Origin of the sequence: Brevibacillus parabrevis (assembly GCF_022701015.1) — a bacterium.
GTDB lineage: Bacteria > Bacillota > Bacilli > Brevibacillales > Brevibacillaceae > Brevibacillus > Brevibacillus parabrevis.
In genome coordinates this window covers 2,261,775-2,302,500 of the sequence record NZ_CP064090.1, presented here as the reverse complement: position 1 = coordinate 2,302,500, position 40,726 = coordinate 2,261,775, and the positions used below count along the sequence as shown (strand labels likewise).

Annotated in this window: 42 protein-coding genes, 1 pseudogene and 1 riboswitch (1 of these 44 running past the window's edge); of the genes and pseudogenes, 12 read left to right on the top strand and 31 right to left on the bottom strand. The window is 52.6% G+C overall.

The features are described from left to right. The first annotated feature begins 164 nt into the window (after positions 1-164). Positions 165-461 (top strand): Fur family transcriptional regulator, encoded by a 297-nt coding sequence (locus IRJ17_RS11025; RefSeq protein WP_173597621.1) that lies wholly within the window; start codon positions 165-167, stop codon positions 459-461. Between the two features lie 93 nt (positions 462-554). On the opposite strand, the gene IRJ17_RS11020 is transcribed toward IRJ17_RS11025, so the two are convergent. Further along, positions 555-1,355 (bottom strand): serine hydrolase, encoded by an 801-nt coding sequence (locus tag IRJ17_RS11020; protein ID WP_173597620.1) that lies wholly within the window; start codon positions 1,353-1,355, stop codon positions 555-557. A gap of 177 nt (positions 1,356-1,532) precedes the next feature. On the opposite strand from IRJ17_RS11020, the gene IRJ17_RS11015 reads away from it, so the two are divergent. After that, positions 1,533-2,645 carry a GerAB/ArcD/ProY family transporter gene (locus tag IRJ17_RS11015; RefSeq protein WP_173597619.1) on the top strand — a complete coding sequence of 371 codons (1,113 nt, stop codon included), beginning with the start codon at positions 1,533-1,535 and terminating at the stop codon, positions 2,643-2,645. A 28-nt stretch (positions 2,646-2,673) separates the two neighbouring features. Here the strand turns inward: IRJ17_RS11015 and IRJ17_RS11010 are convergent, their stop codons facing one another. Together IRJ17_RS11010 and IRJ17_RS11005 are read right to left on the bottom strand one after the other, a co-directional pair. After that, positions 2,674-3,366 (bottom strand): copper homeostasis protein CutC, encoded by a 693-nt coding sequence (locus tag IRJ17_RS11010; RefSeq protein ID WP_242774662.1) that lies wholly within the window; start codon positions 3,364-3,366, stop codon positions 2,674-2,676. Between the two features lie 72 nt (positions 3,367-3,438). Continuing rightward, entirely contained in the window at positions 3,439-4,446 is a 1,008-nt protein-coding gene (locus tag IRJ17_RS11005; protein WP_242774660.1) for an asparaginase, read from the bottom strand. Between the two features lie 279 nt (positions 4,447-4,725). Next, positions 4,726-4,769: riboswitch (PreQ1 riboswitch) on the top strand. A 96-nt stretch (positions 4,770-4,865) separates the two neighbouring features. Between IRJ17_RS11005 and queC the strand changes: the two genes are divergently transcribed. From queC to queF, 4 genes are read left to right on the top strand one after another with little or no spacing between them, the layout of a single operon-like run. Then, entirely contained in the window at positions 4,866-5,534 is a 669-nt protein-coding gene (gene queC / locus IRJ17_RS11000; RefSeq protein ID WP_122964726.1) for a 7-cyano-7-deazaguanine synthase QueC, read from the top strand. Next, positions 5,534-6,022, top strand: coding sequence for a 6-carboxytetrahydropterin synthase QueD (queD, locus tag IRJ17_RS10995; RefSeq protein ID WP_122964725.1), 489 nt, complete (start codon positions 5,534-5,536; stop codon positions 6,020-6,022). Before queC ends, queD begins: the two co-directional genes overlap by 1 nt. A 47-nt stretch (positions 6,023-6,069) precedes the next feature. Continuing rightward, complete coding sequence (gene queE / locus IRJ17_RS10990; RefSeq protein WP_229049965.1) at positions 6,070-6,741, top strand: 7-carboxy-7-deazaguanine synthase QueE; 672 nt, start codon at positions 6,070-6,072, stop codon at positions 6,739-6,741. A 60-nt stretch (positions 6,742-6,801) separates the two neighbouring features. Next, positions 6,802-7,296 (top strand): preQ(1) synthase, encoded by a 495-nt coding sequence (queF, locus tag IRJ17_RS10985; protein WP_063230924.1) that lies wholly within the window; start codon positions 6,802-6,804, stop codon positions 7,294-7,296. A 233-nt stretch (positions 7,297-7,529) separates the two neighbouring features. Here queF and IRJ17_RS10980 read toward each other — a convergent pair whose 3' ends face one another. Then, positions 7,530-8,585: a hypothetical protein gene (locus IRJ17_RS10980; protein WP_242774658.1), complete on the bottom strand. Its 1,056-nt coding sequence runs from the start codon at positions 8,583-8,585 to the stop codon at positions 7,530-7,532. 510 nt (positions 8,586-9,095) lie between these two features. Here IRJ17_RS10980 and IRJ17_RS10975 point away from each other — a divergent pair. Continuing rightward, on the top strand, positions 9,096-9,503 hold the full coding sequence (locus IRJ17_RS10975) for a DUF6173 family protein (protein WP_242774656.1): 408 nt from the start codon (positions 9,096-9,098) through the stop codon (positions 9,501-9,503). Between the two features lie 243 nt (positions 9,504-9,746). Further along, positions 9,747-10,517 (top strand): ANT(4')-I family aminoglycoside nucleotidyltransferase, encoded by a 771-nt coding sequence (locus IRJ17_RS10970; RefSeq protein WP_242774654.1) that lies wholly within the window; start codon positions 9,747-9,749, stop codon positions 10,515-10,517. A 104-nt stretch (positions 10,518-10,621) separates the two neighbouring features. On the opposite strand, the gene IRJ17_RS10965 is transcribed toward IRJ17_RS10970, so the two are convergent. The 5 genes and pseudogenes from IRJ17_RS10965 to IRJ17_RS10950 form a co-directional block, all read right to left on the bottom strand. Further along, positions 10,622-11,488, bottom strand: a complete 867-nt coding sequence (locus IRJ17_RS10965; protein WP_242774652.1) for a pentapeptide repeat-containing protein — start codon at positions 11,486-11,488, stop codon at positions 10,622-10,624. Positions 11,489-11,815: 327 nt separating this feature from the next. Beyond that, the gene (gene spoIIP, locus IRJ17_RS10960) at positions 11,816-13,567 is read right to left on the bottom strand and encodes a stage II sporulation protein P (RefSeq protein WP_242774649.1); all 1,752 of its coding nucleotides are present in this window, start codon (positions 13,565-13,567) and stop codon (positions 11,816-11,818) included. Between the two features lie 189 nt (positions 13,568-13,756). Continuing rightward, positions 13,757-14,308: pseudogene (locus IRJ17_RS10955) on the bottom strand (GNAT family N-acetyltransferase); the annotation flags it as partial. Positions 14,309-14,427: 119 nt separating this feature from the next. Then, on the bottom strand, positions 14,428-14,556 hold the full coding sequence (locus tag IRJ17_RS28145; protein WP_255679161.1) for a hypothetical protein: 129 nt from the start codon (positions 14,554-14,556) through the stop codon (positions 14,428-14,430). A 118-nt stretch (positions 14,557-14,674) separates the two neighbouring features. Then, positions 14,675-14,884 carry a hypothetical protein gene (locus IRJ17_RS10950; RefSeq protein ID WP_122964717.1) on the bottom strand — a complete coding sequence of 70 codons (210 nt, stop codon included), beginning with the start codon at positions 14,882-14,884 and terminating at the stop codon, positions 14,675-14,677. 180 nt (positions 14,885-15,064) lie between these two features. Here IRJ17_RS10950 and IRJ17_RS10945 point away from each other — a divergent pair, with 180 nt between their 5' ends. After that, a complete protein-coding gene (locus tag IRJ17_RS10945) occupies positions 15,065-15,583 on the top strand; it encodes an acyl-CoA thioesterase (protein WP_122964716.1) in 519 nt (172 codons plus the stop codon). Between the two features lie 78 nt (positions 15,584-15,661). On the opposite strand, the gene IRJ17_RS10940 is transcribed toward IRJ17_RS10945, so the two are convergent. Next, the gene (locus IRJ17_RS10940; protein WP_242774646.1) at positions 15,662-17,281 is read right to left on the bottom strand and encodes a peptide ABC transporter substrate-binding protein; all 1,620 of its coding nucleotides are present in this window, start codon (positions 17,279-17,281) and stop codon (positions 15,662-15,664) included. An 85-nt stretch (positions 17,282-17,366) separates the two neighbouring features. Beyond that, complete coding sequence (locus tag IRJ17_RS10935; RefSeq protein WP_173597611.1) at positions 17,367-17,852, bottom strand: GNAT family N-acetyltransferase; 486 nt, start codon at positions 17,850-17,852, stop codon at positions 17,367-17,369. A gap of 87 nt (positions 17,853-17,939) precedes the next feature. Here IRJ17_RS10935 and IRJ17_RS10930 point away from each other — a divergent pair, with 87 nt between their 5' ends. Next, a complete protein-coding gene (locus IRJ17_RS10930; RefSeq protein WP_173597610.1) occupies positions 17,940-18,116 on the top strand; it encodes a hypothetical protein in 177 nt (58 codons plus the stop codon). Between the two features lie 78 nt (positions 18,117-18,194). On the opposite strand, the gene IRJ17_RS10925 is transcribed toward IRJ17_RS10930, so the two are convergent. The 3 genes from IRJ17_RS10925 to IRJ17_RS10915 are packed head-to-tail and all read right to left on the bottom strand — an operon-like array spanning position 18,195 to position 23,627. Then, a complete protein-coding gene (locus IRJ17_RS10925) occupies positions 18,195-21,113 on the bottom strand; it encodes a WG repeat-containing protein (RefSeq protein WP_242774643.1) in 2,919 nt (972 codons plus the stop codon). Between the two features lie 52 nt (positions 21,114-21,165). Next, entirely contained in the window at positions 21,166-22,950 is a 1,785-nt protein-coding gene (locus IRJ17_RS10920; protein ID WP_122964712.1) for a sensor histidine kinase, read from the bottom strand. Then, positions 22,947-23,627: a response regulator transcription factor gene (locus IRJ17_RS10915; RefSeq protein ID WP_173597607.1), complete on the bottom strand. Its 681-nt coding sequence runs from the start codon at positions 23,625-23,627 to the stop codon at positions 22,947-22,949. The genes IRJ17_RS10920 and IRJ17_RS10915 overlap by 4 nt, the downstream gene beginning before the upstream one ends. Before the next feature lie 126 nt (positions 23,628-23,753). On the opposite strand from IRJ17_RS10915, the gene IRJ17_RS10910 reads away from it, so the two are divergent. Beyond that, a complete protein-coding gene (locus tag IRJ17_RS10910; RefSeq protein WP_063230024.1) occupies positions 23,754-24,815 on the top strand; it encodes an AI-2E family transporter in 1,062 nt (353 codons plus the stop codon). 66 nt (positions 24,816-24,881) lie between these two features. On the opposite strand, the gene IRJ17_RS10905 is transcribed toward IRJ17_RS10910, so the two are convergent. The 3 genes from IRJ17_RS10905 to IRJ17_RS10895 all read right to left on the bottom strand — a co-directional run bounded on the left by IRJ17_RS10905 (position 24,882) and on the right by IRJ17_RS10895 (position 27,624). Further along, positions 24,882-25,715 carry an NAD(P)-dependent oxidoreductase gene (locus IRJ17_RS10905; RefSeq protein ID WP_423751966.1) on the bottom strand — a complete coding sequence of 278 codons (834 nt, stop codon included), beginning with the start codon at positions 25,713-25,715 and terminating at the stop codon, positions 24,882-24,884. A gap of 145 nt (positions 25,716-25,860) precedes the next feature. After that, a complete protein-coding gene (locus tag IRJ17_RS10900; RefSeq protein WP_242774637.1) occupies positions 25,861-26,973 on the bottom strand; it encodes an aminopeptidase in 1,113 nt (370 codons plus the stop codon). Between the two features lie 129 nt (positions 26,974-27,102). Next, positions 27,103-27,624 (bottom strand): MgtC/SapB family protein, encoded by a 522-nt coding sequence (locus IRJ17_RS10895; protein WP_063230021.1) that lies wholly within the window; start codon positions 27,622-27,624, stop codon positions 27,103-27,105. A 382-nt stretch (positions 27,625-28,006) separates the two neighbouring features. On the opposite strand from IRJ17_RS10895, the gene IRJ17_RS10890 reads away from it, so the two are divergent. Beyond that, positions 28,007-29,203, top strand: a complete 1,197-nt coding sequence (locus tag IRJ17_RS10890) for a saccharopine dehydrogenase family protein (RefSeq protein ID WP_242774634.1) — start codon at positions 28,007-28,009, stop codon at positions 29,201-29,203. 65 nt (positions 29,204-29,268) lie between these two features. On the opposite strand, the gene IRJ17_RS10885 is transcribed toward IRJ17_RS10890, so the two are convergent. The 14 genes from IRJ17_RS10885 to IRJ17_RS10820 form a co-directional block, all read right to left on the bottom strand. After that, on the bottom strand, positions 29,269-30,135 hold the full coding sequence (locus tag IRJ17_RS10885) for a DMT family transporter (protein ID WP_122964707.1): 867 nt from the start codon (positions 30,133-30,135) through the stop codon (positions 29,269-29,271). Between the two features lie 79 nt (positions 30,136-30,214). Further along, positions 30,215-30,481: a EutN/CcmL family microcompartment protein gene (locus IRJ17_RS10880; protein WP_242774631.1), complete on the bottom strand. Its 267-nt coding sequence runs from the start codon at positions 30,479-30,481 to the stop codon at positions 30,215-30,217. Between the two features lie 12 nt (positions 30,482-30,493). Continuing rightward, positions 30,494-31,303, bottom strand: a complete 810-nt coding sequence (locus IRJ17_RS10875; RefSeq protein ID WP_122964705.1) for a hypothetical protein — start codon at positions 31,301-31,303, stop codon at positions 30,494-30,496. Between the two features lie 4 nt (positions 31,304-31,307). Then, positions 31,308-32,093 (bottom strand): phosphate propanoyltransferase, encoded by a 786-nt coding sequence (gene pduL, locus IRJ17_RS10870; protein ID WP_242774628.1) that lies wholly within the window; start codon positions 32,091-32,093, stop codon positions 31,308-31,310. A 10-nt stretch (positions 32,094-32,103) separates the two neighbouring features. Continuing rightward, complete coding sequence (locus IRJ17_RS10865; protein WP_122964703.1) at positions 32,104-32,391, bottom strand: BMC domain-containing protein; 288 nt, start codon at positions 32,389-32,391, stop codon at positions 32,104-32,106. 13 nt (positions 32,392-32,404) lie between these two features. Further along, positions 32,405-33,883, bottom strand: coding sequence for an acetaldehyde dehydrogenase (acetylating) (locus IRJ17_RS10860; RefSeq protein WP_122964702.1), 1,479 nt, complete (start codon positions 33,881-33,883; stop codon positions 32,405-32,407). Between the two features lie 69 nt (positions 33,884-33,952). After that, positions 33,953-34,231 (bottom strand): BMC domain-containing protein, encoded by a 279-nt coding sequence (locus IRJ17_RS10855; protein WP_122964701.1) that lies wholly within the window; start codon positions 34,229-34,231, stop codon positions 33,953-33,955. A gap of 2 nt (positions 34,232-34,233) precedes the next feature. After that, positions 34,234-34,623 (bottom strand): BMC domain-containing protein, encoded by a 390-nt coding sequence (locus tag IRJ17_RS10850; RefSeq protein ID WP_122964700.1) that lies wholly within the window; start codon positions 34,621-34,623, stop codon positions 34,234-34,236. A gap of 176 nt (positions 34,624-34,799) precedes the next feature. Continuing rightward, positions 34,800-35,585: a DeoR/GlpR family DNA-binding transcription regulator gene (locus IRJ17_RS10845; protein ID WP_122964699.1), complete on the bottom strand. Its 786-nt coding sequence runs from the start codon at positions 35,583-35,585 to the stop codon at positions 34,800-34,802. Between the two features lie 9 nt (positions 35,586-35,594). After that, on the bottom strand, positions 35,595-36,707 hold the full coding sequence (gene phnW / locus IRJ17_RS10840; RefSeq protein WP_122964698.1) for a 2-aminoethylphosphonate--pyruvate transaminase: 1,113 nt from the start codon (positions 36,705-36,707) through the stop codon (positions 35,595-35,597). 3 nt (positions 36,708-36,710) lie between these two features. After that, positions 36,711-37,505 carry a phosphonoacetaldehyde hydrolase gene (gene phnX / locus IRJ17_RS10835; protein WP_122964697.1) on the bottom strand — a complete coding sequence of 265 codons (795 nt, stop codon included), beginning with the start codon at positions 37,503-37,505 and terminating at the stop codon, positions 36,711-36,713. Between the two features lie 18 nt (positions 37,506-37,523). Continuing rightward, positions 37,524-39,224 (bottom strand): putative 2-aminoethylphosphonate ABC transporter permease subunit, encoded by a 1,701-nt coding sequence (locus IRJ17_RS10830; RefSeq protein WP_242774625.1) that lies wholly within the window; start codon positions 39,222-39,224, stop codon positions 37,524-37,526. A 1-nt stretch (position 39,225) separates the two neighbouring features. After that, entirely contained in the window at positions 39,226-40,284 is a 1,059-nt protein-coding gene (locus tag IRJ17_RS10825; protein ID WP_122964695.1) for a putative 2-aminoethylphosphonate ABC transporter ATP-binding protein, read from the bottom strand. A 53-nt stretch (positions 40,285-40,337) separates the two neighbouring features. Beyond that, positions 40,338-40,726, bottom strand: partial view of a putative 2-aminoethylphosphonate ABC transporter substrate-binding protein gene (locus IRJ17_RS10820; protein ID WP_122964694.1) — the 3' end only. The gene runs 667 nt beyond the window's last position; only the last 389 of its 1,056 coding nucleotides appear in the window; its start codon lies off the right edge, out of view; it ends in the stop codon at positions 40,338-40,340.

The window sequence follows — 40,726 nt, the reverse complement described above, 5'->3', positions numbered from 1 at the left end:
AACCCCCATTTCCGCTCCTTCCTTCTCAGTAACATTTGCTGAAGCACAGCAAACATGCACGAGAGTTGGGCTTCTTTCTAGAAAAAAGAGATTGACTAGCCGCACAAACAAATCGATAATTATAATCAAGTAATAATTATTATCAAAAAAAGAGGTGACCTGTGATGGATGAACAACTGGCCAGTGTCACAAACCAGATCAAACACTTCGGAAAACGCCTGACGATTCAAAGACGCGCCGTCTTGCGCTATATGCTGATGTCCCAGCAACACCCTACAGCCAAAGACGTTTACCATGCCTTGAAAAACGAAATGCCCAGCATCACACTCTCAACGGTCTACACCAGCTTGCGACTCCTGGCGAAAATGGGGATCGTCAAAGAGCATGTGCACGCTGATACCCCCAACCGTTTTGAAACGCTGGTCAAAATCGATCCTGTTCAGTTAAAAGAAGTCATGTGAGCAAGCATAACGGAAACTAGCAATAAAAAAGGGAACCCGCTAAAAGGGCTCCCTTTTTATTAACCAAACAACTGCTGCAACCTTATCATCGGTTTAAGCCACGGCATAATCGTACACAGCCCTGCCCAGCAAGCCAAGCGTGTGCAAAGCTGCCTCGGGCGTTACATCCTGCGACAAGGCGGCAATCGCAAACTGTCGCCCCTCTACGAAAAGTATCCCGACGTCGTGCTGCCTGCCTGTGTCCCAACCGGATTTGCACGCCAATTCCCAGCCAGGCAAGCCATCCTGATTGCTCGCGGACGGCAGTTGGGACGGCAAACCGTTCAGCACTTGCTGCTTGTTCATAATCGCAATCATTTCTGTACGCGCCGCCCGGGAAAATCCGCTGCCAGAAACGATATGCTCCAGCATCCGCGCCACATCCCCTGCCGTAATCATGTTGTTGGCCGTCACGTCCTGCGGATAAATCATCACCTTGCGCGAATAGTAACTTCGCTCCATTCCCAGCTCACGCATCGTCTGATCAATCAGCTCTTTTCCCACAAAATCGATCAGCATATTCGTCGCTGTGTTGTCGCTCTGAATAATCATCAGCGTAACCAGATCGCGTATGGACAGCTTCAAGCCTGGCGAGAGCGCGTACAAAAAGCCTGATCCGCCTACCAAATCCTCTTTGCGCAAAGGGAGCTGATCCTCGATCCGGGCTTTGCCCTGCTCACAGGCCGCGTAAACCGCTGCCATAATCGGAACCTTGATGACACTTTCGGCAATAAACAGCTCGTCCGGTTGGTGCTCAAAACAGATTCCCTGCGGCACCGCCAGCTCTTTTACTACGACTCCCCATGTCCCTGCCGCTTCCTGCACGATCTTTGACAAACGTTTCTCCAGCTCCACCGCTCTCCATCCCTCCTGTAAAAGTCGAACACAACCGCCTTTCTATTATCATACAATTCCAAAAACATTCCTTACAAGTTACAAGAACGGGTTCAGCTGATCTTCCGGGACGCGGTCGTTTGTCCCGCTACCCGCTTGGAAATAATAGGGAGATCACTCCACTGAAGGTGAAACCTCATGCAGAAGCCCGGAACGATCGGCACGCGCCAATTCACCATTCTGGTTACCCTGATTACGGTCGGAGATTCGATTCTGATCTTGCCGGCAGCCGTAGCGAAAGAGGCCTCCTACGACAGTTGGCTTTCCAGCATCATTGGTGTATTGGTTGGCCTGGCTGTCATCTATCTGTATTGCATAATCAGCCGTTTGCACCAGGAGCACACGCTGATCGGGAAAAACATACTCATTTTCGGGCGTTGGCTCGGTACGGCTTTATCCATCATGTTCCTTTTCACGCTGCTGATCAACGGCTCTGTTTACGTGCGTGCCATCGGCGATTTCATGACCGCGCAAATTTTGAAGGAAACACCGAGCGTTGCCGTCGTCATCCTTCTCGTGGCGTGCTCCCTGTTCGGTGTGCGCCTCGGCTTGGAGACTTTCGCGCGGACGAGTGAGATTTTTTATCTCTGGTTCGTCTTTACTTTTCTCTCGTTTTTTTTCTTGTTGGTACCACAGTTTTCCCTTCGCAACTTGCAGCCCGTTCTGGAAAACGGGCTTGCCCCTGTCATCAGCGGCTCTTTTTCTGTGATCGCCTACCCGTATACAGAGCTGATCGTCTTTTTAATGATTACCCCTTTCGTCGATGTCCCGCAAAAGCTCACTTCTGCTTTTTTGCGGGGAGCGATCTACGGCGGAATCTGCCTGATCACGATCATTTTGATGACGCTTTTGGTGCTCGGTCCGGTGTTGACTGCTACAGACAATTTCCCCAGTTACTCGCTGGCGAAGCGGGTTCATGTCGGTGAGTTTTTTCAGCGGCAGGAAGCCATGATGGCACTGATGTGGTTCGTTTCGATTTATTTCAAGGTCGTCTTGTACATGTACGGCTTTTGCGTAGGCATTCAGCAGCTTTTGAAACTGAAGGAATACCAGCTACTCACCTATCCTACTTGTCTGCTGTTTGTCGTGGGCGCCATCATCCTTTTGCCGAATGAAACATTTTTGCTTCAAGCCTACACATTTTGGCCGCTCTTTGATTTTTCTGTGGCGGTTGCCTACCCGTTGCTACTCGTCGTCTGGTACCACATCAGGCAGCGACTGCAAAACAAGCCGACTCCTCTGCAAAAGTGAGGGGGCGGCTTGTTTTCATGTCTTTCTTCTATTCTTTTGACAGGCATGCTCGCTTGATCGCAGCGACTCGCTCGCTGTCCACATAGCGCAAAGCTTGCCCCTCTTCCCTGGCTGCGGTACCGAAATGAACCTCTCGGACGCCAGTCAGCCCGATCAGCTCGGGCGCATTCGTCGCGGACAGCCCGCTCCCTGCCAAAATGGACAGAGTCGAGTTTTCCGTTTTGCGCACCAGCTCCGCGATGCAATCTGCGCCTTCCATGGCTGTACGTTTTCCCCCGGAAGTCAGGATCGTCTTTACTTGCGGATATTGCAACAAGATGTCCAAAGCTCCAAGCTGGCTCACCGCTTCGTCAAAAGCCCGGTGAAAAGTCACGTTCAGGCCGTTTGCTTCTTCCAGCAACAGCTCCAGTCCGTCACGATCCAATTGCTTGTCTGGCGTCAACATGCCAAAAACAACACCTGCCGCCCCTAGCTCGCGGACGACGCGCACATCTTCTTTCATGACACGCAGCTCGTCTTTGGTATAGCAAAAAGATTGGCTGTGCGGCCGCACCATGACATTGACAGGAATGGAGACAGCCTTGACCGCCGCTTCGATCAAGCCCCAGCTTGGCGTAAGCCCTCCCTCCAAAATGCCGGAAATCAGCTCTAGCCGATCTGCGCCGCCTCGCTCTGCGCGTTTTGCATCCTCCACCGAAGTCGCAATCACTTCCACCAGCATGTGATTTCTCCTCTCGTCCGTAGCTTTTATGGACATTGTACTGAGCGTCGCCACCGTTGCGCAAGTGCGCGCCTAGCATTTTTCCAGAACGAACACGGGCCGCTTTTCCCCGACGACCAACTGGTTATCGTTGACGATTTCTTTCGGGGCCAACGCATGCAACCTGGCAATGGTCTCCTTGTTGTTGTAATCGATCTGCTCCAAAATGTTGGCGATGACGAGCGGCCAAACCAGCTCTGAACCGTCCAGTACCTTCAGCGAAAAGCTGATTCGCTCCTTTTTCAGCGCAAAACCGTATACGCCCATCGCGCCGCCTTTGGCAATAATGTTCGGATCGGTCAGCAGAGCTGTGCAGATGAATTGGTGGCTGGCGATGATTTCCGGGTGGGCCGTCATCCAGCCCGTCACTTTTTCAACCGCCTGGCGATTTTCTTGTTCCGCAATCAGGTCGGGACAGGCCAGCTTCAAATAAGCGATCGCCAAATGCTTGAGTGGCAGGGCATAAACAGGAAAGCCGCAACCGTCGACAGCAAGGCCGATGTGCTCCTGCGGGTACTCGGCGAGACTGGAAAAAGCTGCCAGGGCCTCCTGCTGGGCCGGATGCTCCTGCTTGTAGTAATCGCTGGTCGTATAGCCGCGTTCCTTGGACAACGCCAAAAAGCCCAGATGCTTTCCTGCGCAGTTGTGAAAAAGTCTGCGCTTGGCTACACCTTGGGACAAGCAGGCGAACTTGGGCGCTTCATTTAATGGATACGTCGGGCAGGTTAAAAGTTCGTCTTCGCGAATGCCCGTTTTGGCCAAAAGCGATTCCAGCCCTTCCAGATGATAGGCTTCACCGCGATGAGAAGCCGCGAACAGCGCCGCTTCCCGACTTGTCAGACCGAATCTTTCGTCAATTTTTTGCCTCGCTACCGGAAGCGCCTGAAACGGTTTGGCAGCGGAACGCAGCAAGGCAACATGCATCACATCTCCTGCCGAATAAATGACCTGGCCGTGCTCATCCACGCCGCAAACGATGCCTGAATGAACATTTTCCAATATACCTCCGCGATACTCTTCTACTAATGGGACATCCCGCATTATTCTCACCCGTTCTGTTCTATTTTTCTAATTATTCCATTCGCAGGATAATTGATTGTAATAAAGGTAAAAATTCATTCATTTAAAGTATTAAAACCAGAATTATCCGTCTTTTTATACGCTGATTTTCTCCATTGGTGTTATTAAAAAATACTAGCAGTGACACCATATTCCGTCAATCGTTTTTTCGTTGCCGATTGCCCACGGCAGGCCAATCTATAGTATAATGGCTCAGGATGGCAGCCGCCATCAATCGCATACGAAATCCGCGCGACTGGCGCGGGAGAGGTTCGCGAACTCCCTCTATAAAAAACTAAGGTGGACAACAGTACCGATCCCTTGGTATTGTTTTGTTTTTTTGCAGGAGCAAGTTCAAGAACTCTCTTTCTTCCATTACGATACTGAAGGAGATGGAGAGCATGAAAAAGGAAAAAGCCGTCGTTGTGTTCAGTGGAGGTCAGGACAGCACCACTTGCCTGTTCTGGGCCAAGCAGCAATTCGGCGAAGTAGAAACGATTACGTTTGACTACGGGCAGCGGCACAAGCTGGAAATCGAGTGTGCCAAAGAGATCGCCCGGGAGTTGGGCGTAGCCAACACCGTATTGGACATGAGCCTGTTGAATCAACTCGCTCCCAATGCACTAACCCGCACAGACATCAACATCACCCAGGAGGAAGGCCAGCTTCCATCCACATTTGTCGACGGGCGCAATCTGTTGTTCCTGTCTTTTGCAGGCGTTTTCGCCAAGCAAAAAGGAGCGCGGCATTTGGTTACTGGCGTTTGCGAAACGGATTTTAGCGGCTATCCCGATTGCCGCGATGCGTTTGTCAAATCGCTCAATGTGACGCTTAACCTGTCCATGGATTATCCGTTTGTGATCCATACGCCGCTCATGTGGCTCGACAAGGCGCAAACGTGGAAGCTGGCGGATGAACTGGGTGCCTTCACCTATATCCGCGAAAAAACCCTCACCTGCTACAACGGCATCAAAGGCGACGGCTGCGGCGAATGCCCTGCCTGCCACCTGCGAAAAGCCGGACTGGACAAGTATCTTTCCGAAAAAACTCAATCCGGGGCCAACGTCTGATGAGCGCAAACTTTGACTTTCGCATCGTCGACCGCATGCAGACACTTGGCACCCATATTCAACAATCGCAGCTGCGCTACCACAACAAGCGCGTGCTGGTGAGCAAGGAGTTTACGTTTGACGCCGCCCACCATCTGCACGCCTACGAAGGCAAATGCAAAAACTTGCACGGACACACGTACCACGTCGTGTTTGGCATCAGCGGCTACCCGGATGAAATCGGGCTGGTCATCGACTTCGGCGACATCAAGCAAATCTGGAAGGAACATATCGAGATTTACTTGGATCACCGCTACCTGAATGAAATGCTGCCGCCGATGAACACCACGGCAGAAAACATGGTCGTCTGGCTGTTTGAGCAAATGGAGCAGCAGCTTCAATCTGACGTCTATCGCGACCGCTACCGCGGTGCCCGCGTCGAATTTGTCCGCCTGTTTGAAACGCCGACGAGCTACGCCGAGGCGAGACGGGAGTGGATGATGGAGTGAGCATTCCCGTTCTGGAAATTTTCGGCCCGACGATTCAAGGGGAAGGCATGGTCATCGGGCAAAAGACGATGTTCGTCCGCACCGCTGGCTGCGACTACCGTTGTAGCTGGTGTGACTCCGCCTTTACGTGGGACGGCTCGGCGCGCGATGAAATCAAGCAGTTGTCCGTCGAGGAAGTCTGGGCAGAGCTAACGCGTCTGGGCCAAGACCGTTTTTCCCATGTCACCATCTCTGGCGGCAACCCGGCGCTTCTCGCAGGCATGGGCGAGCTTGTCTCGTTTTTAAAGGAACGCGGCATTCGCACGGCGCTGGAGACACAAGGAAGCCGCTGGCAGGAATGGCTGCCGCTGATCGACGACATCACGATTTCTCCGAAGCCGCCCAGCTCTGGCATGAACACGGATTACGCCGTGCTCGATCGCATCGTGGGCGCTCTGACGGAGCAAAAGCATCCGGGGCTGAGCCTGAAGGTCGTCGTGTTTGACGACGCCGACTTCGCATATGCGCGCGACATCCATCGGCGGTATCCGGCGGTTCCTTTTTTCCTCCAGCCGGGAAATAGCGATCTCGTCAGCGCGGACACGCACGAACTGAGAGAAAAGCTATTGGAAAGCTTTGAATGGCTGATCGACCAGGCGATGGCCGCCCCCGATTTGAACGACGCGAAAGTGCTGCCGCAGCTCCACGCCCTGGTCTGGGGAAACAAGCGCGGCGTGTAGGCGTGTAAATGAAAAGCCAGGATTGGATTATAGATGAAAAGAAGCGAGGATGAGAAACCAATGAACGAACAACAACGCGACCTGTCTTCCCTCACCCTGCTGGGCAACCAGGGAACGACCTACAACTATTCATACGACCCGAGTGTACTGGAGTCTTTTGACAACAAGCACCCGTACCGCGACTACTTCGTCAAGTTCAACTGCCCGGAGTTCACCAGTCTGTGTCCGATCACCGGACAGCCGGATTTTGCTACGATCTACATCAGCTACATCCCGGATATCAAAATGGTCGAGAGCAAATCGCTCAAGCTGTACCTGTTCAGCTTCCGCAACCACGGCGATTTTCACGAGGATTGCGTGAACGTGATCATGAACGACCTGATCAAGCTGATGGACCCGAAATACATCGAGGTGTGGGGCAAATTCACCCCGCGCGGCGGCATCTCGATCGACCCGTATTGCAACTACGGCAAGCCGGGAACAAAGTACGAAGAGATGGCCAGCTATCGCTTGATGAACCATGATATGTACCCGGAGAAAGTGGATAATCGGTAGAGGTTGATGTTGGTTAGAGTGAGAAAACCCTTGATATGCAAGGGTTTTTCTTTGACCGTCGCTGCCGAGGTATATATTTAGATAGAAAATGCCCCAAGCAGTGAGGACTATTTTTAGTTTTGACTAGGTAAGACAACTACAAAAAATCCCTACTAAATAGTAGGGATTCCGTTATAACTAAGTCAAATCGTCATCAAATAAATGTAGCACTAATATCCTTCTAGCAAATTTTCTTATAAATCTGTCAAAATCAATTCAATGGTCCCACTGTTTAGTTTCGCTTGAGAATCAAGATTTCTATAATAATTAATATAATGGTTATGTCTAAAAACTATTCCTGCATCGTTATTGGTCACACGAACACCTGGTTCATAAACATAGTTTTTCTTTGCAGTCTGAGTACCTAAAGCAAAATCAACAACCCACTTAGTATAGTGAGATGAAAGGCTTGATTCATCAATAATATTTGCTGATTTCCTGTTGAAAGTCCAACTCACCGAGGGAACTAACCCTGACAATCCAACAATAACCGAAGTGTCTGTGTCAGTGGTATATGGTCCATATGAGCGGATTGTTTGTTCGTCAATTTCATCACCAAGATGTCTGTATCTCATTGCTAATTCACGAGTTTGATAATCATTCATAGGCTCTGTTTGATTGAAAAACTTAACATCCCAAACAGATACTTTCTTGCCACTTAATGTTGATATACCTCTTCTTGTATAATCTACGTTGCTAGTATAAACACCCGCTAATGTGTTTCGGTTATTATCTCTCACTCTGTATGTGTAAGAATCGGAATAAGTATCATCATCAGAACTTGCTGAGGCTTTTAATGAATTCATATTCCTTGCGCCTTTATTTTCAGCAAGTTCAACTTTTTCTTGAATTTCTTCACGAATTTCTTCTAAAGGGACTTCATCTAGTTGATCAAAGATATAATCAACGTGTCTAGTACCACTTTGTTTATAGACACCTACCCCCATCAATTTTGGTGGAACTCCTTCATCTTCAGACGAACGATTTATTTTGAGTTCAGTCTTAATATAATCCTTTATATCTTTGGGATCTATTTCTTCACCTTCATTATGGATGAAGTAATAAATTTCTTCGCTATCATCATTACTTAATGTTTTTAACGATTTTGAGGAATGCGACTCATCTAATGAGATTTCAACTATATTCATTTTTTTTAGTCGTTCTTTTGCTAATAGATTGTCACTAATTCCAGGAGTGAACACTAATGTCGTAGCCAAGCAGACACACAAAAAAGATGACAACTTCTTCATGAAAATACCACCTTTTACCATTTTGTTTTTCTGTGTTATTATATACATAAAATCCAAAAAAAGGAATATAAACAAAAATGTTCAAATTATTAGAAATACTCATGATTATAGTTTTGGGATTTTTTACTGGGTTATTCTTTGGAGGAGATAGCAACATATTACTTGGAGGTATATTCTGGGCTTTGATATTTATTTTACTTAAGCTATATGATAAATAATTAAATTGCCCTTCCCGGACTCATAGTCCATAGGAGGGCTCCCGCTCCGCTTTTAGAATGCAGATAAAATCAACTCAAAAGCCTTCTAGACACGTTTTGACAAGTACGAAACCCTTAACCCTTATACATCACTGGTTTAAGGCATATAGTTTGTATCCGAAGAGTCGACAATCGCTAGAATCGAAGGAAACTCCTTTCCTGCCAAAGAGTTTCCCTTTTTCATCCAAACAAAATTTAACCTTTTTCAAACTATTTTCATAGATTATAATGTTTGTAAAAAGGGGGTATTGCTATGGCAGCCAACGAGTATAGCTTACCTACATCCCCAAATGCTGTGAAAACGAAAGAGCTTCCTGTATTTGAGGTCCAGCCCGATCAAAATCTTGCGAGCGAATTTCACAAGCGCTTAATTCAAATGATTGCCGAATTTGAGATATCCCTGGATGAACAGCATGAAGTCGGGATGCGGCTGGTATCGTTCGGCCAAAATATCACCTTGCGCGTAGAAGGGATCGGCTATTTCAATCCCAGTCTGATTCGTTTTTTCGGAACAACAGAAGCAGGCGCCCCAGTCGAACTCATCCAGCACATCTCGCAAATCAGCTTTCTGTTGATGGCAGTCAACAAAGCAGACCCGGCAAACCCGCCCAAGCGGATCGGGTTCAACGCTTCCGAAGAAACAAAAGAAGAAGACGTGTAACAGCGTCTTCTTTTTGCATGATAAGGGCATTCGGTCTTTACTGGATACGCCTGGTCAAAATATATTGTAAAAACATGGTAGTCAAGTTAAAGTAGCGTATAAATAGGAACCTACCTTTTCTGTTGTTGGAGGAGATTGCTCATGCATCCAAAAAACATCCCTCGTTAAGCCCGCGGCCCTCCATTCGTGAGCATTTGTCCCATTCCCCCCAATTAAACTTAAACTCAAGGGAGATGTATACAAATGAGCATGAATGGACCAGTAAAAATATCTCGCACCGAAAGACTGCAAACCTGCAAGGAAATTGCCGCCCGATTGCACGAGGTTTACGGCGAAAAAGTCTTGGCGATCGGCGTCTATGGCTCGGTATCACGCGGAACAGACGGCCCGTTCTCTGATATAGAGATGTTGTGCGTCCTGGAAGAGTCAGGCGAAGAAACGGATTTCAGCCACGAATGGTCTGCCGGACCATGGAAAGCCGAAGTGAATGTCATCAGCGCACATGTGCTTTTGGACATGGCTGCTACTGTCGAAGATGACTGGCCGCTGACCCATGGTCCTTTTTTCGCCCCGCTGAGTCTGTATGATCCGAAAGGCTTTTTTCAAACGTTGAAAGAAGCAGCGCACTCTCCTTCTAGAGAAGCGTTCACGCAAGCAATCAACGGCGTGCTTGTAGGTGAAATGTACGAGTTCATCGGGAAGCTGAGGAATATCAACCTGGAAGGTCCCCGCACTTACCTCCCTTACCTGGCCATGCAATTTGCCCAATACGGCGCTATGCTGATCGGGCTGCACCAGCAGACGTTCTATTCGACAGGAGCCAAGGTACTGCCTGAATCGTTGGAACTGCCAGATCGACCGGATGGCTACGACCAGATAGCGACAATGGTGATGGCTGGAGATTTGGCGGATTCGGGCAAAATCGTCGCGGCCTGCGAGCGGTTTTGGAACGGACTCCACGCATGGGCAGCCAAGCATCAGTATGTGATTCACACCATGCGAATCCCATTTTAATGCAAGCAAAAATCGGTTTATTGCCAGTTTGCCTGTTTGGAAAAAGCCTCGCTGTATGCGGGGCTTTTCTCCTTCTCCTGCAATCATGACGTTGTGCCAGAAGCTTACGCCCAATGCTCAGGCCGCGTAAACGAGAGCGGTATTTTCGTGGCAGCATCGCCCTTCGCTGCGTTGAGCTGGGCCTGGGTGAGAAACAGGCTGTCCGTCAGATCGGCGCCGCGCAAATCGGTATCGCGCAGATCAGCGCCAATCAGGTCGGCCCATCTCAAGTTTGCGCCGCGCAAATCAGCCGCGATCAAGTAGGCTCCGCGCAGGTTCGCTCCCAGCAAATCGGCTCCTTTGAGCTTCGCGCCAATCAGATCGGCTCCCCGCCCCACATTTCTCGCTTTGGTGCGTGCGCCTTTCTGCTTGCGACAGGCTTCCGTCCGCACCAGTTCGCTCGCCTCCCGCAACAACTCGCCTACTTTTGCCCGATGTGCAGGTACATCTACCCGCAAAAGCTCTGCCGGAGCAAGCTCCGTGAACCGCTTCGTCTCCCGCAACACATCGTCCAGCTTCGCGTGAAGGGAACAGGCAGCATGAAAAGTCAGCGCTTCCGTCAAATACCAAAGCAGCTCATGCAACTGCCACATGATCGGAAAAACTCCGTACATCTGGCTTGCCAGCTCAGGCGCTTGTCTCCAGTCACGCCCTCCGTATGTCTCTTGGGAAAGCTTTTGCCCTGCGCCGAAGCAATCGTAGACTGTACAGCCGCGAAAGCCGATCTGCCGCAAGCTTTGATGAACCCCGCAGCGAAAATCGGCCTGCAAGTTGCGACAGGGGGTACCTGCGTCTTTGTTGATTGCAAAATCCGAAGAAGCGGCAAAAGGCAGCGCCACACAGCACAGTCCGAAACATTTTTCACAGTCCGCTCGCAAATCATCGCGCAACCCCGCCAGGCTCGGCGCATGATTGCCCTGCTGATCATCCATACTTATCCTCCTGAAAAATAGCCGCTTCGTCGTATCAGCACTCAACTGTCAAAAGAGGCGATAAGGTCAAGCGGGCTAACAAATAATTACCATCGTAGTACGCCGACCGTATCTCGTCAATCTATTGTCGCTTCCTGCCTGATTGTCTCTGTTCTGTCGCACAAAAAAGCACGATCCGCCTTGCGCCGCTGGCAAAAGGATCGTGCTTGCTTTTTGTGAAATGGGAAACAAGTATCGGCGCTTTTGCGAAAACGGATGTGCCTGCTTCCCGCCAACCTGTCTGCCGCAGTAAGCGAAAAACGGCGCGACCATTTGGTTTCTTGCAAGTTACTTGAAGGCGACTTGCGACTCCAGCATGTAGTTGACCAGCACATCGGCAAAAGCCTCTGCCGTATTGTAGCATTCTTCCAGCGTGTTGTTCGTTCCGCCAAACTCCAGAAGCAGACTTCCCGTCGAGACGGACTGGTTGTACACGCCGTTTCCTTCGTTTTTGCTTTTTAAAATGACGCCGCGCGACAGGCCGGGATAGTATGCTTCCAGGCGTGCATGAAGGGCATCGGCCAGCTTTTTGTTCTCCAGATAGCTCGGGTTGGCTGACCCGATGACAAACAGCATGCGCGAATACGTTTTGCCGTTGATCGTGATGGCGACTTTGCTGCGCGGCTCGTCGCTATCCCGGTGAATGTCGAAAATGTACTTGAGATTCGGGCTGGTCGTCGCCGCTGCCGCAACCGCTTTGTACGATTCGGTGTAGGACATCGAGTAGCTCTTTTTCTGCTCCGCCAGTTTTTGCGCGAAGTCGTCCTGGTTGACCATCGACGGGATGCCTTTTCCTTGCAGGATTTCGCCCAGTCGCTTGCCTACCAGCGTAATGTTGATCTCAGGATCGTCCACCGAGCTGCCCTGTGTATTGCGCGCTACATTTCTCCATGACTCGCGGTTGTGCGTGTGGTAAATGTAGACCGTTTCATTGCCGATCATGCCTTGATTGTAGCCTACTCCCGTTGTCGGTCCTGTGGAGCCTGGCGTCGGTGTTCCCGTACCCGCAGCTGGAATCAGATCGACAATCCAGCCGGCGATGTAAGCAACCGAGTTGTCTGGCAGGCGAATGGCGTACCATTGCCCTACGGTTTGCACGATTGGAAAAGTTTGACCAGGCTGGACGTTGCCCACGACATCGTATTCTGTACCGGGGCCGCTGCGCAGGTTGGTGTCGGCGTTTTTCACGCGAACCGTCGCTTCTGCCGGAACCGGAGCAACTGCTGGCGGCTGTGTCGTCTGGCCTGTTCCCCCTTGCGCGACCGGCTTGAAAATATAGGCGTAGGTGCCGTAGTAGTCGATCGTGTACCAACCGTCCGCATAACCGTATTGCGTAATCGTGGTGCCGCCATTGACTTGTCCAATCACCGTTCCCAAAATATCAGGAGCTGCGTACACCTCGTAGCTCTCGTTCAGAACGAGCGGCCCTGCTCCCAATCCGCCTGGTGTTTCTGGTACGGTCGGCACGGGGGTCGGCTGCGGAACGGGAACCGGGACAGGCGTCGGAGTTGGCACTGGCGTCGGTGTCGGCGTTGGAACAGGAGTTGGCGCTGGTTTCGGTGCTGGCGCCGTCGTTTCTACCAAAAAGCGTGCGTTCACCCAACCGCTCGCTTGGTCGGACAGCTTGAGTTGCGCCCACTCCCCCTGCTTTTTCATTTGCAGGAAAACTCCGTTCTTGTCAATGATTTGCACAATTTGCGAGGTGGCGTTTGGCTCTGTACGCACATTCAGCATATCCACATTGCTTTTTACGTATTTAATTTGGGGAATTTCAAGCAATTTCACATACTTGTTGTTGACCCAGCCAGTCTTGCCATTGGCGAGCTTCACTTGCGTCCAGTCTTTTGTTCCCTGCACGATTGGCAGACGTGTTGCTTTGGATATCGTGCCGACGATCTGGGTCGTTGTTCCTGGGGTATCGCGAATATTCAACTGATCAACCGTTACCTCGACATGTGTGGCTGCTTCCGCGAGGGAAGCCGGCAGCAGGAAAATCAGGCAGCAGGCAGCAATAACACTGTTTTTTACGCGTGCAAGCAAGATTCTTGTTCTCCTTTTGTGTAGAGATCGTTAGCGAGATTGGTAAATCTAGCCTGATAGTAAAATTCGTGATTCGCCTGCATTTTCCTTCATCTTCCGACATCTTTTCGGCACGCTTTCCGCGATTGCTGACAAAATGACGCAGCGATTCGTCCGCTCCCCAGACGAATGGACCAGCACTTATGGCTCGATCGACTCTTCCGGCTCCTCCCTGACGATCGCAAGCGTCTGGTGATCCTCCCAGCGCCCGTTGATTTTCACGTTTTTGCGGGCGAGCCCTTCCTTGTGAAAGCCCGATTTGAGCAACACCTTGATCGAACCCAGATTGTGCGGCATCACCCCTGCTTCCAGCCGATGCAAGTCCAATGTCTCAAACGCATAACGGACAACGAGCTTGACCGCCTCCGTCATAAAGCCTTTTCCGTTGTGCTCCTGATCGAGGAAATAGCCGATCCAGCCGCTTTGCAGATTGTAGCGCACCACCTCGGAAAGCATCACTTCCCCGATCACCTGATCCGTCTGCGGCAAACACACGAGGAAAACGTACCCGCGATCCTCCGCGCATAAGGTCATGTACTGGCGAATGCGTTCGAGCTGTCCTTGCAACGTATAAAAGTGTTCGTCCCGCTTTCCGGTAAAAAGTTGAAAAAATTCGCGGTTTCGCACCTCAAGCTCCAAAAGCGCTTGCGCGTCCGACTCTTTGACCAGGCGGACGTAAATGTTGCCTCCATGCATGTGCATCGTGCTCTTCTCTCCCTTGTAGGGCTGGTTTGCCCCAGCTATTTTTTTGCATAAAAAAACACCACAGGTTCATCCCCTGTGGTGTGGCATTTGCTCCGCTGCCAGCTGCAAAAGCGCGATTAACTCACAGGCTCCCCGTTCGTATATCCGTTTTTGGACAGACTTCTCCCGCAGTTAACCGCAGCAAAGAAAACAGCGGTGGAGTAGCCGATGCCTTTGGCCAAAGACTGCAACGATCTTTTTTTCATCTGGACTCTCTCCCTTCCGCTGGTTTCTGGAAAATATACGACACTTGCGCATCCGACTGATCCTGATTTTGCCAGAAGTATACGCTATCGCTGCCACCTTTGGCAAGCTTGTTGTCCGCTACTTGTTCTTTTTTGCCTGCCTCCACAGCATGTAGACATTCGCAAGCGAAGTAACGACCAGACACCCCAAGAGGACATTGGTCACGATTAGCGTGTTCGTCAAGCCGCGAATCGGAGCCTGCATCACGGCAAGCACCCCTGCCAGCTTGTCGGGAAGCTCGTAGATCGCAGCGAGGAAAGCATTGACATCATGTAGGTACTTATCCATAGCAACCGCTCCCTTGTATCGATCACCCACGTTTTTCCTGCCCAGTTGCTATCGTTTGCAGGAAAGGCGCTCGTCATGCTCATTTTGCTATGGATAAAACCATCCTACTTGTGGAACAATAGATATGAGAATATTACAATGATTCATAATTGCAGGGACAAAAAGAAAGGAAGTTTTCTCATGACGATCGAGCGCTTTGTCCGGGAGTCCCGAACTTTTAAAGCCAGCCACGTTCTGCCTCCCGATACGAACAACCACAATACGCTGTTTGGCGGACGGCTGATGGCGCATATTGATGACGTCGCGGCCATTTCCGCGATGAAGCACGCCCGCGGGCCAGTCGTGACCGCTTCTACCGATTCCGTCGATTTTTTGCATCCGATCCGCGTGGACAACGAAGTTTCGCTCGAAGCGTTCGTCACCTGGACACACCAGACGTCCATGGAAGTATTCGTCAAAGTCGTTGCCGAAGACCTTTTGAGCGGAAAACGCACCGTCTGTGCCACCTCGTTTCTCACCTTCGTCGCCATCGGCCCTGACGGACGCCCGACCCCTGTGCCCAAAGTCGTAGCGGAAACCCAGGAGGAGATTTTTCTGCACGACGGAGCCGCCGAAAGAGCCGAAGCACGCCAACAACGCCGCAAGCGCAGCAAGCACCTCGCTGATTTGCTCGGCACAAGACGTCCGTGGGAGCCGTAAAAAATGCATGGCGAACCACAGCAAAAAGTCCCCTTTTCCTGTCGGCGGAAAGGGGACTTGCTGTTTTCCTTCGTGCTTTTATTCCTTCGAGGCCCATTTGAAATCGAGGTAGCCAAGGTCATCCATAACGATGCCCTTCACCTTTTTATCCTGCACCCAGTTGTTTGTGTAAAAATAAATCGGGATGACGGGCATTTCATCCATCAGGAGCTTCTCGGCCTGCGCGAGCAGTTGCTGGCGTTTGGCTGGATCGGCTTGGCTCGCCGCCTGCTGAAGCAGCGACTGATACGCTTTGTTTTCCCATTTCGTATCATTCAGACCGCCGTCTTTCTCCTTGTACAGCTCCAAAAAATTCGCTGGATCGGCATAGTCCGCAAACCAACCGGAACGCCCGATCTGGTAGTCGCCGTTATGCAAGTTTTCCAGAAAAACTTTCCACTCCAACTCTTGCAGCTGGACTTCCACACCTAGCGTCTGTTTCCACTGACGCTGAATCTCGACAGCGACCTTTTGGTGAACGGGAGATTGGTTCAGCGATATCGCAATCGGCGGCAGCTTGGCCAGGCCCAGCTCTTTCATGCCTTCTGCGAGCAACGTTTTCGCCAACTTCTGGTCGTTGTCCTTGAAATACGCTGGCTGTTTGTTTTTGTCGCTGACAGGTACTGCCGTCAAAGCTGGCTCCTGGTTTCCTTTGAGCACCGTATCAACGATCGCCTGACGATTCAATGCGTAGGCGAACGCTTTGCGAATTTTCGCATTGGTAAAAGGCGCTTGCTCTGTATTGAACTTGTACCAGTAAACGGCTGCGAGCGGCTTCGTATGCAGGAGTCCTTTTTCTTGCAAGATCGGCAAAGCATGCAGTGGCAGCTCGCCAAACGGGGCACCCGCCATGTCCACCTCGCCTGCATCAAACTTGGCCAGCGCTTGATCCTCACCTCTGCTGATGGAAAAGTCGAGCTTGTCCAGCTTGACTGCCGCCTGATCCCAATAGCCCGCGTTTTTGCTCAAGGTCAGCTTGTCGTCACGATTCCAGGAAGCGAGCTTGTACGGGCCGTTTCCGACATGTGTCGAAGCTTCCTCTGCCCAGGCCGGGTTGGCAGCCACTACTTTTTGATTGACCGGATAAAAGACGGGAAAAGCAGTCAGCTCCGCGAAGTAAGGAGTTGGCTGCTCCAAAATGACGCGCAATGTTTTCGCATCTACCGCTTTTACCCCTACCGCATCCAGCTTCTCCTTGCCGCTGTTGGCCTTTTCCGCATTCAGGATCGGAAAGAGCTGGTAGGCGTAGCTGCTTTCCGTGTTCGGATCGAGCACGCGCTTCCAGGCGTATTCAAAATCGTGGGCGGTGACAGGATCGCCGTTGCTCCATTTTGCCTCGCGCAAATGAAAGGTGTACGTCTTCAAATCAGCAGACACTTCCATTTTATCAGCCAGCGAAAGCTGCAACTTCCCATCGGGACCAATCCGAACCAGTCCGTCAAACAAGGCTCGCGCCAAAGTGAGCGAATGCTGATCATCTGCCACTGCCGGATCAATCGACATCGGCTCATCCGACAGATTCAGCCGCAAAACTTTCGCGGAATCGGCTGGACTGACGGCCTGTGTCTTCGCCTCACTCGCTCCAGCATGCGCTGCGCTTGCGGCAACCACTCCCGTAGCTACTAACACCGTCAAAGCCCTTTTGCTTCGTAGCTTCATTGTCCTTCTCCTTTTATTCCTGATTATTCAAACATTACATATAATACCAAAACATCCAATCAGAAACAAACCGCTGAGTTTAAACCTACAGCGTCCAATGATAGTGCAAAAAGCCTTGTGCATCAGCCTGCTGAAAGACAAAGCCGTTTTTTAGCAGCACTTTTTGCGAAGCGATATTGTCCGCAGTTGTCTTGGCGTGCACTTCCCGGATGCCAAGCTGCTGCACGTACTCGCCCAGCAAAAGTCCGAGTGCCGAAGAAGCAACGCCTTTGCCTGCGGCCTCTTCGCCGACGCGATAGCCCAGCTCCGCGCTCGCTCGCTTTTGATCGATGTCTACCAAATTCATTCTGCCTAAAATAATGCCTTGCTCACTTTTGATCAGCGAAAAGAACGCTGTCCCTTCCGCTTGTTCTGCGAGCAAAGCCTGCAAGCTTTCTAGAAAATGCTCGTCCTGATAGTACGCTTCGCCACGGCTGGGCACTGTCCGTTCAAAAAACTCCCTGTTCTTGCTCTCGAACGCCAAAAGCGCGCGGGCATCCTCCTGCTTTAACGCTTCGATCAAGACCTTCATCTCTAACACTCCTTTGAAAAAACGTCCCTTCTCCTCATCTGGCAGCGAAATCGGCTACAATAGAGGAAGATAGGGGGAATCACACTTATGGCTTATTTGGAAGAGGGAACTTTTGTTGCCTATCTCGCCTTTTCGATTTTCTTCCTGGTCGCCTACAAGCTCGATCAGATTTCGTTTGTTGCTTTCGTTGTTTCTCTCGTGGTGACAGCCTTGGTGCATGCCGCCTTTTACTTGCTCGTCTTGGAGTATTGGCCGATTTTTTAGCTGAATGGAACCGGACCAGCAAAATGGCACGGGGGATTGCAGAGACTCCCCGTGCCGCTTTCCATCGACTATGTTCGTTTACTTCCCGACTTGCTTTTCATAGGCAGCGAGCAGTTGGGCCGCCTGCTTCTGGTAAGCTGTCAAAAACGGTTGGACGCCCTGTTCCCACTCTGCTTGCGGCAATGGCATCGGCAATTGCTCCGCAGGACGTCCGTTGACCAAAAGCATCGATTCGATCATTTTCTTTTGGGCAAAGGACAGCTCCCCTTGTTTCAGCACCTTGGGCTTCGCCACCTTTTTTCCTGCCAAGGAACGCAGCAGTTCAGAAAAAAACATCTGGTGGTACTCCCGGTACAAATCCATCGTCTGATAGTATTGGTTTCCCCCGCGCTGCAGAACAATTCCCCGCTGTTCGGCCCACCGTGTCAGCTGCTCCGCTGTCATGGACAAGCTGCTTTTTCCCGTCGCCATATAGTAGACGAGGCTGTACATGTCTTCGTCACTCAAGTCTGAACGGCCCTCATCCGGCTTGATGATCGCTTTGCCTGTCAGCGCCGCGAGCACTTCGCTCTTGCCCGCGCCTTGCGGAAGTTCCAGATACAACGCCAGATTCGCGTAGAACTTGCCCTCGCTGCTGCCGCCCTCTGGCCAGCTGTACGGCTTACCGAAGTCGATCAGCTCCAGCGGGTTTTGCTTCATCAGTTCGCTATACGCCGCAAAGCTCGGCAACTGGAGCGGAAGATAGCTGATCGCGGGCTTTTTCGTCAGAAGTTTGCTGGCAAACAACTCTTTGCCCTCCCGATCGAGGTAGCCGAACTGGTCTTTTTTGCTGAACGCAAAAGGCGGCTGTCCTTCCGCCGCAGACCACAAACCGGGAAATGCTTCACTGGACAGCCGGATCGACTCGTACTGAGGAGCGGTCAACTGCTTCCCGTCCTGGGTCAACAATCCGTGCAAGCCCGTCGCTTTATCCCGATAGACGATGGCTTTCGCTCCTTTGTCGCTTAGCCCGAGCAGCTTCAATGCCTGATAGCCCCCTGTCGTCAATCGTTGCAGCGACGACGAGTACACATGCCAGCCATCGCTTTCCGCAATCAGCAGACCGCCAAAGTAAGAATCCGTCTGATATTCGCTTGCGCCCGCCACCTTTTTCACCAACTGGTTGCCTTCTTCGCCCCAAAAGTCCAGCGTGCCGTCCGTTCGCATCATCACGGCGACTTTTTTCTCTCCCACGACTTTGTACACTGCTTCCCGATACACCAAATCGCTTGCGGCCTGCAGCTCCCCATCCGCAATGGTGAGCAGTGCCAGCTTGCTCGTGCCTTCCTTGCCTCCCCACGTGTAAAAGGAATCGCCCACCTGGATGAAAGTGACGGGCGGAGCATCGCTTCTTTCACGCATAAAGGCAATCTTCAGCTGCGTGGTGAGCAGCTTGCCATCGGGAGTGTACAGGTCAGCCATCTGTCCGTCTGCTGCCACGATCAGTTTGGACACGTCATCCGGGTAAACCTGTTGATACAGCTTACTGATCGGCTGATTGGTCGTACGGTTGACAATCACGGTTCCTTTTCCCGCTTCGTATACCCCATTCAACTGTTCAGACAAAGTCTGGACATGTTGCCCGCTCTCCGGCTTGCCGCTAATCCCGCCGAATCGCAGCACTTTCCCGTCCGGCTCGGTCACTACGATATGCCCCGTAGCTTCCTCATAACGAAAACGGCGGTTCTCGACAGGCGACAAAATCAGACCTTCATTTTCCGAATACAGGCCGATTTTACTTCCGTCCTTGATCAGTTGCATACTGTAGCTGCCGCCGATTGGCGCGGCGGAGTCAAACCAAAAGTCAGGCTCTTTGATCGGCTTTCCCCAAGCGGGCAACATCGCCTTTTTCCCATCGCTGCGCACAAGCTGTCGAGCAGCCGGCGGCCCTTCCACTTTCGGATAGACAAACGGGATCACTACTTCCCCGCCGACCTGGAGCACGCCGTACATGCCTGTCTTCGGGTCTTGCCCCAGCACGTAGCTGTCATGCAAATAGGTCGCGCCCTGTTTCAACGCATGCTCTGTTCCCTTGGCGATGGAATGATAGGTGACGATCCCCTTGTCCAGCGTCCAGTACAAATCGGGGTTATTGTACTCAAAGCCGACCTCTTGATAGAGCGGCTCCGCCAAAAATCGTCCGTCCTTCCACAAGCCCGTGCCTTTTTGCGCGAGCACCTGAAAATATCCCTCGTTCCACGTGTAGATCGCCTTGTACTTCGCTGGCAAAACGTATTTCCCGTTTACGTCCACCAAGCCTTCCATGCCGCCTGACCTCACCTTGAGGTAAGCAGTCTTCGGCCCGCCCTCATTCGGAATCAACTGCGTATTCGCCAACGAAAATCTCGGCTTGAACGAAGCGGCATCATACAGCGTGATCCCTTTGGCAGTCGAAGCCACCAAGTAACGCGTTTCTTTTGCCTCCCGATCTCCCGTCGCTTCCGGGGGAATCAGCGAAACGACAGAGAGCTTGCCGGCAAACGGCGGTATGAGCACTTTGCCTGTACTGTCCAAAAGCATGGACGTCTGCCCGACAAACACGATCGCGTCAGCGTAATCCGCGGACAAGGAGTACGTGTGCGCTCCCGCGAATTTGGCAGCAGACAGCTTTTTCGTCGTCAGATCGATGTATTGAAACCAGCCGCCCTTTTGGACGATCGCCACATTGTTGCGCCCGGGAATTTCTATCTGATCCCAGCTGGCAGGCGTGATTTCTTTTCCCGTGCGGGCGTCGAGCAATCCTTTTTTCCCGGCTTTCGTCACAATCACCGTTTGCCCGGCGTACTCAAACTCATCGTACTGGGCTTTGGTCAACAGAGCATGCCCGTCAGTAAACCCAACCTTGTAATCAGTCAAGTAAGGCTGAACCGTAGTAAACGTTGCTGCTTGCACGGGCGCCACCCATGTGCTGGTCAAAAGCATCGCAGCCGTCAGCAGGCTAATCCTTACGCGCTTCATTTGTTTCTTGCCTCCCTGCGTCGTTTTCTTCTGCTAAAAGTCAGACGCTTTATCAGGCAAATGGTTTCATTTTCCCATAACTGGGCAATGAAAAATAAAAAGCGACGCCTGTCTTCGTATTGCGCACTCCGTATGCTGCCTCGTGCAGTTCCAGGATGTGCCGCACGATGGCAAGACCGAGTCCCGTCCCGCCTGTCTTGCGGTTGCGCGAGCGTTCGATCCGGTAAAAGCGATCCCAGACGAAGCCAAGCTGCTCCTCGGGGATTGGCTCGCCTTCATTTTCAATCGTGACGCGCTGGGCGTGCTGCTCGCCTTCGATCCGCACGGTAATTTCACTGCCGGGATTGGCGTAGCGGATGGCATTGACCAGGATGTTGAACAGCACTTGCTCGATTTTTTCCTGGTCGGCAAACTGCGCTTCCTCATTCGCCAAAATCGTGACGATTCGAAGCTCTTTGTCGCGCAGATGGTGCATGAGCCGCTCTCCGATCTCTTCCGTCAGCTCGCTCAGGAAAAACCAGCTTTTTTTCAGCTTGGTCGTCTTCGCCTCCAGCTTCGCCAGCTCCAGCAAATCGCGGACAAGCTCCTCCATTTTTTCCGTCTCGTCGAGGATGACTTCGATGTACCGCTCCCGCTTGTTCTCCCCTACGCCGTCCCGCAGCCCTTCCGCAAAGCTTTTGACGATGCTCAGCGGCGTCTTCAGCTCATGCGAGGCATTCGAGACAAAATCTTTCTGGATCAGCTCCATCCGCTGCTTGTGATCCATCTCCTGACGCAGTTGCTCATTGGCTTGCTGCAACTCCCGCAAGGTCACATCCAGCTTTTCCGACATCGTATTCAGACTGCGCGCGAGGCTGCCGAACTCATCGTTGCGGGCAAGCGGCGACTTGACGGAAAAATCCAGCCTCGCCATGCGCAGGGCGCTTTTGTTCAAAGACAGCAGCGGCTTGGTGACGATTTTGGAAAAGAGCAAAGAAAGCACGAGAATGAGCGCAAAGCCGCCGATTCCGATGTAGATGTAAAACAGCCGCAAAGCATCGTTTGCCTCGCTGATTTGCTGCAAGGAAGTCAGGGCGACGATCAGCTCGCTCAACTGCCCGTTTCGGATCACGGGATGAATCGCGACCAGGCTGCGCACGCCGCTCCACGGTTCCACCCACTCTTCCTCCAGCACCTTGCCGTGTTCCAGCGCCCGTTTCCGTTCCTCTGACAGCGGGAACAAGTCTTTTAACACATGAAACAAAATGCCTTGCCGCAAATTCCACTGGTTGGGCGCAGGCAAAAACAAATCGGTAATTTCACCGCTGACGCTGACCAGTGACGGGGCGGTGTCGCTTGCTTTCAGGCTGCCGATGTCGGCTGCACCCGCTTTTCTGATCACGCGGGGATAAAACATCTCCTGGAGCAGTCCTTCCTCGAAGACGCCAATCGCCTCAATCCGGTCGCCTTTTTGCAAATTCGCGCTCAACAGGGCACTCCGCTCCTCCTCCGGGAACAGCGACAAAGAGATTTTCACACTTTTTCCAGCCTGATCGCGGATGACGATGCGAAACGGATTGTCGTACTTGACCTGCCCGTTCGTGCTGACAATCGCCAGCTGCGTCTTGTTGCGGCTGATGAACGCCGACAGCTCCCGGGCCATGCTTTCGGCGTCCCACTCCCGCGATACATACTGTTGGGAAAAGGCTTCGAGCTTCTTTTCCAGATCGTTCAGCTTTTTGGATTGATAAAATTGCTCGAAAAAAAGTAACTGACCGATCATAATAATCGTATAAAACAACAGGAAAAACGATGCGGTAATGGCAAACAGCTTGAGTGTCACGCCCCATTTTTTCATCGCTCTTCCTCGAACGTGTAGCCTGCCTTGATGACAGTCCGTATGTGTCTGGCTTCGCTGCCGAGCTTGCTGCGCAGCTTCTTGATGTGGGTATCGACTACGCGCAAGTCGCCGAAGTAATCGAAGCCCCATACGTGATCCATAATCGTTTCTCGCGACAGCACGATCCCGGCGTTTTTGATCAGATAGACCAAAAGCTCGTACTCTTTTGGCGCGAGGTCGATCTCTTCTCCCTTGATCTTCATGCGCCGGGCATGCCGATTGATGACGACTTCGCCAAAGCGAAGCAAATGGTCGGTTCCCCGAACGGTGCCTTCGACCCGCTTCATCAGCGAAGTCGCCTTGGCTACCAGGACTCGCGGACTGAACGGCTTGGTGACATAGTCGTCCGCGCCAAGCTCAAAGCCTTGCATCTTGTCATCCTCTTCCGATTTGGCGGTGAGAATGATGATCGGCACGTCGGAGTCTGCCCGGATTTCCTTGCAAACGGTCCACCCGTCCATTTCCGGCATCATGATGTCGAGGATGACCAGATCGACCCGGAGCTTTTCCATCATTTGTATGGCTTGCTTGCCGTTTTCTGCTTCATGCACAATCCATTGCTCTTGCTCGAAGTAGTCCGCGACGATTTCGCGGATGCGACTCTCATCTTCGACAAGCAGCACTTGACGCTTCATGCTGAGTGCCCTCCTTGGTACGTGTTATTTACAGCATTCGCCAAAAAAAGACACAGGAAATACACATCGTTGCGGTAAGCTTATGGAAGAAAAATAGCGCGTCTCGAAATTGGAAAGGATGTTCCCATGAATTTGCCCACCTTCTTGCAAAATAAGGATTTCAGACGTTTCGGTATATTGGCGTTGTTTTGCCTCCTGCTTTATTCGCTCGGAAGCATGATCAACGTTGTTTTGCTAACTTTTCTCGTCACATTCCTGATGGATCGATTGCATCAGTTTCTCACCAAATCCATTCACAAGCTTGTGCCTGTAAGTCCCAAGCTGACTCTCATTTTCCTGTACTTGCTGCTCGCTGTTTTGCTCGTATGGGGCGGGATTCGCGCCTTTCCGGCCTTGATTCACGAAACCGGGCAACTGATTCATCTGATCGAACAAGTCGTGCGGGCGAACCAGCACTCCGAATTTGCCCCGTATGTCATGTCTACCTTAGACAAGCTTGACATGAAAGGGCTGGTCAAGAGCAGTCTTGACTTTTTGACCGTCGTGAAAAATATGGGCTTCAATCTGTTTTTGGCCCTTTTGCTCAGTCTGTTTTTCTTGCTGGGCAAAGACAATGTCGTCCAGTTCACGTCCCAATTCCGCACCAGCAAGCTGTCCTGGCTGTATAGCGAAATTGAATACTTCAGCCAAAAGTTTATTCTGACCTTCGGGAAAGTAATCGAAACCCAGCTGCTGATCGCCTTGTTCAACACCGTGTTTACGTTGATCGGCTTGTGGATTCTCGGCTTCCCCAACTTGTTCGGACTGTCGCTGATGGTGTTCGTGCTTGGGCTGATCCCGGTTGCCGGCGTGATCATCTCCTTGATTCCGCTCAGCGTGATCGCTTTTAGCATCGGTGGGCTACCTACCGTCATATACTTGCTTTTGTTTATCATGCTGATTCACGCGATGGAAGCGTACGTCCTGAATCCGCGCCTGATGGCGTCGAAGACCCATCTGCCGATTTTTTACACGTTCGTCGTCCTGATCTTCTCCGAGCATTTCTTCGGGGTGTGGGGATTGATCGTCGGCATTCCGTCGTTCGTGTTCTTGCTCGACATTTTGGAAGTGAAAAAGATGGGAACGCCACAACCTAAAAACAAACCTGTACCCAGCGAAGCTTTGGACGTTCGGGTCAATGCAAAATAACAAAGGAGCCCGTCTCAAGCGGGCTCCTTTTCTTGCGTCTGGCGCTCGGCCAAGCGGCTCACTTCCTTATTGGCGATCAAACCATTTGATCAAAGCCTGTGTCCCGCTGTCCGCTTCGCCTTTTTCCGCCAACTCCTCGTAGAGCGATTTCGACAAGGCAAGCCCGGGAGTCAACAGCCCCATTTCCTCGGCCGCTTCCAAAGCAATCCCCATGTCTTTGATAAAGTGCTTGATGTAAAAGCCTGGCGCGAAATTTTCGGCTATCATCCGCGGAGCCAGATTGGACAGCGACCAGCTTCCGGCCGCTCCCGCTTCGATGCTGGTCAGCACGCGCGCAGGGTCCAGTCCCGCTTTTTTCGCATAGGCAATCGCTTCGCACACGCCGATCATATTCGTTGCAATGCAAATTTGATTGCACATTTTCGTATGCTGCCCCGCACCTGGCCCCCCTTGGAGAACCACGTTTTTGCCCATGATCGCAAGCAGCGGCTCGACCGCTTCAAACGCTTCCTGATCGCCGCCGACCATGATCGTCAGACGCGCCTCCCGCGCTCCTACGTCGCCGCCGGATACAGGGGCATCCAGCGAATGGAGCGAATGCTGTTTCGCTTCCTCGTAAATTTTTTGCGCGAGGGACGGCTTCGATGTCGTCATATCTACCAAATAAGTACCCGGCTTCGCATGAGCAATGATCCCATCGGCGCCGAGGTACACCTCTTCCACATCAGACGGGTATCCGACCATCGTAATGATGACATCAGCCTGTGCGGCAAGCTCGCTTACCTGTTCCTTCCAGACGGCTCCCGCATCCAGCAGCTCCTGTGCTTTTGCCTTCGTGCGCGTGTAAATCAGCACGCTATACCCTGCCTGCAAAAAGTGCTTCGCCATGCTTTTGCCCATGACGCCCGTTCCCACAAAACCGACGACGGTTTCTTCTGCACGTAAAGTCACGCTACCAGCTCCTCGTTCTCTCTATGCTATCACCGCCTATACTTCTTGAAAGAGGCGGAATATTCCTGCTGTCAAATCAAGGAGCGGCTCCTCCTTACCGCATCAGCTGCTCCGGATTCAATCCAAGCAAAGCTTCATGCACGAACTTCCCGTCTTTGCGAATCAATACATCGTCAAACCAAATTTCGCCCCCGCCGTAATCCGGTCTTTGGATGGAGATCAAATCCCAGTGAATCGTGCTGCGATTGCCGTTGTCGGCTGAATCGTACGCCCGCCCCGGGGTCAGGTGGAAGCTGCCGGCAATTTTTTCGTCGAACAGCGTATCTCCCATCGGATGCAAAATGTGCGGATGAAACGCAATCGCAAATTCACCGAAGTAACGCGCCCCCGCGTCCGTATCCAAAATTTCATTCAGCTTTTGCGCATGGTTGGCCGTTGCCTCGACAATTTTGCCTTCGCGCACGGTAAAGGTGACGTTGTCAAAAGTCGTTCCTTTGTAATGGCTCGGGGTATTGTAGCTGATCGTCCCATGCGCCGAACTCCGCACAGGCGATGTGTACACTTCCCCATCCGGCATGTTCCGCTTGCCGACCGCCAGCTGCGTGCCAATTCCTTTGATCGAAAAAGAAATGTCGGTTCCCGGCCCCAAAATCCGCACGCGATCGGTCTTGTCCATCAGCTCATACAATGGCTGGCTCGCCTGCGCCATTTTCCGGTAATCAAAAGAGCAGACGTCGAAGTAAAAGTCTTCGAAAGCGTCCGTGCTCATGTTCGCCTTCTGGGCGAGAGCAGCCGTCGGGAAATTGATGCGAATGCCTTTTGTTTGATTGTCGATGTAGTGGGCAATATCCTGAAACGCTTCGGCAAACAAACGCTGCTTTTCTTCAGGCACGCCTTTCAGCTCACTGTCATTCGTCTCGCCATGAATGCCGATGTACCCGTGCATTCCCTTCCACAGATCGTTTTCCCACGCCATCACCTGTGCTACGTGCTCTTTGGTCAGACCCAGCAGCCACTCCCGCTCCAGCTTGGGTCTGACGAAGCGCAGGTGCGGATAAGCCCCTTTTGCATACAGACGCTTGACCAGTTCCGCCGCCAGCGGCTCGCCCTCGTCTACTACCCGGATCATGATATGCTCGCCTGCCTGAACATCCAGACTGTACGAAATCAGGTTGTCTGCGATTTTGCCGATTCGCTCATCTCTCATCGTGTAACACTCCTTCAAATCGTTTTGTTTTTTACAGCGTAACGGATGTTTGTCAGAGGAATATCAGCGGGAAGACGCATTCGCAAAAAGAAAAAAGCGATGCAGGCATCGCCCGCTCCGCTTCCCGTTCTATCCCACGCCTTGCTGCTTCATCGCGCTTGTTTTTTCACTGTTTTCCGAGCGTTTGTGTGTGACCTCTTCGAATCGCTGGCTGACTCGGGCCAGCGCGAAGGCCACCATAACGGAGAAAATGACAATCCCGTAAAAGCCCGCTCCGATTCCGATGCCGATTCCGCCCGCGAAAAAAATCATCGCGGCAGAGGTCAAGCCTTTGACCTGCAAGCCGTCTTTCAAAATGACGCCCGCTCCCAGAAAGCCAAGTCCCGTCACGATCTGGGCTGCCAGCCGCATCGGGTCCATCATCGTTCCGCTGTTCGGCGAGCTGTAGAGCTTTGTGCTGTAAATCGAAACCAGCGTGATCAGCGTGCAGGCGACAGAGACGTACATGTACGTCTTCAGCCCGGCAGGCTTGTTTTTGTGTGAGCGATCCCAACCGATGAACATCCCCAGCACAGCGCTCACGATTACCCGCAAGTACATTTCCAGGTTCATGATCACATGCTGCTCGTAAAACACATTCAGAGTTTCCATCCCATCCACCTTCTTTTAGCGATAGAGACATGATATGTGCCGACACGCGATTTAGACCCTTTCTTTTTGCTTTCCCCAATCCCCCCAGATGGCCGATGGAACTGCTTGCGTTTGGCCGCGCTTTTATTAAATGAAATATTCTTAATTTTTATTTTATTATAACACTTCATATTGATTTTTTGTTGTTTTAATTTGTTTTTTATTTTCTTATCCAACTAAATTGTGCTTTTAGTTGTGTTGATGTTTGTTTAATAAGTAATTCAAACTAAAAACACAATTAATTTACAACAAAACACAAGACAAAGCACAAAACTTGTGATATATTCAGTAATAGAAGTGCTGAATTTTTAGACAATTCAAAAGGTCAAAAGGAGGCTTCATCATGAAAGTTCTTTGTCTTGGCGGCGCGGGCCGGATTTGCCGGGAGTCGATTCTCGATTTGGTGCAGTATTCCAGCTTCGAGAAAATTACGGTAGCCGACTTCAATGAAGCAGAAGGCCGCAAAATCGTGGAATCTTTGCAAGACCCTCGCGTCGACTTCATCCAGATCAACGTGCACGATCACGAGGATACGGTCAACAAGATGCGTGGATACGACATCGTCATGGACGGCACCACGATTACTTTGAACGGGCTTTCCACTGCCTGCATCGCGGAAGCCGGCTGCCACGGCGTCAATCTGAACGGCTTTGGCGCTGAAGAAGCCTCCGACCACATTTTCAAGCAAAACGGCAAAACATGCGTGCCTGGCTTCGGAATGACCCCCGGCGTCACGCAAATGATGGCGATGCATGCCGCGAATCAGCTGGATCGCGTGGAGTCCGTGCGCGTCAGCCACGGCGCTTTTCGTCCGATCGCTTTTTCCCGTTCGATCACCGAGACGACTACGTACGAATACGATCCGCTCCTGCCTGGCCGTGTCGTCTTTGAAAACGGCGAGTTCATCCAGGTGCCTCCGTTTGCCCGCCCTCGTGAAATCCAGCTGCCTGAGCCATATGGCCAAACCGTTCAGTACATCATCCCGCACGCGGAGACAAAAACATTGGCAACTGCGCTCGCCGACAAGCACGTACAGCTCATCGAAGTGCGCGGCACGTGGCCCGCGAAAAATATGCAGCTCGTTCGCGCCCTCTACGACTGGGGCTTCATGCGCAACGACAAGATCAACGTCAACGGCAAAGAAATCGGGATTCTCGATTGCATCAGCGAGTATTTGTTTCATTCGACAGAAGGGCAGGAAACCGAGCTGTACGGCTATTCGCTGCATGTGGAAGTCGTCGGGGAAAAAGACGGGCAGCGCGTGCAACACGTTCTTTACCACACGCATCCCGCTTCCGACGGCTCCGTAGAAGGCTGGGAAAAACTGCGTGCCTACACGCGAAACGTAGGCATCCCGATGGCCATCGCAACCGAGATGATCGCCAAAGGCATGGTGAAAAAGACAGGCGTGCTCATCCCGGAGGACGCGTTTGACCCGGCTGAAGTGTTCGCCGAACTGGAAAAGCGCGGCATCTATATTCACGAGGAAATCACTCAGCTGGATGCGCAAACGAGCGAGTCTGTACAAGCTTCCCGCTAGGCTTTTGCATCCATGCTTGCAACGAGAAGAGGGGCCTTCCGTTTTTATGCGGAGGCCCCTCTTTTTCAGCTTAGTTTAATAATGACCACACCCGCGAGGATCAGTCCAATCGAGATCCATTTGACCAGGCTGACCTGCTCTTTGAGCCAGACGATGCCGATCAAGGTGGCGAAGACGATGCTGATTTCACGTACGGATGCCACATAGGTGACAGGCGTTGTTTGCATGGCGTAAACAGCGAGCGAGTTGGAAATAAACACAAAAATTCCCCCGGCCAGCGTATGCCACGGATACTTTTTCAACAAGGCGAGATAAGACACTTTCCTCGCCGCCCTGCGATCAATCAGCCACTTCCCTGCAAACATCCCGAAAAACACGACGTATTTGAACAAAAGCCCGGACATCATCGCTGCGCCCATGCCGTCTACTACACTGCTGCAAGCCGAAAAGCTTCCGGCCAGAAACACCCACTTCATATTGCCCCAGTCTTTGACGATGCTCCCCAGCTCGCGCAGCGAAAACGTCCGCTGATTCATGAACACAACGCCTGCGACAATGACGAGAATGCCCAAATACCCCGTCCAGGCGATCGTCGTTCCGATCACTACGATACTGATGAGCGTTGTCACGATGGGAGCCGTTCCCCGCAAGATCGGGTAAGCATAGCTCAAATGATTTTTCTCGTATGCCTTGCCCAGAGCGACGAAGTACAGCACTTCCGAGCACGTGCTGAGCAACAGCCACTTGATCGCCCCCGGCGGAAAAGACGACGTCTGCCACAAGTAAAGGGCCAAAGGAAAGTACAGGATGACGGAAGCTCCCAAAATCAGCGTAAAAAAGGCGTCCCGCTCCTCGATTTTTTTGGAGAGGGCATTCCAGACCGCATGACAGACAGCCGCAAACAGCAAAATCAGCAAGATCGTGGTCGACATGTTTTTCCCAGCTCTCTTTTCTAAATGGCAAAAGGTGCAGTCTATCCGCAGACTACACCCGTTTTGTTGCTTATTGTTCTCACGTTACTTCATAAGAATCGACAATTCCTACGATGACAGCATCAATCGGAACCTGTCTGTTCTGAAAAACGATCCGCGCAGGCGTACCGCCGGAAACGATGACCTTTTCGCCGATTCCCGCACCGATGCGGTCTGCGGCAATCACCGTTTGTCCACCTTCCCTGTCTTTCCAGTCAATGGGCTGGACGATCAGCAATTTCAAATTTTCCATGCCCGCTTCTTTTTGTGTGGACCAGACGCTGCCGATCACTTTTCCCAAAAACATGAGGCTCCCCCTTTATCGAACGTAGTGCACGACAATTCCTTTTTCTTTGAGCAAATCCGTCGCCAGAGGAGAAACGATCGTTCCTTCGCGCACCACAAGCTGCTGGTCGGGAAAATCGGCTTGTGCCCGAACCCATTCCGCGGTCAACAGCTTGGCAGAAACAATCGTCTGTGCATCAGCACCTGCACCTGACTGTTCACCTGTTTGCGCTTGCGTCTGAGCTTTTGCCCTGCTTTTGCGAATCGCCGCTTCTGCAAGCGACTTTTGCGGGTAAAACTCGACACCTAGCTCCTTCATGGCGCCGATGTGCCGCAAAAACAGCTTCTGGTACGCTGGTGGCAGCGTCAGCGTCTTCAGGCATCGCCGATCCGAGCGCTTGAGTCCCGGCACATCTTCCCCGATCAAGACAGGCTTGCCGAGGACCAGTGCGGAAAAGACGATCTCTGCCTTGATCGTTCCCTTCAACCCTGCCGCCACTCTCGCCGCGTTGTCGAGGTCGATTTCCGGAATGATGACGCCGTCGTACTCCTTCGGCACCTCCAGCGGAAGCGGTGCGTACTCGTCTGCCGTGATGATTTTGCCCGCTCCGCCGCATTCGATGCGATGCATGCCGAGCCAGGACGACGTTTCCCCGTCCAAAAACAGAATGTCGTGACAAACTCCGTTATTTTGCAGTGCGATGAACTGGTCGTCAAACGACTCATGTGCGCGACTGTCACAGAAGATATACAACCATTTGGGCTTGTTCTCCTGCCTGGGGGACTGAATCATCGATTGCAAAAGCTCGCGAGTAATGGACTCGATCATTTGCCGCACGTCCATGTCCTCACCTCCCTGCCGTTCCATCAAGCTTTCCGTTTTTTCCGATGACGAGCACCTGATCATTCGTCTTCAAGCTGGCCGCGTTGGCTTCATCCAGATCGAGATGAAAATCGAGGGCGTACCTCGGGTTGATCCTGACTGTCACTTCCGGAAAAATGACAGGGCGTTCGCCCGTTGTTTGCAGCATCAGCGTATCTTGGTCGCTCACCTGAAAACGCCTGCCATCCTCTGGCGACATGTGCACATGGCTCTTCGCTACGATGACCCCCTTTTCCAGAACGACGCAGCCAGCAGGGCCGATCAGCGTAATGCCCGGCGTCTCCTCCAGCATCCCCGACAACCGCACAGGCGGATGCAGCCCGAGCTGGAAGCCGTCCGTGCGGGAGATTTCCACCTGGCTCACTCCCCGAGCAGGGCCGAGGATGCGCACGCCTTTCATCAATCCCTTCGGCCCGAGCAGCGTGAGCGTTTCCACAGCGGCAAACTGTCCCGGCTGGGAAAGAGGGCGCAGCGGCGCCAGTTGATAGCCTTTGCCGAACAATTTTTCTACATCTTCCATCGACAGATGAATGTGGCGGTTCGATACACCGACGGGGATTGACTTCTGCTCGCCCTCGCTCGCCCGTTGCGAATGAATCTCCTGCGCCTTCAAGACCTCCACGCGGATTCCTCTCCCCTTCAAAAAGTCGGATGCAGCCGGGGTGAATTTATCGTTGACGTGAACGGAAAACGGATTGGGGATTCCCGTTCTCAGCATGGCCCTCAGCGTCGTTTCCGTGATCAAGGCCATCCGTTAGCGACTATCCTTCCAGCTTGGGAAGAATCGACTCGATATCGGAGTGCGGTCGAGGAATGACGTGCACCGATTTCAGCTCCCCCACCTTTTGCGCTGCTTCTGCGCCTGCATCCGTCGACGCTTTTACCGCTCCTACATCGCCGCGCACCATGACCGTGACCAGTCCCCCGCCAACATGCACTTTCCCGATCAGCTTCACGTTCGCCGCCTTGACCATGGCGTCCGCAGCTTCCACCGCGCCAATCAAGCCTTTTGTCTCAACCATGCCGAGTGCTGCCATTTCTCCTGCCATCTAGTACGCCTCCTTACCTGCCGGAAGATTGCAGTTCCAACAGGACGCTTTTAATAATTTCCGCGATCTCATCCCTGCTGATGGCAGGCGCAGCCGCAGCAGCCACCGCCACTGGCATCGCCGCTTCTGTTTGCGCAAGCTGCATGTCCCGCAAGCCGAACGCTACCCGCTTGATGTTGAACAAATGCTGCGGACCGATGTTGTCAGACGTTACGTTGTTTCCCAGCGAACCGCAACCGAGCGTCAGGGAAGGCGCGATGCCTGTAGTGGCTCCGATGCCGCCAAAGGTCGTCCCACTGTTGACCACGATGCGCGACGCTGGCTTGTCGACGACGAACGATTCGATGACTTGCTGATCGCGACAATGAATGCCGAGCGTATGCCCCAGCCCGCCAAAAGCAAGCAGCTTGCTGCAAAGCGTGCTCGCCTCCCGGGTGTCTGCCACGGTGTACAGCGCAAGAATCGGGGCGAGCTTTTCCACGGAAAACGGATAGTCCAGCCCGACGCCTGTTTCTTCCGCGACCAGCAGTGTCGCGTCTTCCGGGACGAGTATGCCTGCCAGCTCAGCCAGCGCCTGCGGCGACTTGCCTACAATCGCCGGATTGAGGCTTTTCCCCGCCAAAATGACCGCCGCGACCCGCCGCGTCTCATGGTCATCCAAAAAGTACGCCCCTTGCCGCTTCAACTCCGCCACGACTTTGCGCTTGATGGATTGATCGACGACGAGAGACTGCTCCGATGCGCAAATCGTTCCGTAGTCAAACGTTTTGCTCTGGACCACTTGCCTGATCGCCGTCGGGATGTCCGCGCTGGCATGCACATAGACGGGCACATTCCCCGGCCCGACTCCATAGGCGGGCTTTCCGGAGCTGTAGGCAGCCTTCACCATCGCTGTCCCGCCTGTCGCCAAAATCAGGTCGGTCAAGGAGTGGTGCATCAGCTCCCGGGAGGCGGCCAAAGTCGGCTGCGTGAGGCAAGAGATCAATCCGGCGGGCGCACCTGCGCGCTCTGCTGCCGCCTGGACGACTCTCGCCGCTTCTTTCGTACACTTTGCCGCCTGCGGATGCGGGCTGAACACAATCGCATTTCCTGCCTTCACACTGATCAACGCTTTGAAAATGACCGTCGAGGTAGGATTGGTTGAAGGAACGATTCCGGCGATCACGCCTACCGCCTGGGCAACCTCCCACACGCGGTTTTGCTCATCGCGATTAATAATCCCGACCGTCTTCATGTTTTGGATCGATTGATGGACGTCCTGGGCGGCAAACAAATTTTTCGCCGTCTTGTCCGCCGCCTTGCCGTATCCCGTTTCTTCTACCGCCATTGCTGCCAGGCGTCCTGCCTCTTGTCTCGCTGCTTCCGCCATGCTCTGGACGATTTGGTCGATCTGGGCCTGGCTCATCCCGGCAAGCCGCTTTTGCGCTTCCTTGGCGGTTTGCAAACACTGTCGCACTTCCTGCACGGATTGCAAATCTGCATCTAGCATCACGATAACGCCACCTCATTTCAGCCGATTGCGATTCATCTGATTGTTTCGTACAGCAACAAACCGTTGCGACTACGACTCCAGCTTTGGCAAAATCAGTTCAATATCCGAGTGCGGCCGCGGAATGACGTGTACCGAAACCAGCTCGCCCACTTTTTCCGCCGCCGCTGCTCCCGCATCCGTAGACGCCTTGACTGCCCCGACGTCTCCGCGAACCATTACCGTAACCAAACCGCCCCCGACATGAACCTTGCCTACGAGCTTCACATTCGCCGCCTTGACCATCGCATCAGCAGCTTCTACCGCTCCGATCAGTCCTTTTGTCTCTACCATTCCCAATGCATCACCCATGACTATTCCTCCTTACTGGTTGGTGTAGCTGTTTTTGCCGCATCGTTTTTTTGCTTGTCAGTCGCCTGTTTTCCCGCTGGCTTTGGCAGGTCTTTGGCCTTTTGCTTTTCCAGCTGTTGCAAGACCATCTGCATCACACTGCGGTCTGGCCGGGGAATGACGCGGGAGTGGCGAAGCTGGCCCACTCTTCTTGCCTCCGCTTCGCCTACCGCCACCGCAGCCGTAACAGAAGCGACATCCCCGACGATATAGATGGTGACAATCCCCGCATCCGCACCCTGATAGGTCACGCAGCGGACGTCTGCGGCTTTCGCAGCCGCATCGGTCGCCGCAACAAGGGCGGGAAAACCCACGGTTTCAATCATTCCCAGAGCGTAGCCGTTTTCTAGCATCTGGATCGCACTCTCCCTCGCAATCGAGTCAAAACTGTCTGAATAAGGCTGTTCTTTTTGAAAATACACGCAAAAGCAAATGTAATCAAGCTAATATTCTGTATTTACGTTTTTTTAATTGATTTTAGTTGTGACTATGTCCAAAAAATAGAGAGCACTCCGTGTATGCCCCTGCTTCAATCTGCCACGATCCAGTTGACCCCTTTTGCGTCCAACTCGTGCAGCCACTCGTGTGGAGCCGCAACATTGCTGATGACCGTATCGATTTGCTTCAAATCCGCGACCTTGTAAAAGGTGCTTACCCCGATTTTGGAATGATCGGTGAGCACGATGTTTTCCTTGGCGTTCTCGATGATCCGCTTGGCAATCATCGCTTTTTCGCAGTCATAGCTGGAGATTCCGTGCTGGGCCAGTATGCCGTCAATCGAGATAAACGCTTTGTCGACGAAAAAGCCTTGCATCATGTTTTCAGCCAGCGTGCCTGCCGTTCGGAAATGCTTCGGCTGTACCCTGCCGCCGATGAAGTAGATTTCCCCGCTGAACATCTCCTTGTTGTGGTACTCCATCATCAAGTTAAGGGCGGGAACGGAAATCGTGATCAGCTTCAAATTTTTGCGATTGACCAGAAAATGCAGCATGTGCAGCGTCGTCGTTCCGTCGTCTATGACAATGATATCGTTGTCCTGCACGAGGCTTGCCGCCGCTCGGCCGATGCGCCTTTTCTCGTCTGCATGCGATACTTCGCGCATCAGGTGAGACGGCTCCTCGCGGTCGTAGTTGATTTTGATCGCTCCGCCGTACACGCGCTTGAGCTGATTTTCATTTTCCAGCTCTTCGAGATACCTTCTGATCGTTTCCGACGATACTTGCAACTTCTCCACCAGCTCGTTGGTCCGCACTTTGCCGGCGTAGTTCAGCATGTTCAGGATCGTGTCCTTGCGCTCTTCCCCTATGAGAGACATGACCTGCTCCTACCAGAACATGTTTCGTTCAATCGCCTGTACCAGATGCTTCATGTCGTGCGGGTAGACCTCCCCGATATTGCCGATCCGAAACGTATCTGCTACCGAAATTTTGCCCGGATAAATCACGTAGCCTTCCTGTTTCAGTCGCTCGTAAAAAGCGGCAAACGTAAACTGCGGGCTGTCCGGGAAGTAGAACGAAGTGATGATCGGTGACTGTAGCTCGCGGCGCAGCAGCGTGCGGAAGCCAAGCGCTTCCATGCCTTCTACAAGTGTCCGCTGATTTTCCCGATAGCGGACTTGCCGCTTTTCCACGCCGCCTTCTTCCTCCAGCTCCAACAGAGCCTGATAAAAGGCGCGCACCACATGCGTCGGCGAAGTGTAGCGCCATTTGCCGTTGTGCTTTTCCATCGTCTCCCACTGATCGTACAAGTCGAGCGAGAGCGAACGCGCCTGCCCCTTGCACTTTTTCAGCTCCTCGGTTTTCGCCAGAATAAAGCCGAAACCGGGCACTCCCTGGATGCACTTGTTCGCGCTGCTGATCAAAAAGTCGATTTGCAAATCAGCTACGTCCATCGCGACTCCGCCAAAGCTGCTCATCGCATCGACGATGAAGACCTTTCCGTACTCCTTCGCGACCTTGCCGACCTCGGCAATCGGGTTCAACATACCAGTCGTCGTCTCGCAATGCACCACGGCTACGTGCGTGACGTCTGTATCCTGCTCCAGCAGTTCCCGCAGCTTGTGCGGCTGGGCTTCGTCCACTTCCCCGAAGTCGATGACGATTGTGTTGACCTTGAGCACCTGGGCCATTTGCGCCAAACGGTTTCCATAGGCACCGTTCGTCAGCACGACCAGCTTGCCGTCTGCCGGAACGGCGGAGCCTACGACCGATTCCACGGAAAAGCTGCCGCTGCCCTGCATCAGCACCGCTGTATAGTCGTCGTGGTTGTTGCCGGACAAGCGCACCAGCTTTTTGCGAATGTCCTGCACCAGATCGTTGTATTCGTTGTCCCATGTGCACCAGTCGCGCAGCATGGCAGCTTTTACGCTCTTGGACGTGGACAGCGGTCCGGGAGTCAAGAGCAGATACGGGTTATCTGGCAATTGTGTGAGTTTCATCGCTTATCTCTCCTTTTGCGCGAGGCGCAAGTTGATTTTCGGAATCAGCTTATCGAGTTCGCCAATGCTGTCGATGACGTAGTCGGCACCGACAGACTTGAAGCGCTTGGCTACCGCCTCCATTTTGTCAGCCAGTTCGTCCGGGTCGCACTGATTCACCTGCTGCTCGGTCATCCCCAGCTCGCTGCTGCCCTTGATCACGCCGACAGCCCATGCTCCCGCTGCCACTGCCTCTTTTATATCGCTGGTCGTATCGCCGACTTTGATGATGTGCTTCATCGGGTGAACGTCCAGATTGATCGCATTTTGATAGCACATCCACGGCAACGGACGTCCGGCAGGCATCTCGCTCGGCGTCACCATGGAGTCGGGCCAGTAGCCTTTCTTCTTTGCCTCTGGGGCCACGACCGCCATCATTTCGGCTGTGTAGCCCGTCGTCGAACCGATTTTGATTCCTGCCGCCCGCAGCCGCGCCACCAGTTCCAGCACACCGGGGATCGGGGTCGTGTAATTTTTCAGGATGGAAAACAGCATCGGCTCGAAGTCGGCGTACAGCATGTCGACATCTTTTTTCTCCGGCAGTCTGCCATACTTGGCTCTCCACAGCTCCGCGACCCGGTCCATTTTCAGCATCGTGTCGATATGGTCCCATTTGAGCATCCCCATCGGCTCGCGAGCTTCTGCATGCGTAACCTCGATCCCCCGCTTCTTGAATACTTCCAGGAAAACGTCCAGCGGCGCGAAGCATCCGTAGTCGACGGTCGTTCCGGCCCAGTCAAAGATTACTGCTTGAATCATGTCTCTTCTCCCACCTTTTTATCTTTTTTGCCAAGCCCCCGTTTTCTCCCTCAGCTTCTTCGTTCCGATCTCGTAAATGATCCGCACCAGCACGTTGGTCAGTACGATCAAGACAGACATGGCGGCAGCGGGAGCAACATCGCCCGCGTCATCCATGTTGACAATCGAGACGGAGGCCAGCTTGAAATCGGCTGAGTAAAGAAAGACGACGGCAGAAATCGTAACCATGGAGTTGATGAAGTAGTAGACGGCGTTTTCCAAGATAGCAGGCAGGGACATGGGAACCGTCACCCGCCAGAAGGTGACGTAGAACGGAACACCCATCGACTCGGAGGCAAGCTCAAATTCCTTGTCCAGTTTTTTCAGCGCCGTCGTCGCGGAAATAAACGGCACCGCGTAAAAGTGAATCACGTTCGCCAAAATCAGGATGACGATGGAGCCGTACATCCAGTTAAGCGGATTGTCGGGATGGTTGAAGAAAAAGATGTAGGCAAGACCGATGACCAGCCCGGGCAAAGCAAGCGGCAAGATGGACAGGAAGTAGCCGACCTGCCGCATTCCTTTCATGAAGCGCGTCTTTTCGATCAGGTACGCATTGATGAAGGTGACGACCGTCCCTGCCACCGCACTGTAAAAGGCAACGAGCACACTGTTCCAGAACGGCTGCATCCCTTCCCCGGCTACCTTGGAAAAGTCGTAGTGCGTGACCGTCATCGTCAGGTCGTACGGCCAAACCTTGACGAGCGAGGCAAAAATCACCGTGATGAGCATCAGAAAAATCGTCGCGGTAATCAGCGAGCAATAGACGAAAAAAGCGTTGTCGCGTCCGCGCTGCGGCACGATTTTGTACGGCGTGGACTTCGCATTTACGGATGAGTTTTGCTTCCGCTCCACGATCCGGTCCACGATGAAGGCGAGAATCGCCGGAAGAATCAAAATAATTCCGACCGTAGCCCCCATGGTCGTATTTTGTTGACCGATCACTTGCTTGTAGATGTCTGTCGCCAAAACGTTGAATTGTCCGCCGACCACTTTTGGCGCCCCGAAATCGGTAAAGCTGAGCGTAAAGCAGACGAAAATCGCGCTGACCAGACCGTATTTCACGTTGGGGAGCGTCACGGTCAAAAACTTGCGCAGCTTGCTTGCCCCCATCGTCTCCGCCGCTTCGTACAGGTTGTAGTCAGCAAAAGCAAGCGACACCGCGAGGATCAAATACGCCTGCGGGAAGGTGTAGAACAACTCGGACAAAATGATCCCGAGCGGCCCGTACAGCTCCACCTCAAATCCGGGAAAGACTCCGAAAAACCCGGTCGTAATGATTCCCTGATTCCCGAACAAATACGTCAGGGCAATCCCGTGCATCATCGTCGGCGCAAACAGCGGCAGCAATGCCACATAGCGGAAAAATACTTTCCCTCTCATATTCGTCCGCGTCAGGGCAAAGGCGTACAAAAAGGCGAGCGTAACAGACAGGATCGTGGTGACGCCGGAAACGTACATCGTATTGACAAAAGACTGCACCAAGGCCGGAGTCTCAAAATATTTGATAAAGTTGGCCAGACCGATGTACTCGCCTGTTTCATCGATGAACGCTTTGCTGAACAAATCGCCAAGCGGCATCAACACCGTAATGAACAGCACGAGGACGATGCATGCAATCAACAGCCGCTGCAACCACTCATCCCGGCCCATTTTTTGTCTGACGGTTCGCGTGCTCATGTCAATCACTCCCCGTCTTCTTCGCCACCGCCGCCTGGTCAAACGAGATCAGATTTTCCAGCGGCAGCTCAAACGCTACCTGCTTGTCGCGCCTAAGTCCAAGGCGATGCGTCTGGGATACGGGCAAATCAATCGTCACCAGCTGCGGATGCAGTCCCTTTTGCTGATTGATCAACTGCATCGTCACACGGTAAAAGGAACCGCGAAACTCCATGTCGGAGACGACCGCTCTCAGGCTGTAGTCGGCTGGCGGCTCCATCAGGTTAATGTTTTCCGGCCGAATCGCAAACAGCCGATCTTGCCCGAGCGCACTGCCGCTGACGACGGATTCCTCCAAAAAATTGATCGCGCCCACAAAATCCGCCACAAACGGGCTGTTCGGTTTTTCGTAGATTTCCTGCGGCGTGCCTACCTGAACGATCTCCGCGTTGTTCATCACCACAATCCGGTCAGCCATCGTCAGCGCCTCGTCCTGATCGTGCGTCACCATGATGGTCGTGATCCCGATCTTTTCGTGCAGGCTTCTCAGCTCGCGGCGCAGCTTCAGCCGCACCTTCGCATCGAGAGCGGACAACGGCTCATCCAGAAGCAAAAAGTCGGGGGACAAGGCAATCGCGCGAGCCAGGGCGACACGCTGCTGTTGTCCGCCAGAGAGCTGGGACGGGTATTTGTCGCGGATGTGCTCCAGATCGATCAGCGCCAAAACTTCTCGAACCTTCGCATCCACCTCTTTTTTAGACATTTTTTTCGCCTGGAGGCCATATGCGATGTTCTGTCCCGCCGTCAAATTCGGAAACAGGGCGTACGATTGGAACATCATCCCGAAGTTGCGCTTTGCCGGCGGCAACGTGGTAATGTCCCGATCATTGACGAGAATTTTTCCGCCCGTTGGCTGTTCCAATCCCGCCAGTATGCGCAGCAAAGTCGTTTTCCCGCAGCCGCTTGGGCCGAGCAAGCAAATAAATTCGTTCTTTTGGATGTCAATATCGATCGATGTGAGAGCTACAAACTTGCCAAACGTCTTTCGGATGCCTTGGATGCTCAAATATGGCTTTGTCATACGCTCCTCCTTTCGCCTGTTGTCGGAAATGGGCTGTTGCATGTACGCCTTCATCAGCTTTTCGGCTCGCTCTTGGTGCTGTATCGTTTGTTCCATTCTTCCAAAATCGCCGGACGCGCTTTTGCCGTCTCGTTCAGGTCGTTGTGGATCAGTTGGGATAGCGGATCTTTCGTGTAGCCCTCTGGCAGTGTCGTGCTTGCGTTGTTGACCGTGATGATCGCGAAGTTTTTGTTGTACTCCTTCATCGCCTCATCGGAGATCGCCCAATCCAAAAACAGCTTCGCTTCCGGTTTGATCTCGGCTTTTTTCACGAGTGCATTGGCTTCTACGTCCCAGCCTGCCCCCTCTGGCGGGAAGACGATTTCCAGCGGTGCGCCCTTCTTCTTCTCGGTAATCCCCCGGTAGCCAAACGAGATGCCGATCGGATACTCTCCCGCCGCTG

Coding starts and splice junctions, on each gene's coding strand:
- IRJ17_RS10880 (WP_242774631.1), bottom strand. CDS start 30,481: ATGTTTTTGGGAAAAGTGATCGGCAGCGTCTGGTCCACACAAAAAGAA.
- IRJ17_RS10915 (WP_173597607.1), bottom strand. CDS start 23,627: ATGAAGCGTCAAGTGCTGCTTGTCGAAGATGAGAGTCGCATCCGCGAA.
- IRJ17_RS10965 (WP_242774652.1), bottom strand. CDS start 11,488: ATGGATGATCAGCAGGGCAATCATGCGCCGAGCCTGGCGGGGTTGCGC.
- IRJ17_RS10895 (WP_063230021.1), bottom strand. CDS start 27,624: ATGGAAACTCTGAATGTGTTTTACGAGCAGCATGTGATCATGAACCTG.
- IRJ17_RS28145 (WP_255679161.1), bottom strand. CDS start 14,556: ATGAAAAAAAGATCGTTGCAGTCTTTGGCCAAAGGCATCGGCTACTCC.
- IRJ17_RS10865 (WP_122964703.1), bottom strand. CDS start 32,391: ATGGCAGGAGAAATGGCAGCACTCGGCATGGTTGAGACAAAAGGCTTG.
- IRJ17_RS10950 (WP_122964717.1), bottom strand. CDS start 14,884: ATGGATAAGTACCTACATGATGTCAATGCTTTCCTCGCTGCGATCTAC.
- IRJ17_RS10875 (WP_122964705.1), bottom strand. CDS start 31,303: ATGGACGTGCGGCAAATGATCGAGTCCATTACTCGCGAGCTTTTGCAA.
- IRJ17_RS10970 (WP_242774654.1), top strand. CDS start 9,747: ATGAGCATGAATGGACCAGTAAAAATATCTCGCACCGAAAGACTGCAA.
- IRJ17_RS10885 (WP_122964707.1), bottom strand. CDS start 30,135: ATGTCGACCACGATCTTGCTGATTTTGCTGTTTGCGGCTGTCTGTCAT.
- phnX (WP_122964697.1), bottom strand. CDS start 37,505: ATGATTCAAGCAGTAATCTTTGACTGGGCCGGAACGACCGTCGACTAC.
- IRJ17_RS10845 (WP_122964699.1), bottom strand. CDS start 35,585: ATGTCTCTCATAGGGGAAGAGCGCAAGGACACGATCCTGAACATGCTG.
- IRJ17_RS10850 (WP_122964700.1), bottom strand. CDS start 34,623: ATGCTAGAAAACGGCTACGCTCTGGGAATGATTGAAACCGTGGGTTTT.
- IRJ17_RS11005 (WP_242774660.1), bottom strand. CDS start 4,446: ATGCGGGATGTCCCATTAGTAGAAGAGTATCGCGGAGGTATATTGGAA.
- IRJ17_RS10825 (WP_122964695.1), bottom strand. CDS start 40,284: ATGACAAAGCCATATTTGAGCATCCAAGGCATCCGAAAGACGTTTGGC.
- IRJ17_RS10855 (WP_122964701.1), bottom strand. CDS start 34,231: ATGGGTGATGCATTGGGAATGGTAGAGACAAAAGGACTGATCGGAGCG.
- queC (WP_122964726.1), top strand. CDS start 4,866: ATGAAAAAGGAAAAAGCCGTCGTTGTGTTCAGTGGAGGTCAGGACAGC.
- IRJ17_RS10900 (WP_242774637.1), bottom strand. CDS start 26,973: ATGAGAGATGAGCGAATCGGCAAAATCGCAGACAACCTGATTTCGTAC.
- IRJ17_RS10975 (WP_242774656.1), top strand. CDS start 9,096: ATGGCAGCCAACGAGTATAGCTTACCTACATCCCCAAATGCTGTGAAA.
- IRJ17_RS10940 (WP_242774646.1), bottom strand. CDS start 17,281: ATGAAGCTACGAAGCAAAAGGGCTTTGACGGTGTTAGTAGCTACGGGA.
- IRJ17_RS10925 (WP_242774643.1), bottom strand. CDS start 21,113: ATGAAGCGCGTAAGGATTAGCCTGCTGACGGCTGCGATGCTTTTGACC.
- IRJ17_RS10890 (WP_242774634.1), top strand. CDS start 28,007: ATGAAAGTTCTTTGTCTTGGCGGCGCGGGCCGGATTTGCCGGGAGTCG.
- IRJ17_RS10910 (WP_063230024.1), top strand. CDS start 23,754: ATGAATTTGCCCACCTTCTTGCAAAATAAGGATTTCAGACGTTTCGGT.
- queF (WP_063230924.1), top strand. CDS start 6,802: ATGAACGAACAACAACGCGACCTGTCTTCCCTCACCCTGCTGGGCAAC.
- queD (WP_122964725.1), top strand. CDS start 5,534: ATGAGCGCAAACTTTGACTTTCGCATCGTCGACCGCATGCAGACACTT.
- IRJ17_RS10980 (WP_242774658.1), bottom strand. CDS start 8,585: ATGAAGAAGTTGTCATCTTTTTTGTGTGTCTGCTTGGCTACGACATTA.
- queE (WP_229049965.1), top strand. CDS start 6,070: ATGGTCATCGGGCAAAAGACGATGTTCGTCCGCACCGCTGGCTGCGAC.
- IRJ17_RS10920 (WP_122964712.1), bottom strand. CDS start 22,950: ATGAAAAAATGGGGCGTGACACTCAAGCTGTTTGCCATTACCGCATCG.
- IRJ17_RS10830 (WP_242774625.1), bottom strand. CDS start 39,224: ATGAGCACGCGAACCGTCAGACAAAAAATGGGCCGGGATGAGTGGTTG.
- IRJ17_RS11025 (WP_173597621.1), top strand. CDS start 165: ATGGATGAACAACTGGCCAGTGTCACAAACCAGATCAAACACTTCGGA.
- IRJ17_RS11015 (WP_173597619.1), top strand. CDS start 1,533: ATGCAGAAGCCCGGAACGATCGGCACGCGCCAATTCACCATTCTGGTT.
- phnW (WP_122964698.1), bottom strand. CDS start 36,707: ATGAAACTCACACAATTGCCAGATAACCCGTATCTGCTCTTGACTCCC.
- IRJ17_RS10930 (WP_173597610.1), top strand. CDS start 17,940: ATGGCTTATTTGGAAGAGGGAACTTTTGTTGCCTATCTCGCCTTTTCG.
- IRJ17_RS11010 (WP_242774662.1), bottom strand. CDS start 3,366: ATGCTGGTGGAAGTGATTGCGACTTCGGTGGAGGATGCAAAACGCGCA.
- pduL (WP_242774628.1), bottom strand. CDS start 32,093: ATGGCCTTGATCACGGAAACGACGCTGAGGGCCATGCTGAGAACGGGA.
- IRJ17_RS10935 (WP_173597611.1), bottom strand. CDS start 17,852: ATGAAGGTCTTGATCGAAGCGTTAAAGCAGGAGGATGCCCGCGCGCTT.
- IRJ17_RS10945 (WP_122964716.1), top strand. CDS start 15,065: ATGACGATCGAGCGCTTTGTCCGGGAGTCCCGAACTTTTAAAGCCAGC.
- IRJ17_RS10905 (WP_423751966.1), bottom strand. CDS start 25,715: ATGGGCAAAAGCATGGCGAAGCACTTTTTGCAGGCAGGGTATAGCGTG.